60 protein-coding genes and 3 pseudogenes (1 of these 63 cut by a window edge) are annotated in these 54,409 nt (G+C 62.2%); 44 read left to right on the top strand and 19 right to left on the bottom strand.

Annotation, left to right across the window (positions count from 1 at the left end; all coding sequences use genetic code 11):
• From guaB to AB8A50_RS08965, 3 genes are all read left to right on the top strand, one after another.
• Nucleotides 1-1,408, top strand: the 3' portion of a protein-coding gene (gene guaB, locus AB8A50_RS08975; protein WP_089263865.1) for an IMP dehydrogenase. It extends 80 nt beyond the left edge of the window; 1,408 of the gene's 1,488 nt are visible here — the last part of the coding sequence; the start codon falls outside the window, past its left edge; it ends in the stop codon at nt 1,406-1,408.
• A gap of 255 nt (nt 1,409-1,663) precedes the next feature.
• Entirely contained in the window at nt 1,664-2,290 is a 627-nt protein-coding gene (locus tag AB8A50_RS08970) for a hypothetical protein (RefSeq protein WP_089263866.1), read from the top strand.
• Nucleotides 2,291-2,378: 88 nt separating this feature from the next.
• The gene (locus AB8A50_RS08965) at nt 2,379-3,401 is read left to right on the top strand and encodes an NADP-dependent oxidoreductase (protein ID WP_439077454.1); all 1,023 of its coding nucleotides are present in this window, start codon (nt 2,379-2,381) and stop codon (nt 3,399-3,401) included.
• A gap of 41 nt (nt 3,402-3,442) precedes the next feature.
• On the opposite strand, the gene AB8A50_RS08960 is transcribed toward AB8A50_RS08965, so the two are convergent.
• Together AB8A50_RS08960 and AB8A50_RS08955 are read right to left on the bottom strand one after the other, a co-directional pair.
• Nucleotides 3,443-4,291, bottom strand: coding sequence for a metallophosphoesterase family protein (locus AB8A50_RS08960; RefSeq protein WP_439077453.1), 849 nt, complete (start codon nt 4,289-4,291; stop codon nt 3,443-3,445).
• Between the two features lie 70 nt (nt 4,292-4,361).
• Nucleotides 4,362-5,015, bottom strand: coding sequence for an acriflavin resistance protein (locus AB8A50_RS08955; protein WP_439077452.1), 654 nt, complete (start codon nt 5,013-5,015; stop codon nt 4,362-4,364).
• Between the two features lie 224 nt (nt 5,016-5,239).
• On the opposite strand from AB8A50_RS08955, the gene AB8A50_RS08950 reads away from it, so the two are divergent.
• The 4 genes from AB8A50_RS08950 (at nt 5,240) to rpiB (ending at nt 9,230) form a co-directional block, all read left to right on the top strand.
• On the top strand, nt 5,240-5,590 hold the full coding sequence (locus tag AB8A50_RS08950) for a hypothetical protein (protein WP_439077451.1): 351 nt from the start codon (nt 5,240-5,242) through the stop codon (nt 5,588-5,590).
• A gap of 40 nt (nt 5,591-5,630) precedes the next feature.
• Nucleotides 5,631-6,938, top strand: coding sequence for an RsmB/NOP family class I SAM-dependent RNA methyltransferase (locus tag AB8A50_RS08945; RefSeq protein WP_439072086.1), 1,308 nt, complete (start codon nt 5,631-5,633; stop codon nt 6,936-6,938).
• A 172-nt stretch (nt 6,939-7,110) separates the two neighbouring features.
• Complete coding sequence (gene guaA, locus AB8A50_RS08940; protein ID WP_439077450.1) at nt 7,111-8,718, top strand: glutamine-hydrolyzing GMP synthase; 1,608 nt, start codon at nt 7,111-7,113, stop codon at nt 8,716-8,718.
• Between the two features lie 62 nt (nt 8,719-8,780).
• Complete coding sequence (gene rpiB, locus AB8A50_RS08935; protein WP_439077449.1) at nt 8,781-9,230, top strand: ribose 5-phosphate isomerase B; 450 nt, start codon at nt 8,781-8,783, stop codon at nt 9,228-9,230.
• Nucleotides 9,231-9,331: 101 nt separating this feature from the next.
• Here the strand turns inward: rpiB and AB8A50_RS08930 are convergent.
• From AB8A50_RS08930 to AB8A50_RS08920, 3 genes and pseudogenes are all read right to left on the bottom strand, one after another.
• Nucleotides 9,332-9,535: pseudogene (locus AB8A50_RS08930) on the bottom strand (VapC toxin family PIN domain ribonuclease); the annotation flags it as partial.
• A 105-nt stretch (nt 9,536-9,640) separates the two neighbouring features.
• On the bottom strand, nt 9,641-10,240 hold the full coding sequence (locus AB8A50_RS08925) for an NADPH-dependent F420 reductase (RefSeq protein ID WP_439077448.1): 600 nt from the start codon (nt 10,238-10,240) through the stop codon (nt 9,641-9,643).
• A 109-nt stretch (nt 10,241-10,349) separates the two neighbouring features.
• Complete coding sequence (locus tag AB8A50_RS08920; protein ID WP_439077447.1) at nt 10,350-11,084, bottom strand: SDR family NAD(P)-dependent oxidoreductase; 735 nt, start codon at nt 11,082-11,084, stop codon at nt 10,350-10,352.
• 262 nt (nt 11,085-11,346) lie between these two features.
• Here AB8A50_RS08920 and AB8A50_RS08915 point away from each other — a divergent pair, with 262 nt between their 5' ends.
• The 17 genes and pseudogenes from AB8A50_RS08915 to AB8A50_RS08835 all read left to right on the top strand — a co-directional run bounded on the left by AB8A50_RS08915 (nt 11,347) and on the right by AB8A50_RS08835 (nt 25,532).
• Nucleotides 11,347-12,243 carry a LysR family transcriptional regulator gene (locus AB8A50_RS08915; protein ID WP_439077446.1) on the top strand — a complete coding sequence of 299 codons (897 nt, stop codon included), beginning with the start codon at nt 11,347-11,349 and terminating at the stop codon, nt 12,241-12,243.
• Between the two features lie 312 nt (nt 12,244-12,555).
• Complete coding sequence (locus tag AB8A50_RS08910) at nt 12,556-15,342, top strand: bifunctional aconitate hydratase 2/2-methylisocitrate dehydratase (RefSeq protein ID WP_439077445.1); 2,787 nt, start codon at nt 12,556-12,558, stop codon at nt 15,340-15,342.
• A gap of 77 nt (nt 15,343-15,419) precedes the next feature.
• Nucleotides 15,420-15,482, top strand: a pseudogene (locus AB8A50_RS08905) (GMP synthase); the annotation flags it as partial.
• A gap of 165 nt (nt 15,483-15,647) precedes the next feature.
• Nucleotides 15,648-16,427, top strand: coding sequence for an OmpA family protein (locus tag AB8A50_RS08900; RefSeq protein ID WP_439077444.1), 780 nt, complete (start codon nt 15,648-15,650; stop codon nt 16,425-16,427).
• Complete coding sequence (locus AB8A50_RS08895) at nt 16,417-16,560, top strand: hypothetical protein (protein WP_439077443.1); 144 nt, start codon at nt 16,417-16,419, stop codon at nt 16,558-16,560. The genes AB8A50_RS08900 and AB8A50_RS08895 overlap by 11 nt, the downstream gene beginning before the upstream one ends.
• Nucleotides 16,561-16,822: 262 nt before the next feature.
• Nucleotides 16,823-17,473 (top strand): glutathione S-transferase family protein, encoded by a 651-nt coding sequence (locus tag AB8A50_RS08890; protein ID WP_439077442.1) that lies wholly within the window; start codon nt 16,823-16,825, stop codon nt 17,471-17,473.
• A gap of 123 nt (nt 17,474-17,596) precedes the next feature.
• Complete coding sequence (locus AB8A50_RS08885) at nt 17,597-18,163, top strand: TetR/AcrR family transcriptional regulator (RefSeq protein WP_439077441.1); 567 nt, start codon at nt 17,597-17,599, stop codon at nt 18,161-18,163.
• Nucleotides 18,164-18,213: 50 nt separating this feature from the next.
• Entirely contained in the window at nt 18,214-19,182 is a 969-nt protein-coding gene (locus AB8A50_RS08880) for a quinone oxidoreductase family protein (protein WP_439077440.1), read from the top strand.
• Nucleotides 19,183-19,366: 184 nt separating this feature from the next.
• Nucleotides 19,367-20,620 carry a serine hydrolase domain-containing protein gene (locus tag AB8A50_RS08875; RefSeq protein WP_439077439.1) on the top strand — a complete coding sequence of 418 codons (1,254 nt, stop codon included), beginning with the start codon at nt 19,367-19,369 and terminating at the stop codon, nt 20,618-20,620.
• Nucleotides 20,621-20,741: 121 nt separating this feature from the next.
• Nucleotides 20,742-21,386 (top strand): hypothetical protein, encoded by a 645-nt coding sequence (locus AB8A50_RS08870; protein WP_439077438.1) that lies wholly within the window; start codon nt 20,742-20,744, stop codon nt 21,384-21,386.
• Between the two features lie 107 nt (nt 21,387-21,493).
• Nucleotides 21,494-22,567, top strand: a pseudogene (locus tag AB8A50_RS08865) (ABC transporter substrate-binding protein); the annotation flags it as partial.
• Between the two features lie 176 nt (nt 22,568-22,743).
• Nucleotides 22,744-23,088 (top strand): Lin0512 family protein, encoded by a 345-nt coding sequence (locus tag AB8A50_RS08860; protein ID WP_439072073.1) that lies wholly within the window; start codon nt 22,744-22,746, stop codon nt 23,086-23,088.
• Nucleotides 23,089-23,217: 129 nt separating this feature from the next.
• Nucleotides 23,218-23,541 carry an ArsR/SmtB family transcription factor gene (locus AB8A50_RS08855; protein ID WP_439077437.1) on the top strand — a complete coding sequence of 108 codons (324 nt, stop codon included), beginning with the start codon at nt 23,218-23,220 and terminating at the stop codon, nt 23,539-23,541.
• Nucleotides 23,538-23,948 (top strand): SRPBCC family protein, encoded by a 411-nt coding sequence (locus AB8A50_RS08850; RefSeq protein WP_320444461.1) that lies wholly within the window; start codon nt 23,538-23,540, stop codon nt 23,946-23,948. The genes AB8A50_RS08855 and AB8A50_RS08850 overlap by 4 nt, the downstream gene beginning before the upstream one ends.
• A 57-nt stretch (nt 23,949-24,005) precedes the next feature.
• Nucleotides 24,006-24,233: a hypothetical protein gene (locus AB8A50_RS08845; protein WP_439064102.1), complete on the top strand. Its 228-nt coding sequence runs from the start codon at nt 24,006-24,008 to the stop codon at nt 24,231-24,233.
• Nucleotides 24,234-24,245: 12 nt separating this feature from the next.
• Nucleotides 24,246-24,905 (top strand): TenA family protein, encoded by a 660-nt coding sequence (locus AB8A50_RS08840; RefSeq protein ID WP_439064101.1) that lies wholly within the window; start codon nt 24,246-24,248, stop codon nt 24,903-24,905.
• Nucleotides 24,906-24,932: 27 nt separating this feature from the next.
• On the top strand, nt 24,933-25,532 hold the full coding sequence (locus tag AB8A50_RS08835) for a YdeI/OmpD-associated family protein (protein WP_439077436.1): 600 nt from the start codon (nt 24,933-24,935) through the stop codon (nt 25,530-25,532).
• Between the two features lie 30 nt (nt 25,533-25,562).
• On the opposite strand, the gene AB8A50_RS08830 is transcribed toward AB8A50_RS08835, so the two are convergent.
• Together AB8A50_RS08830 and AB8A50_RS08825 are read right to left on the bottom strand one after the other, a co-directional pair.
• Nucleotides 25,563-26,201 carry a Vgb family protein gene (locus tag AB8A50_RS08830; protein WP_439058667.1) on the bottom strand — a complete coding sequence of 213 codons (639 nt, stop codon included), beginning with the start codon at nt 26,199-26,201 and terminating at the stop codon, nt 25,563-25,565.
• Nucleotides 26,202-26,231: 30 nt separating this feature from the next.
• A complete protein-coding gene (locus AB8A50_RS08825; RefSeq protein ID WP_439077435.1) occupies nt 26,232-27,452 on the bottom strand; it encodes a helix-turn-helix domain-containing protein in 1,221 nt (406 codons plus the stop codon).
• 122 nt (nt 27,453-27,574) lie between these two features.
• Here AB8A50_RS08825 and AB8A50_RS08820 point away from each other — a divergent pair, with 122 nt between their 5' ends.
• Nucleotides 27,575-28,324 carry a DUF899 domain-containing protein gene (locus AB8A50_RS08820; RefSeq protein ID WP_439077434.1) on the top strand — a complete coding sequence of 250 codons (750 nt, stop codon included), beginning with the start codon at nt 27,575-27,577 and terminating at the stop codon, nt 28,322-28,324.
• A complete protein-coding gene (locus tag AB8A50_RS08815) occupies nt 28,317-28,610 on the top strand; it encodes a hypothetical protein (RefSeq protein WP_439077433.1) in 294 nt (97 codons plus the stop codon). The genes AB8A50_RS08820 and AB8A50_RS08815 overlap by 8 nt, the downstream gene beginning before the upstream one ends.
• A 15-nt stretch (nt 28,611-28,625) precedes the next feature.
• On the opposite strand, the gene AB8A50_RS08810 is transcribed toward AB8A50_RS08815, so the two are convergent.
• Complete coding sequence (locus AB8A50_RS08810; protein ID WP_439077432.1) at nt 28,626-29,123, bottom strand: peptide deformylase; 498 nt, start codon at nt 29,121-29,123, stop codon at nt 28,626-28,628.
• Nucleotides 29,120-30,700, bottom strand: a complete 1,581-nt coding sequence (locus AB8A50_RS08805; protein WP_439077431.1) for a winged helix-turn-helix domain-containing tetratricopeptide repeat protein — start codon at nt 30,698-30,700, stop codon at nt 29,120-29,122. Before AB8A50_RS08805 ends, AB8A50_RS08810 begins: the two co-directional genes overlap by 4 nt.
• 255 nt (nt 30,701-30,955) lie before the next feature.
• On the opposite strand from AB8A50_RS08805, the gene AB8A50_RS08800 reads away from it, so the two are divergent.
• Together AB8A50_RS08800 and AB8A50_RS08795 are read left to right on the top strand one after the other, a co-directional pair.
• A complete protein-coding gene (locus AB8A50_RS08800) occupies nt 30,956-31,960 on the top strand; it encodes an alpha/beta fold hydrolase (RefSeq protein WP_439079946.1) in 1,005 nt (334 codons plus the stop codon).
• Nucleotides 31,961-31,972: 12 nt separating this feature from the next.
• Nucleotides 31,973-32,479, top strand: a complete 507-nt coding sequence (locus AB8A50_RS08795; RefSeq protein WP_439077430.1) for a cytochrome P460 family protein — start codon at nt 31,973-31,975, stop codon at nt 32,477-32,479.
• 9 nt (nt 32,480-32,488) lie between these two features.
• Here AB8A50_RS08795 and AB8A50_RS08790 read toward each other — a convergent pair whose 3' ends face one another.
• Nucleotides 32,489-33,151, bottom strand: coding sequence for an HD domain-containing protein (locus AB8A50_RS08790; RefSeq protein ID WP_439077429.1), 663 nt, complete (start codon nt 33,149-33,151; stop codon nt 32,489-32,491).
• 141 nt (nt 33,152-33,292) lie between these two features.
• On the opposite strand from AB8A50_RS08790, the gene AB8A50_RS08785 reads away from it, so the two are divergent.
• On the top strand, nt 33,293-34,207 hold the full coding sequence (locus tag AB8A50_RS08785; protein WP_439077428.1) for a hypothetical protein: 915 nt from the start codon (nt 33,293-33,295) through the stop codon (nt 34,205-34,207).
• A gap of 54 nt (nt 34,208-34,261) precedes the next feature.
• On the opposite strand, the gene AB8A50_RS08780 is transcribed toward AB8A50_RS08785, so the two are convergent.
• The 3 genes from AB8A50_RS08780 to AB8A50_RS08770 form a co-directional block, all read right to left on the bottom strand.
• Nucleotides 34,262-34,810, bottom strand: coding sequence for a disulfide bond formation protein B (locus AB8A50_RS08780; protein WP_439077427.1), 549 nt, complete (start codon nt 34,808-34,810; stop codon nt 34,262-34,264).
• A gap of 7 nt (nt 34,811-34,817) precedes the next feature.
• Entirely contained in the window at nt 34,818-34,976 is a 159-nt protein-coding gene (locus tag AB8A50_RS08775) for a DUF5993 family protein (RefSeq protein WP_176454532.1), read from the bottom strand.
• Nucleotides 34,977-35,048: 72 nt separating this feature from the next.
• Nucleotides 35,049-35,537, bottom strand: a complete 489-nt coding sequence (locus AB8A50_RS08770; RefSeq protein WP_439077426.1) for a MarR family winged helix-turn-helix transcriptional regulator — start codon at nt 35,535-35,537, stop codon at nt 35,049-35,051.
• Nucleotides 35,538-35,702: 165 nt separating this feature from the next.
• On the opposite strand from AB8A50_RS08770, the gene AB8A50_RS08765 reads away from it, so the two are divergent.
• The gene (locus AB8A50_RS08765; protein WP_439077425.1) at nt 35,703-36,278 is read left to right on the top strand and encodes a DUF308 domain-containing protein; all 576 of its coding nucleotides are present in this window, start codon (nt 35,703-35,705) and stop codon (nt 36,276-36,278) included.
• Nucleotides 36,279-36,421: 143 nt separating this feature from the next.
• Nucleotides 36,422-36,769 (top strand): ArsC family reductase, encoded by a 348-nt coding sequence (locus AB8A50_RS08760; protein WP_120292243.1) that lies wholly within the window; start codon nt 36,422-36,424, stop codon nt 36,767-36,769.
• A gap of 3 nt (nt 36,770-36,772) precedes the next feature.
• Here AB8A50_RS08760 and AB8A50_RS08755 read toward each other — a convergent pair whose 3' ends face one another.
• The gene (locus tag AB8A50_RS08755) at nt 36,773-37,375 is read right to left on the bottom strand and encodes a hypothetical protein (RefSeq protein WP_089263894.1); all 603 of its coding nucleotides are present in this window, start codon (nt 37,373-37,375) and stop codon (nt 36,773-36,775) included.
• A gap of 404 nt (nt 37,376-37,779) precedes the next feature.
• On the opposite strand from AB8A50_RS08755, the gene AB8A50_RS08750 reads away from it, so the two are divergent.
• The 9 genes from AB8A50_RS08750 (at nt 37,780) to AB8A50_RS08710 (ending at nt 46,370) form a co-directional block, all read left to right on the top strand.
• On the top strand, nt 37,780-38,535 hold the full coding sequence (locus AB8A50_RS08750) for an ABC transporter ATP-binding protein (protein ID WP_089263895.1): 756 nt from the start codon (nt 37,780-37,782) through the stop codon (nt 38,533-38,535).
• Nucleotides 38,528-39,274 (top strand): ABC transporter ATP-binding protein, encoded by a 747-nt coding sequence (locus AB8A50_RS08745; RefSeq protein WP_089263896.1) that lies wholly within the window; start codon nt 38,528-38,530, stop codon nt 39,272-39,274. The genes AB8A50_RS08750 and AB8A50_RS08745 overlap by 8 nt, the downstream gene beginning before the upstream one ends.
• 69 nt (nt 39,275-39,343) lie before the next feature.
• Nucleotides 39,344-40,567, top strand: coding sequence for an ABC transporter substrate-binding protein (locus AB8A50_RS08740; protein ID WP_089263897.1), 1,224 nt, complete (start codon nt 39,344-39,346; stop codon nt 40,565-40,567).
• A gap of 37 nt (nt 40,568-40,604) precedes the next feature.
• A complete protein-coding gene (locus AB8A50_RS08735; protein WP_089263898.1) occupies nt 40,605-41,825 on the top strand; it encodes an ABC transporter substrate-binding protein in 1,221 nt (406 codons plus the stop codon).
• 66 nt (nt 41,826-41,891) lie between these two features.
• Nucleotides 41,892-42,767, top strand: a complete 876-nt coding sequence (locus tag AB8A50_RS08730; RefSeq protein ID WP_089263899.1) for a branched-chain amino acid ABC transporter permease — start codon at nt 41,892-41,894, stop codon at nt 42,765-42,767.
• A gap of 1 nt (nt 42,768) precedes the next feature.
• Nucleotides 42,769-43,737: a branched-chain amino acid ABC transporter permease gene (locus AB8A50_RS08725; RefSeq protein ID WP_093758258.1), complete on the top strand. Its 969-nt coding sequence runs from the start codon at nt 42,769-42,771 to the stop codon at nt 43,735-43,737.
• 7 nt (nt 43,738-43,744) lie between these two features.
• Complete coding sequence (locus tag AB8A50_RS08720; RefSeq protein ID WP_439077424.1) at nt 43,745-44,419, top strand: class I SAM-dependent methyltransferase; 675 nt, start codon at nt 43,745-43,747, stop codon at nt 44,417-44,419.
• Nucleotides 44,420-44,694: 275 nt separating this feature from the next.
• Nucleotides 44,695-45,339 carry a DUF47 domain-containing protein gene (locus AB8A50_RS08715; RefSeq protein ID WP_089264630.1) on the top strand — a complete coding sequence of 215 codons (645 nt, stop codon included), beginning with the start codon at nt 44,695-44,697 and terminating at the stop codon, nt 45,337-45,339.
• Nucleotides 45,340-45,353: 14 nt separating this feature from the next.
• A complete protein-coding gene (locus AB8A50_RS08710; RefSeq protein WP_089263901.1) occupies nt 45,354-46,370 on the top strand; it encodes an inorganic phosphate transporter in 1,017 nt (338 codons plus the stop codon).
• 6 nt (nt 46,371-46,376) lie between these two features.
• Here AB8A50_RS08710 and sugE read toward each other — a convergent pair whose 3' ends face one another.
• Nucleotides 46,377-46,691 (bottom strand): quaternary ammonium compound efflux SMR transporter SugE, encoded by a 315-nt coding sequence (gene sugE / locus AB8A50_RS08705; RefSeq protein WP_093758260.1) that lies wholly within the window; start codon nt 46,689-46,691, stop codon nt 46,377-46,379.
• A gap of 183 nt (nt 46,692-46,874) precedes the next feature.
• On the opposite strand from sugE, the gene AB8A50_RS08700 reads away from it, so the two are divergent.
• Nucleotides 46,875-48,494 (top strand): peptide chain release factor 3, encoded by a 1,620-nt coding sequence (locus AB8A50_RS08700; protein WP_439077423.1) that lies wholly within the window; start codon nt 46,875-46,877, stop codon nt 48,492-48,494.
• A 125-nt stretch (nt 48,495-48,619) separates the two neighbouring features.
• Here the strand turns inward: AB8A50_RS08700 and AB8A50_RS08695 are convergent, their stop codons facing one another.
• Together AB8A50_RS08695 and AB8A50_RS08690 are read right to left on the bottom strand one after the other, a co-directional pair.
• A complete protein-coding gene (locus AB8A50_RS08695; protein ID WP_439077422.1) occupies nt 48,620-49,003 on the bottom strand; it encodes a hypothetical protein in 384 nt (127 codons plus the stop codon).
• Nucleotides 49,000-49,821, bottom strand: a complete 822-nt coding sequence (locus AB8A50_RS08690; RefSeq protein ID WP_439079945.1) for an endonuclease/exonuclease/phosphatase family protein — start codon at nt 49,819-49,821, stop codon at nt 49,000-49,002. The genes AB8A50_RS08695 and AB8A50_RS08690 overlap by 4 nt, the downstream gene beginning before the upstream one ends.
• Nucleotides 49,822-49,998: 177 nt before the next feature.
• Here AB8A50_RS08690 and AB8A50_RS08685 point away from each other — a divergent pair, with 177 nt between their 5' ends.
• The gene (locus AB8A50_RS08685) at nt 49,999-50,253 is read left to right on the top strand and encodes a hypothetical protein (RefSeq protein ID WP_439077421.1); all 255 of its coding nucleotides are present in this window, start codon (nt 49,999-50,001) and stop codon (nt 50,251-50,253) included.
• Between the two features lie 297 nt (nt 50,254-50,550).
• On the opposite strand, the gene AB8A50_RS08680 is transcribed toward AB8A50_RS08685, so the two are convergent.
• Nucleotides 50,551-51,009, bottom strand: coding sequence for an SRPBCC family protein (locus AB8A50_RS08680; RefSeq protein WP_089264632.1), 459 nt, complete (start codon nt 51,007-51,009; stop codon nt 50,551-50,553).
• A 244-nt stretch (nt 51,010-51,253) separates the two neighbouring features.
• Between AB8A50_RS08680 and AB8A50_RS08675 the strand changes: the two genes are divergently transcribed.
• Nucleotides 51,254-52,651 (top strand): GGDEF domain-containing protein, encoded by a 1,398-nt coding sequence (locus AB8A50_RS08675; RefSeq protein WP_244558274.1) that lies wholly within the window; start codon nt 51,254-51,256, stop codon nt 52,649-52,651.
• A gap of 94 nt (nt 52,652-52,745) precedes the next feature.
• Here the strand turns inward: AB8A50_RS08675 and AB8A50_RS08670 are convergent, their stop codons facing one another.
• Nucleotides 52,746-53,411, bottom strand: a complete 666-nt coding sequence (locus AB8A50_RS08670) for a VOC family protein (RefSeq protein WP_439077420.1) — start codon at nt 53,409-53,411, stop codon at nt 52,746-52,748.
• Between the two features lie 195 nt (nt 53,412-53,606).
• Between AB8A50_RS08670 and AB8A50_RS08665 the strand changes: the two genes are divergently transcribed.
• A complete protein-coding gene (locus tag AB8A50_RS08665) occupies nt 53,607-54,212 on the top strand; it encodes a hypothetical protein (RefSeq protein ID WP_120292259.1) in 606 nt (201 codons plus the stop codon).
• Nucleotides 54,213-54,409 lie beyond the last annotated feature (197 nt).

The following is a 54,409-nucleotide window of genomic DNA, read 5'->3' as shown; positions in this document are numbered from 1 at the left end:
TTCCGACGCCGATATCCGCTCCCACGCCACCCGTGCCATTCCGCTCAACATTCCGATCATCGCCTCGGCGATGGATACCGTCACCGAGGCCCGCATGGCGATCGCCATGGCGCAGGCCGGCGGCCTCGGCGTGATCCACCGCAACTTCGATCCGGAAGGCCAGGCTGCCCAGGTGCGCCAGGTCAAGAAGTACGAGTCCGGCATGGTGGTAAATCCGCTCACCATCGGCCCCGATGCCAAGCTGGCCGAAGCGCTGGCGCTGATGAGCGAACACGGCTTCTCCGGCATTCCCGTCGTCACCGGTGCGAGCAAGGACGTCCCTGGCAAGCTGGTCGGCATCCTCACCAATCGCGACGTGCGCTTCGCCAGCAATCCGAACCAGAAGATTTCCGAACTGATGACGCACGAGAATCTCGTGACCGTGCGCGAAGGCGTCAGCCAGGACGAAGCCAAGCGCATGCTGCACAAGCATCGCATCGAGAAGCTGCTGGTGGTCGATGACCAGTATCGCTGTGTCGGCCTGATCACCGTGAAGGACATGGACAAGGCTGTCGCGCATCCGCTTGCCAGCAAGGACGCGCAGGGCCGTCTGCGCGTCGCCGCTGCGACCACCGTGGGCGAGGGCGGTTTCGAGCGCACCGAGCGTCTGATCGATGCCGGCGTCGATGTGGTCGTTGTCGACACCGCGCATGGCCATTCCATGCGCGTGCTGGAAGCCGTCACGCGCATCAAGAAGATTTCGAACTCCGTGCAGGTGATCGCCGGCAACATCGCCACCACCGAAGGCGCGCAGGCGCTGATCGATGCAGGTGCGGATGCGATCAAGGTCGGCATCGGCCCGGGCTCGATCTGCACCACACGCATCGTCGCCGGCGTCGGCGTGCCGCAGCTCACCGCGATCATGGATGCGGTGGAAGCCGCGAAGAAGCACAACATTCCGATCATCGCCGACGGCGGCATCAAATTCTCCGGCGATCTCGCCAAGGCGCTCGCTGCCGGCGCTGACATCGCCATGGTCGGCTCGCTGCTCGCGGGCACCGACGAGACCCCCGGCGAAGTGTTCCTGTGGCAGGGCCGTTCCTACAAGGCCTATCGCGGCATGGGCTCGGTGGGCGCCATGGCGCGCGGTTCGGCGGATCGCTACTTCCAGCAGGACATCAAGGACACGCTCAAGCTGGTGCCGGAAGGCATCGAGGGCCAGGTGCCCTATAAGGGCCCGGTGGCCAATGTGATGCATCAGCTCGCCGGCGGCCTGCGCGCCGCCATGGGCTATGTGGGCGCCAAGACGCTGACCGAATTCCACGACAAGGCAGAATTCGTCCGCATCACCAGCGCCGGCCTGCGGGAAAGCCACGTGCATGACGTGACGATTACCCGTGAAAGCCCGAACTATCCGGGCGGCGCTTAACTATATGCGTGATATGCGGCACTTTCGCAGTGCCGCATAGGCATCGCTGCCTAAATTGAGCCCCACAGATCGGCGAAAACGCGCTACTGTTCGCGCGTCACGTGCGCTGTCGGCCATGGATGTCCCGTTATGGATTTCCAGGACCGGACGAACCCGGCCGCGGAGCTTGGCTCCGCGCCGCGTTGTGATGCTCATTTTCGACAATGACCTCGTCACGCGTCGAAGTAACACCCGCAGAAAAGAACGTTGGATACTATGGCCATTGAATGGACGGACGAACGCATTGCGGCTCTCGACACCGCGCAACTGAAAAACCTGCGTGAGAACGCCACACGCCGCGAGGTCACGGCGCTGGTTGAGCTTTGCACCACCGAGCTCGCCAAGCGTAATGCCGACAAGCCGCGCAGGATCGGCCAGCCGCGCAGCGAGGCCAAGCAGTTCGAGCATGACATGTCGGCGGAGCTCGCCACCGTCGGCAAGGCGATGGCCGAGAAATACGATCTCTCCGAAGCGACCGCCAAGGCGAAGTCCGAAGGCGTGAAGGGCTTCAAGGCGCACAAGCTGCTCGGCTCCGATGGCCATGCCAAGCTCGGCGGCATGCAGCGCGATGGCTCGGTCGCAGTCGATCGCTACATCTCCTATCGTCGCGGCACGGATATCGCGTCGCTCAGCGTGTTCCTGCTCAAGGATCAGCCGATCGAGGCGCATGAATTTCAGGTCATCGCGCCGCTGACGATGCTCGACGGCGGCAAGCCGGTGGCTGAAATCCGTCCGACGGCAACGGCGGCGCAGAAGCAGTCGGCCGACGGCGGTCTGTCTTTCAAGGATCTCGACAGCGCAGCTGCAGCATTCGACAAGGTGCTGGCGAAGATCACGGCCTGATATTTGCCGGTTTACGTTTTGAATGCGGCGCGCGATCATCGCGCGCCGCATTTTTTTTGCGATCAAGAAAGAGAAACGGAGAAGTCCCATGTCAGCAGCCAAACGCGTCGTTCTCGCATCGCGCCCGCACGGTGAGCCCGGCCCATCGAATTTCCGTATCGAGGATTATGCGGTGCCGACGCCAGGCGCAGGCGAAGTGCTGCTGCGCACGATCTGGCTGTCGCTCGATCCCTATATGCGCGGCCGCATGAATGACGGCCCGTCCTATGCCGCGCCGGTGCCGGTGGATGGCGTGATGGAAGGCGGCACGGTGTGCGAGGTGATCGCCTCGAACAATCCGGGTTTTGCCAAGGGCGATATCGTGCTCGCCCATGCCGGCTGGCAGACCCATGCGATCTCCGACGGCAAAGGCCTGCGCAAACTCGATCCGACGCTGGCACCGATCTCGACGGCCGTCGGCATTCTCGGCATGCCGGGCATGACCGCCTATACGGGCCTGCTTGCCATTGGAAATCCGCAGGCCGGCGAGACAGTGGTCGTTGCCGCAGCCTCCGGCGCGGTCGGCTCTGCGGTCGGCCAGATTGCGAAGATCAAGGGCGCACGTGCCATCGGCATCGCGGGCGGTGCTGACAAGTGCCGTTATGTGAAGGAGGAGCTCGGCTTCGACGAATGCCTCGATCATCGCGATCCGGATTTTCCGGCGAAGCTGAAGGCTGCATGCCCGGGCGGCATCGACGTGTATTTCGAAAATGTCGGCGGCGCGGTGTTCGAGGCGGTGTTTCCGCTGCTGAATTTCTTCGCACGCATTCCGGTATGCGGGCTGATCGCGCAATATAACGACACTACGTCGGAAGCACCGAAATGGGCCGGCGCGATGATGCGCAACGTGCTCACCAAGCGTCTCAATATTCGCGGCTTCATCGTGCGCGACTTCGCCTCGATGCATGGCGACTTCCTGCGCGACATGTCGCAATGGGTGCGCGAGGGCAAGGTGAAGTACAAGGAACACGTCACCGAAGGTCTCGATAACGCGCCAACGGCATTCATGGGGCTGCTGAAGGGCAAAAACTTCGGCAAGCAGCTGGTGCGTGTCGGCGCCGACAAGATTTAGCCTCTGACGTCGTCCCCGCCGGCGCGGGGACGACGTCAGGTTTACGTACGCGCTGTGCCGTCCGCATTGATGACGGTGAACAGATCGATGTCAGTCTGGCCCGGCGCGCGGCGGTGGCGAACTTCAAAGCCGCCGGGCTGGAAACTGTATTCGACGAGCCCGACTTCCTTGACGCCGATCGTCTCCTGCTTGTCCTCCGGACGAATGATGAAACTGCTTGAGGGCGCCCAGATGTGCCTGACGCCGCGCCATATGTAGTCGCGCCGCTGGTGGACATGACCACAGGCGACGAGCCGCAGATCGACAGGGTCAAGCAGATCTATGAGACGCCGGCGCGCCGGCATCGGGACGTAGCGGATCGACGTTGCGGTCAGTTCCGGATCGTCCGGGGCATTCAGAAATAGCGGCTTGTGGATGAACAGCGCCAGCGGTCGTCCGTTCAGGCCCGCCAGTTGCGAGGCGAGCCAGTCGAACTGCTCCTCTTCGCAGGCGAGCCCGCTATTCATGATCAACGAGTTCAGACCGATGAAACACCAGCCAGCCGCGTTGAAGCGCCAGTGATCGTGTCCAAAGACCGACACGAATGCCTGCCGGTTCTGCTCGGAAATCAGCTGGCTTGGCGGCGGGGCGACCAGAGTCGGGTTGTCGCCGATGTCGTGATTGCCCGGCAGATAGCGGCAGGCGACGGGAAGGGCGTCATGCTGTGACCTGGCGAAGGCGAGGTCATCGGGATGGCCCGGGCCATCGAAGGCAAGGTCGCCGCTATTGATGACGAGGTCTGGCTTTGCCGCGTCGATGAACGTGCAGACGCGCTGGAAATTTGCGACGAATTGCGGAAAGCCCGCGCTAAGATGCGTATCGGTGATCTGGATCAAGCGGAATTCGGACATGGCGGGAACTCCTCTGGCGGGGAGTGTAGCCATCTCGGATGTCAGTCAGATGGCTCGGGCGACCGAAAGGTTAGATCACGCGATATCTGATCGCATAGCCGTCGTTGGTGCGGGCCGTCTTGCCTGCGCGGGCTGAGGCGCTCACCTGATCGACCAGATGCCACGGGCTGAATTCAGTCGAGTGGCTCGGGCTTGCGGCCAGCCGCAGTTTGAAGATCAGCGGTGCTTCGCCCGGCACGTTCACGATCATCACACGCTGCGCGGTGCGAAATTTCAGCGGCACCGTACCCCTGAGAATGCTCTCGCCCTTGTTCGTGAAAGTCGGGCCTTCGCTGATGGCGGCGAGGGCCTGGTTACGGTCGGTATGCAATTCGATCTGCGTGGCTTCCGCGATGATCTTCGCCGCGACCGCGTCGGGCAGGCGGATTTCGAATTCGACAGCGGGTCTGGTCGGATTGATGCCGAGATAGCCCAGTGCCGTGTGGCGCATGTCGGTGGCGGCGAAGGCCAGCAGGCCCAGCACGGCCAGCGCCGCGACGCCGTGGTGGACCACGTCATGGACCGAGCGATACCGGGCTCGGAAATAGAGATTCAGCAGGATGGCCACCGCGAGCGCTGCGGCGGCGCCAGCCAGGGTGGACATCATGAGGCCGGCCCAGCTGTCCGGGTCGCCGGGCGTCAGCATCGCAAAGAGGGCATCGAGATAGGCCATGGCAGGGCTCACGGGCAGAACTCTTGAGGTTGGCGCGCCGCCGGGCAGCGCCTGCAAATGGGTGTCGAGGGCGGCCCAGCCGGTTCAATGGAACCCGTGATGGAACCAGCATGGAACTCATATGGAACTCTTGAGCCGGTTAATCGTCATGTTCCAAGGGGCGGGTCTGTAGCGCGAGCGGGGTGCCGTGCGGCTCTGAATTCCGGCCCTGAATTCCCATGGCTGAGGAAATTTCAATGTCGATTCAATGGGTTTTGTTGCCGGTCTTCGTGCTGGTGGCGATTACGCTGGGCATGTTCTTCTGGACCGGCCGGCGCGGCGGCCTGCTGAGCCGCAACGACGCCGGCGATCTGCCGAATACCGCTCCGCAGCTCGACCTGCTGTTCTATGCGCTGATCGCCATCGGCCTGCCGCTGCGCAAGATCGATCTGGTGCTGGTCTGCCTGTCCTGGATCTTCGTCATCGCCCGCTTCGTGGGCGCCGGGTTCATTGCCAATAGCCGGGGATCGGAGGCATGGCTCGCCAGCGCGCTTGTGTTGTTGGCGATGTGGTTCTACTTCGCGCTACGGATGCTTCTCCTGATCTGATCGGGAGCGGCGTCGCGCCTCTCTCCGTCGAAAGATTGCCATGACTCCCGCCGCCCGCCTCTCCGCCGCGATCGAAGTGATCGAGGCTATCGACACCCAGCGTGTCCCCGCCGCCAAGGCGCTGAAGGAATGGGGCACCGCGCACCGCTTCGCCGGCTCCGGCGACCGGGCCGGGATTTCCGGACTGGTCTGGGATGTGCTGCGGCGGCGCGCCTCCAGCGCCTGGATCATGGACGACGACACGTCGCGGGCGCGGCTGCTCGGCATGCTCAAGGCCGAGCGCAGGATGGATGTCGATACGATTGCCGCGCTCTGTGACGGCAGCGGTTTTGCGCCGGCGCCGCTGTCTGACGCGGAGCGTTCGGCGCTGGCGTCGCGCACGGTGGCGGATGCACCGGCGCATATCGCCGGCGATTATCCGGAATGGCTCGACGGCCAGCTGGCCGATGTATTCGGCGACGATCGCGTGGCGGAAGCCACCGCCATGGCCAGCCGCGCGCCGCTGGACCTGCGCGTCAACACGCTGAAGGCCAAGCGCGAGAAGGTGCTGGGCTCGCTGCGCCATCTCGGGGCCACCGAGACGCCGTGGTCGCCGCTGGGGCTGCGGATCGATCTCGGCGCCGATGCGCGCAATCCCGGCATCCATGCCGAGGAGGATTTCATCAAGGGCGGCATTGAAGTTCAGGACGAGGGCTCGCAGCTCGCGGCCCTGCTGTCTGGCGCCAAACCCGGCGAACAGGTCATCGATCTCTGCGCCGGAGCCGGCGGCAAGACGCTGGCGCTGGCGGCGATGATGCAGGGCAAGGGCCGGCTGATCGCCACCGATGCCGACAAGCGCCAGCTCGCGCCGATCCACGAGCGGCTGTCGCGTGCCGGTATCCACAATGCCGATATCCGCACCCCGAAGGGCCCGGACGACACGCTCAGCGACATCCACAACTCGGCCGACCTCGTGCTGATCGACGCGCCATGCACCGGCACCGGCACCTGGCGCCGCAATCCCGACGCCAAATGGCGGATGCGGCCGGGCGCCCTTGAGGTCCGGATCAAGGACCAGGCCGAGGTCCTCGACCGCGCGGTGGCGCTGGTGAAGCCGGGCGGGCGGATCGCCTATGTGACCTGTTCGGTACTCCCGCAGGAAAACCGCGACCAGATCCGCGCCTTTACCGCCCGGCAGCCGGAGTTTTCGGTGGTGCCGCCGGCGCAGGTGATGTCGGTGCTGTGGGACAAGGCCGAGGATTTCGCCGCCGCGACGTATCAGAGCCCGGAAGGCCTGCTGATGACCCCGCGCCGGACCGGAACAGACGGGTTTTTCGTGTCGGTGATGAAGCGCCAGCCGGTAGGCTGAGACCCCTCCGCCGTCATTGCGAGCGCAGCGAAGCAATCCAGAAGGCCACAAGCGAAGACTGGATTGCTTCGTCGCAAGGGCTCCTCGCAATGACGGGGATAGGCCGGTGCAGGGCTGCCATGACAGCCTTTTCAGCCTTGCGACCCCGCCGTGAGTCGCGTAATTCCTCGCTATGACAGCCCCCAGCAAAAGCTCCGTTTCGCCCGCCGATCCGTCACCCCATGTGGCCGCGGCGCATGACAAGATTCTGATCGTCGATTTCGGCTCTCAGGTGACGCAGCTGATTGCGCGGCGTGTCCGCGAGGAGGGCGTCTATTCCGAAATCGTGCCGTTCAACAAGGCGGAGGCTGCCTTCGCCGAAATGAAGCCGAAGGCCGTGATCCTGTCCGGCGGCCCGGCCTCGGTGCTCGACGACAATGCGCCGTCGGCGCCGCTGTCGATCCTCACCGCCGGCGTGCCGGTGCTGGGTATCTGCTACGGCGAGCAGACCATGGCGCAGCAGCTCGGCGGCACCGTCGAAGCCGGCCATCACCGCGAATTCGGCCGCGCCGCGATCGAGATCACCGACACCTGCGCGCTGTTCGACGGTGTGTGGGAAGTGGGTGGCAAATACGACGTCTGGATGAGCCATGGCGACCGCGTCACCAAGATGCCCGACGGCTTTCGCGCCGTTGCCAAGGCGCCAGGCTCGCCGATCTCGATCATCGCCGACGATGTCAGAAAATTCTACGCGATGCAGTTTCACCCCGAAGTGGCGCATACGCCCGACGGCGCCAAACTGATCCGCAACTTCGTGCGCAACATCGCCGGTTTCACCGGCGACTGGACCATGCGCGCCTTCCGCGAGGAAGCCATCGAGAAGATCCGCGCCCAGGTTGGCAAGGGCAAGGTGATCTGCGGTCTCTCCGGCGGTGTCGACTCGGCCGTTGCGGCCGTGCTGATCCATGAAGCGATCGGCGATCAGCTCACTTGCGTGTTCGTCGATCACGGCATGCTGCGCAAGGACGAGGCCAAGACCGTCGTCGACCTGTTCCGGCATCACTACAATATCCCGCTCGTGCATGTGGATGCGTCCAAGACATTCTTGGGTGAGCTCGAAGGCGTCACCGATCCCGAAGTGAAGCGCAAGACCATCGGCCGCCTGTTCATCGACGTGTTCGATGCCGAGGCCAAGAAGATCGGCGGCGCCGACTTCCTCGCACAGGGCACGCTGTACCCCGACGTGATCGAGAGCGTGTCCTTCACCGGCGGACCTTCAGTCACCATCAAGTCGCATCACAATGTCGGCGGCCTTCCGGCGCGCATGAACATGAAGCTGGTCGAGCCTTTGCGCGAACTGTTCAAGGACGAGGTGCGCGATCTTGGCCGCGAACTCGGCCTGCCGGATATCTTTGTCGGCCGTCATCCGTTCCCCGGACCGGGCCTCGCGATCCGCTGCCCCGGCGAGATCACCCGCGAAAAGCTCGATATCCTCAGAGAGGCCGATGCCGTCTATATCGACCAGATCCGCAAGGCCGATCTCTACGACACCATCTGGCAGGCCTTCGCTGTCCTCTTGCCGGTGAAGACCGTCGGCGTCATGGGCGACGGCCGCACCTACGAGTACGTTGTCGGCCTGCGCGCGGTGACCTCCACCGACGGCATGACCGCCGACTTCTACGCCTTCGACATGAAGTTCCTCGGTGAGACCGCAACGCGGATCATCAACGAGGTCAAGGGCGTCAACCGTGTGGTGTATGACATCACCAGCAAGCCGCCGGGCACGATCGAGTGGGAGTGAGGGGGAGTTGATCCAACTCGCCCAAGCCGCCAAATTGCTTCGGGAAACGAGACGACTTCTCCATGACAGGCAGCAACCGCATCGTCCTCTCCAGCGACCACGCCGCCATTCAGCTCCGACAGGCCGTTGCCGCTCATATCGCGGCGCATGGCTGGGTGGTGGTCGACATCGGACCGACGACGCCGGAGAGCACACACTATCCTAAGCACGGCGAAGCGGCGGCGCGGCTCGTCGCCTCCGGCGATTGCCGGTTGGGCATCATCCTGTGCGGCACCGGCCAGGGCATCATGATGGCGGCGAACAAGGTAAAGGGCATCCGTTGCGGCGTTTGCGCCGACACATTCTCAGCCCGCATGATCCGCCAGCACAACGATGCCAACATGCTGTCGATTGGCGCGCGCGTGGTGGGCGAAGGGCTGGCGCTCGATATCGTGGATGCGTTCCTGACCGCTCAGTTCGAGGGCGGCCGGCATGCGACGCGGGTGGGGATGATTGGGGCGCTGGAGGGGTAGTGCCGCTCCTTGCTTCTTCTTCGGGAGCGAATAGCGAAGCGTATTCCGCCGAATCCGCCGCTATCAGTTTTGAATGATTGGTGGGGCAGGGCGCGCTGCCGTCACGCCAGCAACTTCGTCATCACGCCCAGCACCGGCTCGGCTTCGGCCAATCGCTGATCCAGCTGCTGCACCGTGGCACCATGCTCCCAAGAGATCGCAAGATGCAGCGCGTCGCCGGCACGGAGCCCGAGCGTGTGTTGATCGACAAATTTTGCTGCCGTCCAGAAGTGTGAGCCAGTCAGAGGCGACACGGTAAAACTGTCGACGATCAGTCTTTTGATCATAGAGCAGCACCGGATAGCCGGGGACACTAGGGCGCATCCTCGGCCATCGACAGCGGTCGACCGATTCTCACAGTCGCCGATCGATCACTGCTCCTTCTTGAACAAATCCTGGAAGATGAGCTGGCCCCAGGTGCGGCCGCGTGCGTGCACCAGCGCGCCACCTTCGTTGAGCTTTCCCAGCTTGACGGGTGCGAAGCCGAGTTGCTTGGCCAGGGCCGCCACGGGAGCGATCGCGTCCTCGTCGTCAGCAGACAGAAAGACGACCCGGTGCCCGCCCGCGACGACCGGATCGGTCGCCAGGGCGGCTGCGCCCAGGTGATTGAAGCCTTTTACGAACCTGGCGCCGGTGAATGCCTTCGCGACGACGGCGGAGCCCGGGAGACCGTCCGGCTCGTCGGGGCCCGGAAACAGGTTCATCGCGTCGATGACCGTCTTGCCATCCCAGCTCGGCAGGATCTTCGCAACCTCGCGATGCTCGGCGAAAGGGACCGCCAGGATGATGGTGTCGGCCTCGAGCGCATCCCGCAGCGACCTGGCGACGACCCCGGGTCCAATCGCCCGGGCCTGCGGCGCCAATGCCTCGGGCGGCCGGCGGCTCGCGACGGTCACGTCGATGTTCTTACGGGCGAAGGCGTGGGCGAGGGCCTGGCCTATCTTGCCGAAGCCTACAATTGCGTAGCTCATAATCTTCTCCGATTTGTTTTGATATTGATTCACGGCCTTCGAGGGCGCCGGGGTTATTCGGTCCGCGGTGGCGCCCGCGTAGAGGTCCTGCGGTGAACGAGGTGCGATTTCAGATCGCCGAGAAGCCGCCGTCGACAGACAACTCCAGCCCGTTCACGAAGCTTGAATCGTCTGACGCAAGAAACAGTGCGACCGCCGCAATTTCCTCAGGGCGACCCATCGTTCCCCGCGGGATCAGGGATTCGAACATCTGCTTCGCCTCCGGGGTGAGAACCTGGTCCTGCATCGGTGTGGCGATCGGTCCCGGGTGCAGCACGTTCACCCGGATATTCCTGCTCTTGAGTTCGTTGAGCCATCCGCGTGCGAATGCGTGCAGCGTCGCCTTGCTCGCCGCATACACGCTGTAACCGGGAAAACCTTTGAGCGAAGCCACTGAGCCGGTCATGAAGATCGATCCGCCGTCGTTGAACAGCGGCAACGCCTTCTGAACAGTAAAGAGCGTGCCGCGCGCGTTCAGGCCGAAGGTCGCATCGAAATGCTGCTCGGTAATTTCGCCCAGTGGGACGGCTTCGCCCGTGCCGGCGCTCGCGTACAGGATATCGATGTTACCCTTGACCCGCTTGACCGTATCGAACACGCGGTCGAGGTCGTCGAGATTGGCCGCGTCGCCGCGTACGCCGGTCACGTTCCGACCGATCAGCTTGATGGCCTCGTCGAGCGCCTCCTGCCTCCGGCCCGTGATGAACACATAGGCGCCTTCTTCGACGAACAGCTTGGCGCTCGCCAGCGCCATGCCGCTCGATCCACCCGTGATGACTGCAACCTTACCGTCTAGCTTTCCCATAACTTCTCCTGTCGTGGTGTCGGGACTGTCCCCGAGAACCTGGAGATGGGTCTGCCGGCGTCAGGCGTTGAGTGCGGAAGCGCGCACATCGGTGGTGCGAAATCGATCCGGCTGGACGACTAACGCCAGCCGCGGCGATCGATGTCCGCCGGTCGGAATTAGGTCGCGCTTGCCGGCAAAGCCTGTGAGAACCGCCCGTACCGCTGTTCGATGTGTTAGATACGGGCTTTGGAAGGCGCACCGTGCGGTGCGAGATTGCACCATGATCGACTGGGATGACGTTCGCTACTTTCTTGCCGTCGCGCGCGGAGGCTCCGTGCGGGCTGCCGCCGAGCGCCTCGGTGTGAACCACGCGACCGTGTTGCGACGCATCGCCCAGCTCGAGGCACGCCTCGGGGTGCAAATGTTCGAAAAGCTGCCTTCGGGCTACCGCCTGACGACTGCGGGCGAGGAGGTTCTCGAGTTCGCGGACCAGATGGAAGCGTCGTCGCATTTGCTGGAGACGCGCATCTTCGGTCGCGACCAGAGCGCGCGCGGGCTTTTGCGGGTGACGCTTCCACCGTTCCTCGCGACACACCTGCTCATGCCGGATTTCGCCGATTTCGCGCGTATGCATCCGGACATCGAGATGGAAATCATGTCGACCGGCGAGGTGGCAAATCTGACCAACCGGGAGGCCGACGTGGCGATCCGCATTGTTGCCGACCGCAAGACTCTCCCGCTCAATCTTCACGGCCTGAAGGGACCGGGGCTGTTCAGCGGTGTCTACATGTCTCGCGATCGACTGGCCGCGTGGCGTGCGGGCACGCCTGATCCCATGCGGTGGATCGTCATAGACAATCATGGACTCCCGGCCTGGGCGCGCGAGGGAGAGGTTCACACCACGGGAGTTCCGTTCAGGACCCCGGACGCCGAGACGCAGATCGTTGCTGTACGGCAAGGGATCGGGATGACAAAACTGCCGTGCTTCGTCGGAGATGCTGACGCTCTATTGGTGAGGGTGCCGGGCACCGACCTGCCCATGCATGGGACGCTCTGGCTTCTCACTCAGGGGGAGACACGCAAGACGAAGCGCGTGCGGCTCTTTACTGAGTTCGTATCCGGCAGGCTCGCCGCCTACGCGCCGCTGCTCGCGGGGCTGTCCGTATCGCGCGACTGACGCGCGGCGGGTCGCCGACCACCAATTTGCTGACGGTGGCGGGTCAGACCGACATTTCGGACGTGTCTTCGGGGAGTTTCTTTGCGACAGGTCGGGTGAGAACCAGCATTTCAGCCCGGCAAGCATGCCTGCCGTCATGTTTTGACCGTTGAACGCTGAATTTAAAGGGCTATTTTTACTGCAATGCAGTATCTTGTCAGTCGGTCGCGATTGACGTACTCGAAGCCGAATTCGCCTTTAGACCGGTTTTAACAATAACGGTTGGTGGCGCTGCGTTTCCAGCGTCAACCACCTCATGACGTTGGGATGACGATGAGCCTCTATTCAGATTACCTCGCTGAAATCGAAAGCAGAAAAGCTCAAGGCCTCGCTCCCAAACCGATCGACGACGGCGCGCTCACCGGCGAAATCATCGCCCTGATCAAGGACAACGGCAGCGAATACCGCGCCGACGCCCTTAAATTCTTCATCTACAACACCCTGCCGGGCACCACGAGCGCCGCAGGCGTCAAGGCCGCGTTCCTGAAGGAGATTATCCTCGGTGAGGCGATCGTCCCGGAAATCACGCCGACCTTCGCGCTGGAACTGCTGTCGCACATGAAGGGGGGCCCCTCGATCGGCGTGCTGCTCGACGTCACGCTCGGCAGTGATACCGGGCTTGCGAAGCAGGCCGGTGAAGTTCTGAAGACCCAGTTCTTCCTCTACGACGCCGACATGTTCCGGCTGCGCGATGCCTTCAAGGCGGGCAATGCCGTCGCTAAGGGCGTGCTCGAGAGCTATGCCAAGGCCGAGTTCTTCACCAAGCTCCCGGACGTCGCGGACGAGATCAAGGTCGTGACCTACGTCGCCGCCGAAGGCGATATCTCGACCGACCTGCTGTCGCCGGGCAACCAGGCGCATTCGCGTTCGGACCGTGAGCTGCACGGCCAGTGCATGATGACGCCGCAGGCGCAGCAGGAAATCGTGGCGCTGCAGAAGCAGCATCCCGATAAGCGCGTGATGATGATCGCCGAGAAGGGCACTATGGGCGTGGGCTCGTCGCGCATGTCGGGCGTGAACAACGTGGCGCTGTGGACCGGCAAGCCGGCCAGCCGCTATGTGCCCTTCGTCAACTTCGCCCCGGTCGTCGCCGGCACCAACGGCATCTCGCCGATTTTTGCGACCACCGTCGACGTCACCGGCGGCATCGGCGTCAATCTCAAGAACTGGGTCAAGAAACTCGACGCGGACGGCAAGCCGATCCTCAACAACGACGGAAACCCGGTCCTCGAGCAGAAATTTGCGGTCGATACCGGCACCGTCCTGACGCTCGATGCCAAGGGCAAGAAGCTGCGTGACGAAAACGGCAAGGAACTGGTCGACGTCGCTGCCGCCTTCACGCCGCAGAAGATGGAGTTCATGAAGGCCGGCAGCTCCTATGCCATCGTGTTTGGCAAGAAGCTGCAGACCTTTGCCGCCGAAACGCTCGGCGTCGAGCCGACCCCGGTTTTCGCTCCGAACAAGGAGATCTCGGTCGAAGGCCAGGGCCTGACCGCGGTCGAGAAGATCTTCAACCGCAACGCCGTGGGCGTGCTCGGCGGCAAGGTACTGCATGCGGGCTCGGACGTGCGCGTCAAGGTCAACATCGTCGGCTCGCAGGACACCACCGGCCTGATGACCGCGCAGGAGCTGGAAGCGATGGCGGCCACCGTCATCTCGCCGATCGTCGACGGCGCCTATCAGTCGGGCTGCCACACGGCATCGGTGTGGGACAAGAAGGCGCAGGTCAACATTCCGAAGCTGATGAGCTTCATGAACAATTTCGGCGTGATCACCGCGCGCGATCCCAAGGGCAGCTATCATGCGATGACCGATGTCATCCACAAGGTGCTGAACGACATCACCGTGGATGACTGGGCGATCATCATCGGCGGCGACAGCCACACCCGCATGTCCAAGGGCGTGGCCTTCGGTGCCGATTCCGGCACCGTGGCGCTGGCGCTGGCGACCGGCGAGGCGACGATGCCGATCCCGCAATCGGTCAAGGTGACGTTCAAGGGCGCGATGCAGCCGCATATGGACTTCCGCGACGTGGTCCATGCGACCCAGGCGCAGATGCTCAAGCAATGCGGCGACAACGTCTTCCAGGGCCGGATCATCGAGGTCCATCTCGGCACGCTGCTGGCCGACCAGGCCTTCACCTTCACCGACTGGACGGCCGAGATGAAGGCTAAGGCGTCGATCTGCATTTCGCAGGACGACACGCTGATCGAGTCGCTGGAGATCGCCAAGTCGCGCATCCAGATCATGATCGACAAGGGCATGGACAATGCCGCGGGCACGCTGAAGGGCCTGATCGCCAAGGCCGATGCGCGCATCGCCGAGATCCGTTCGGGCGAGAAGCCCGCGCTGACGCCGGACGCCAATGCGAAATACTTCGCCGAAGTCGTCGTCGATCTTGATATCATCGACGAGCCGATGATCGCCGATCCCGACGTGAACAATGCCGATGTATCCCGGCGCTACACCCACGACACGATCCGTCCGATTTCTTATTACGGCGGCACCAAGAAGGTGGACCTCGGCTTCGTAGGCTCGTGCATGGTGCACAAGGGCGACATGAAGATCGTCGCCCAGATGCTCAAGAACATCGAGAAGGCCGAAGGCAAGGTCGCGTTCAACGCGCCGCTGGTCGTCGCCGCCCCAACCTACAACATCATCGACGAGTTGAAGGCTGAAGGCGACTGGGAAATCCTGCAGAAGTATTCCGGCTTCGAATTCGACGACGTGAAGCCGAAGACCGCGAACCGCACCGCCTACGAGAACATCCTGTATCTCGAACGTCCGGGCTGCAATCTCTGCATGGGCAACCAGGAAAAGGCGGAGAAGGGCGATACCGTTCTGGCGACCTCAACCCGCCTGTTCCAGGGCCGCGTCGTGGAAGACACCGCCGAGAAGAAGGGTGAATCGCTGCTGGCCTCGACCCCGGTCGTGGTGTTGTCGGCGATCCTTGGTCGCACGCCGAGCGCCGAGGAATACAAGGCCGCCGTCGAAGGCATCGACCTGACCAAGTTCGCTCCGCCCAAGATCGGTGCGATGGGGGCGTCCGTCCACTACTAAGGGCGAGCAGCGAGAGCTGTTCAAAAATTGGCGCGGCAGGTGAACATCTGCCGCGCCGCGGGGCTGGTACGCGAGCGGGCATCAATCGCGTGGTGTATGACATTACGAGCAAGCCGCCCGGGACGATCGAGTGGGAGTGACGGGAAAAACGGCTGTTCCGAAAATGGCGTCTCTGACATAACTCCGCAGCAATCTGCATTCCGCTAACATTCTGGCCTGAGAGGGTCCCGATGCGCGCCTGCTTTATCCGTCTGCTGTCTGTTCTTGGTCTCCTTGCTTCAGCTTCCCTTGCCATGGCGCAGAGCATGCCTGCCGACGCGCCGAATGCGCGCGATCATGCCGTGCTCAGCCGCTATGCCGGATCGTGGCTCGTCACCCAGGATGCGAAGACCTTCGATCAGGCCAGCATTCCCTCCGGAGACACTGATGTCGTCAAGCTTGAGGGACGGGTGACGCGGCTGTTCTATCTCGCGCCCGCCGGCAAGTCGGTGCTCGAAGTGCAGCGCAACTATGAGCAGGCGCTTGAGCGCGCCGGTGCATCGAAGCTGGATGCGTGCGCCGACAACTGCGGTCGGCGGAATTTCAAACCGCTCCGCGACCTGCCTGCCAATCCGCAGCTGGCCAAGGTGTCGCTGGAAGGCTGGACTCCGATCACGCTGTTGCAACAATGGCAGGAGACTGGCAGCGAGCGCTATTGGTACGGAACGTTGAACGCATCTGGCACCACGCTGCATGTGGCGGTCCTATCAGCGAAGCCAGGCACCATCGCGCTTGCCAACAAATACGTCGCCACAGTCGTGGAGATCGTCGAACCGAAGGCGATGGATAGCGGTAAGGTGACTGTGGATGCGGCGGCGCTCGCGAAGGGCCTGCAGGCTGAGGGGAGGGTGGCCCTCTACGGGCTGTTCTTCGACACCGGCAAGGCGACGATCAAGCCCGAGTCCAAACCGCAACTCGACGAAATGGCGCGTGTGCTGCAAGCCAATGCCGGCGCGAATGTGTTCATCGTCGGTCATACCGACAATCAGGGTGCGCTGGATGCGAACCTCGCGCTGTCGAAGGCGCGCGCAGGCGGTGATCGATGACCTGACTCGCAACTACAAGATCGATGGCAAGCGCTTGTTTGCATCCGGCGTGGCAAACTACGCGCCGCTTGCCAGCAATGCCAATGAAAATGGCCGCGCCCGCAACCGCCGCGTCGAGATGGTGTTGCAATAGGTCTATGAAACCGCCGGCCGGAGGCGTTCGTTGGGCGATACCCATTCCCCGGACCCGCCTGGCGATCCGCTGCCGCTCGCGAAGATAGTCCAGCCTCGCCGTCCATACGGCGGCTGCCCGCGAGAAAAATGCCTGCATGTGTCGGGAAGTTCGCCCGTCATGCGTCCTCGGGAGACGAAAAGCCGAGAGAGACGATGTGGAAAACTATCGTCGTGGCCCAAGTCACACTGGATAGCGTCATGCATTTGCCGGGAGTCTGCCTATGAACCCCACCATTACCGCCTTTGAACGGTCGCCCGATCGCGGCAGGGGATTGGCCCGGGACATGCGCGTTCGCTGGGCGCTCGAAGAAGTAGGCCAGCCTTACGACGTTCGATTTCTTTCGTTCGATGAGATGAAGGGACCTCCGCATCGGGCGCGTCATCCTTTCGGGCAGATTCCGACCTACGAGGAAGGCGATCTTGTCCTGTTCGAGTCAGGGGCGATTGTGTTCCATATCGCAGAGGGCCATGTAGGCCTGCTGCCAGATGATGCGAACGCCCGTGCGCGGGCAGTCACGTGGATGTTTGCCGCACTCAATACGGTCGAGCCGCCGATCGTCGATCTCCTCATCGTCACGCTCCTGGAACGCGACAAGACCTGGTATGAGCAGCGTCTGGCGATGGTCAAGGACCGCATCCGCGGGCGGCTGGGCGAACTTTCCAAGCGCCTTGGCGATGCCGACTGGCTCGACGGTGCGTTCAGTGCCGGTGACCTGCTGATGGTGTCGGTGTTGCTCAGGTTGGGGGCGTCCGGCCTACTGGATGAATATCCCAACCTCTCCGCCTATGTCGCCCGCGGCGAAGCCCGGCCTGCCTACAAGCATGCTTTCGCCGCTCAATTGGCGGTTTTCACCGCTGCGTCGGGTGGCTGATAGGAATCCCTCAGGGCGGCTTTCTAGGACCGCTGCAGCGGCGCCGGCCGGTTTATCGAATTCATTTCCCGCGGCGCTATAAAATTATTGAACATTCGTTCCTGAATTGGTATCTTGCCGTTTATGGCCAGACCACGGGAATTCGACACGGACGCCGCGCTCGACGGCGCGATCAATGTCTTTAGCGGGCATGGATATGAGGGCAGTTCGGCCCAGATGCTCGTCGATGCAATGGGGATCGGGCGACAGAGCCTTTACGCTGCCTTCGGCGACAAGTGGCAGCTTTATTGCGCCGCCGTGCGTCGCTATGGAATGGGCGAATGTGCTGCACATATCGACGCGCTCCGAAGCGGACCGCGCGCGATCGATGGCATCGGCGCGATGTTGCGCCGTGTCGTGAAAACAGCCGATCGTCCATGTCTTGGCGTTGGCTCGATCTATGAATTCGGCGTGTCCGAACCTGACCTCCAGAAGATCAATGGAGTGCTGGCGAAAAGCTTGCGAGCTGCCATCGCAGCGCGCGTTCGCGATGCGCAGCGTGAAGGCGATGTCGCCGGCGGCCTCGACCCCGAAGCGACCTCGGAATTTCTGATCGCGAATATCGCCGGCATCCGCGTCGCCGGAAGGGGCGGCGCCGCGCGTGCGGCTTTGACCGGTCTGGCCGACATGGCCATGAGGGGACTGCGATAGTCCCTTTTTTTGGAAAATTTAGGAACGATCGTTCAATAAAGGAGCAAGTGATGAGAGCTGTTGTGATGACCGGAACGGGCGGTCGCGAGGTGCTGGAATATGTCGAACGTCCGGACCCTCTGGCTGGACCGGGCGAGGCGCTGGTTGAGGTCGTCTTGGCAGGGGTGAACTTCATGGACATCGGCGTGCGTCAGGGCATGGCTTGGACCGAGGTTCCGAATCCCAAGATTTTGGGCGTCGAGGGGGTGGGGCGTGTGCTGGCAGTCGGGGATGGTGTCGAAGGCATCGAGCCCGGCCAGCGCGTCGCCTGGGTTTACGCGCCCGGAAGTTATGCGGAGCGGATCGCGATTCCTGTCGCGTCGCTGGTGCCGATTCCTGACGCGATCGATGATCGCACCGCTGCGTCGGTGATGATGCAGGGTCTCACTGCCAGCCATTTCGCCACGGACTTCTATCCGGTGCAGCGCGGCGACATCGCCTTCGTCCATGCGGCGGCGGGCGGCGTGGGACTGCTGCTGACCCAGATCATCAAATTGCGGGGCGGCCATGTCATCGGACGTGTATCGTCGCAGGAGAAGGTCGCTGCAGCCAGGGAAGCTGGCGCCGACCATGTGATCATCGATACCGAAGGCCGGTTTGCCGAGGAGGCGCTACGCCTGACCGACGGCCAGGGCGTGCACGTCGTCTATGACGGCTCCGGGCCGACGACCTTCCAGGGCTCGCTCGATGTGCTGCGTCGGTCTGGTACGTTCTGCTGGTATGGCCCGGTGCTTGGTGGGCCGGGACCGCTCGACATCATGAGCCTGCCGAAGAGCATCAAGATCGGCTATGCGACCTTCTTCGATCACATCCACACGCCCGAACTGCTGCGCGCGCGTTCGGAGCGGCTGTTCAACTGGATCGCGACGGGAGAGCTCAAGCTCCACATCGGCGGAGAGTACCGCTTAGCGGACGCAGCGAAGGCTCACGCTGACATGGAGAATCGCAAAACGACCGGCAAGCTGCTGTTGGTCCCATGAAGCCCGAGTATCGGGTTTTGTGGCTCGGCTGAAGTGTTCGGGGCACATGCGTCAATCTGGGCTGACTGCCTTGAGCGAACTTGCGACATGCAGTTGCCGAATGCAGCCCGGCTGTTGTGTTTGATGTGTCCCGCCGCCTCGCATGTTACGACCAACTTACTTGCCGCCTTACCGGAGCCCCTTCATGTCTGACGCGCCTGTACCGAACCACGTCCCCACCGCCGCCGAGACCGATCCCGAGACGCTCGGCTGGATGAAGGGCTTTCCGCCGGCGCAGGACAAGCTCATTCAGTTTCACAACGGCTCGTTCCGCAACTTTCCCGAGCTGCGCTGGGCCTGGAGCAATGTCCGCCAGCTGGTGCCGACGGTGAATGTCTGGCGCGGCGCGGGGCCGGCATCGGCGCTGCCGCGCGCGGAGCGTGACATTGGTGCGTCCAAATCAGTCACGATGGACGGCCGGCCGATGACCTTCGCAAAAATGTTTGACGAGACCTATGCCGATGGCATCGCGGTGCTGCACAAGGGCAAACTGATTTACGAGCGCTATGCGGGCGCGCTGAAGCCGCACAAGCCGCATATTGCGATGTCGGTGACCAAGTCGTTTACCGGCACGCTGGCCGGCATTCTGGTAGCCGAAGGCAAGATCGATCCGCAGGCGTCGGTCACCGACTATGTGCCGGAGTTGAAGGCCACGGCCTTTGGTGATGCGCGCGTGCATGAAGTCATGGATATGACCACGGGGCTCAAATACACCGAGGTCTATACCGACAAGAATTCCGATGTGTGGGGGCTGCGGCGCGCCAATGGCATGGCGCCGATCCCTCCGGATTACGAAGGCGCGAGCGACATCTTCGCCTTTCTCTGCACGCAGCAGAAGCAGGGCGAGCATGGCAAGGCCTTCGCCTACAAGACCGTCAACACCGACGTGCTGGCCTGGATCGTCCGCCGTGCCAGCGGCATGACGCTGTCCGATCTGTTGTCGGAGCGCATCTGGGCGCCGATGGGGGCGGAGGAGGACGCGCATTATCACGTCGACCGCATTGGCACCGAGAGCGGTGGCGGCGGGCTGTCGACGACGCTGCGCGATCTCGCGCGCTTCGGCGAGGTGATGCGCAATCACGGGCGCTTCAATGGCCGCCAGATCGTGCCTAGCGCAGTGGTCGAGGACATCGAACGCGGCGCCGATCCCGCCAAGTTCAAGCCGGCCGGCTACACCACGCTGCCTGGCGCGTCCTATCGCAACCAGTGGTGGGTGACCCATAATGAACACGGCGCCTATATGGCACGCGGCGTCTACGGGCAGGGGCTCTATATCGATCCGAAGGCCGAGATGGTGATCGCGCGCTATGCCTCGCATCCGGTCGCCGGTAATGCCGCCAACGATCCGGTAACGCTGCCGGCCTATGTGGCGCTGGCGACGGAACTGATGGCGGGCTGACCATCAGGGTTCGTGGAACCCGAGGGAACCCGGTCGGGAACCTTGGGGCAGGTTGGGCGTATGCTTGGCGGCCGACATCTTCCGTCGGCGCCAGGCGGACCCCTCCAGAATGATAAAACCCTTGTCCATCGCTCCGTGGCTGCGCTGCTGGTGTGCGGCGCTGTCGATGTCATGCATCGTCGTCGCAACGGCGCCTCTGTATGCGCAGGAGCGGGCGTCTGGCGCGCGGGCCGCGCGCAGCAATCCGGCTGTCGCCACTGACGGCGCGACGCTGATTCATGGCAATTACTGCGGTGCCGGCAACCGGCCGGGCAAACCGCCCATCGATGCCCTCGATCTCGCCTGCATGAATCACGATGCCTGCACACCGGCGAGCGGCATTCCTAACTGCGACTGCAACGCCAGGCTTCGCGACGAAGCGGCCGCCGTGGCAGGGGACTCCCGACAAGCGCCGGAGCTCCAGAGTCTGGCGGCATTGACCTCAGCGGCTGCGGCCGTGATGCTCTGCAAGCCGATGATCGATGCCGCAGTCCCTCCGGTGGTTGCGCCTGTCCCTGTGGCTCGCGACGCTCCTGCAGCAGGTGCGCCAGTGGCAATCACGCCGGCTCCTGTTGCTGGAGCACCTGTGTCGATTGTCCCTGATAGTGTCGCGCCCGTGGCTGCCGCTCCCGTAACGGACGTAACTGAAACCCCGCTGCCTGTCGCGCCAGTCACTGACGCTCCCGCGCCTGCTGTACCCGTGCCCAGGTCGACCGCGTTGCCCTGAGCAGGCAGAGTCTTGATCGGCTCTTGCGCGCTGCGATCTTTCCGGGGCAATCATGACCGCGAGTCCAGGTGCGCCGACCGCGCAGCTCATGGCAGAGGGAAGCGCGCATGAAATTACTTGTCGCACGAGTCATGACGCTCGCATTCCTGCTAGGGCCTTTGGCGCTTGGCTCCGCAGTGCTGGCGGCGGATCCCATCCGTGTCGGCGCGGTGCTGCCGTTTTCCGGCGGTGTCGAACTTTATGGTGAGCAAGCAAAACTCGGGCTCGATCTCGCTGCCAGGGAGATCAACGCGGCGGGTGGCATTTTCGGCAGGCCGCTCGAGGTCATCTATGTCGATGACAAGACCCGGCCGGCCTCCGCCGAGAGCGCGATGCGGTCGGTGATCGACAGCGGCGTCGTGGCGGTTATCGGCCCTGTCACCTCGGCCAACTTCAATGCGATCAGGCCCCTTGCCGAGAGCACGAAGACGCCGCTGCTCTACGCCACCAATTTCGAAGGCGGTACATGCAGCCGCTACATCTTCTCGTTAAGCACGGTGCCGAACCAGGATCTCGGCCAGTTGCTGCCCTATGTGAACGAGGCTGTCGGCAACACCTATTTCCTGCTCGGCGCCGATCGCGTCTGGCCGCACCAGATGTTCGATATCGCCAAGCCGCTGATCGAGAAGCTCGGCGGCACCATCGTCGGCACGCAATATACGCAGGGGACCGAGACGGACTTCACGCCGCTGATCAAGCAGGTGGCGGGGGCCAAACCGAAGGTGCTGCTGTTCGCGCTGAAGGGTGACGGCATCGATTTCATCCGGCAGGCCGATGATCAGGGCTTGTTCAAGGAGACCACGGTTGCATTCCTGGGATTGTCCGAGATTGATCTCGGCATCTTCAAGGGCAAGGGCCAGAACATGATCACCGTCGTGCCGTCGCTGGCGACCAGCGACGCGCCGGAGATGAAGGCGTTCGTCGCCAGGGTGCGGGCCTCAGCCGGCAATGACGTGCTGGTGTCGAACTATGTCATGACCCACTACAACACGCTGATCGCGCTCAAGGCTGCGATCGAGAAAGTGGGCCGTGTCGACAAGGAAGCGATCGTGGATGCACTGGCAGGGCTCACCATCCCGTCGCCGACTGGAACGGTCACCATCGATGCGAACCACTATGCGACCAAGAGCATGTTCATCGCCAAGACGCAGGGCAGTGAATTGGTCACCGTCCGTGCGCTCGGCAGAATTCCGCCGCAGCCGGGGTTGCACATTGGCTGGTCGCTGATTGCAACTGGCGAGCAGACGGCTGGTGTAAGTCGCGCGAGATTGCTTAACTCGGCATCGACACAATTCTGGATGAGCGAAGAGGGCAATGAATGGCACGTGTGCGCTGTATCACCGAGATGGGCATGGGCGTCGACGTTCACGGTCGCGATGCCACCAAGGCTGCGAAGCGCGCGGTCTCCGATGCAATCCGGCATTCCAGCGTTGGCTTCTTCCGGATGGTCGGCAAGACGCCGCATGACATGTTCGTCGATGTGACCATCGCGGTGCCGAATCCGGACGACGTCGACACGGCGGCGGTCGCGAAGGAATTGCCTTACGGCACTGTGACCGTGACCGCAGTCAAAGGCGGTCTCGATATTCCGGCCGAGAGCGGCGGCGACGGCATCCTCATCGCCAATGCGGCGGTGCTGGTAAGCCTCGACGACGGCAAGTAGATCGGCCGCCTCGGACGACGCCCGCGCTTTGCGCGATCCCGAAAACTCCCTTCCATCCAATTTGCGCTTGACCAATCCATAGCTCGCCGGTTATTGATCTAATCGATAGCTGACGGGTTATGGATTGCGATGCCGAACACCTTCGATGTGCTCTTCAAGACGCTCGCCGATCCGACCCGGCGCGCGATCTTCGAACGGCTCTGCCGTGACGGGGAGCAGACCGTCGCGGCACTGACCGCGCAAGCCGGCGTCTCGCAGCCGGCGGTCTCCAAACATCTCGGCGTGCTGAAGCAGGCGGGGCTGGTGCTCGATCGCCAGAGCGGCCGTCAGACACATTATCGATCGCAACCGGCGGCCCTGGCGCCGCTGCTCGACTGGACCAGCCAGATGGCCGGGTTCTGGGAGAGCCGGTTCGGCGATCTCGAACAACTGCTGAAGAGGATGGACAATTGACCAATACTGCAGCCGAAACACGTTCTGTCGTCGTCGAGCGGGAATTTGGCCACGCGCCGGAAAAGCTCTGGCGCGCGCTGACCCAGCCGCATCTGATCGCTGAGTGGCTGATGAAAAACGATTTCAAGCCCGTCATCGGGCATCGTTTTGATCTGAGCGCAAACTGGGGCGTGGTCGCTTGCCGGGTCACGGAAGTCGAGCCGAACCAAAAGCTCGCTTACACGTGGGAGGCCTTGGGTCTCGAGAGTGTCGTGACCTGGACCCTTACACCTTCGAGCAACGGGACGCTGCTGCGGATGGAGCAGATCGGCTTCCGACCGGATCAGGAGCAAGCCTATCAGGGCGCCAAGTTCGGATGGCCGCGCTTCCTGGCGTCGATGGAGCAGCTTCTGGCGCGACTGGACTGAATTCGGCCGACACAGAATCTCACGCCACTTCCGTATTTGCACTGAGGGTTACTCAACATGAGCCTATGGATCAGATACGCACACCGCTGGCTCTCGCTGGCCTTCACCGTGACGGTCATCGCCAATTTCGCTGTCCGCGGATTTGGCGAGCCGCCAGCCTGCGTGACCTTCTCGCCGCTGCCACCGCTGTTTCTGTTGATGTTCAGCGGTCTCTATATGTTCGTGCTGCCCTATGCCACAAAGTGGCGTAGAGCAACGCAGGGCAGTCGACGGATGAACGCGTGAATTGGAATGCGCATGGATATTTTTGATCGTCTCAAATCCGCTGCGGCCGATGACTGGTCCAGCTATGTCGATCATAGTTTCGTCCGCCAACTCGGCGCCGGCACGCTGCCTGAGCCCGCGTTTCGCACCTATCTGGTGCAAGACTATCTGTTCCTGATCCAGTTCGCGCGCGCCTATGCGCTGGCGACGTACAAGAGCCGCTCGCTTGACGACATGAAGGCGGCCCAAGGCGGACTTGCGGCCATTCTCGGCGAGATGGAGCTTCACGTAAAACTGTGCGGGAGGTGGGGATTGTCGCCGGCCGATATCGAGGCTGCGCCCGAGCTGCAGGCGACGGTGGCCTATACGCGCTTCGTGCTGGATTGCGGCGCCGCCGGCGATCTGCTCGACCTGCATGTGGCGCTGGCGCCCTGCGTGATCGGTTACGCCGAGATAGGCAAGAAGCTCGCGCCGGACGGTGCCGATGCACTTGGCGATCATCCGTATCGCGAATGGATCGGCGAATATGCCGGCGAGGCCTATCAGGATATCGCGGTGAAAGCGCGCCGCCATCTCGACGATCTCGCCGCGCGTGCGATGACCGAGCGGCGCTTTACGGAGCTCGCCAAATTGTTTGGCCAGGCGTCGCGGCTGGAAGCTGATTTCTGGCAGATGGGGCTGGACGCGCGCTAACGCAGCGCGCAGCGGTCAGGACAGAGCATGGCACCCGTCAAAGTCGATCCCGCGAATGTGCGCGAGTTTAAGAACGCTGACGCCTTCTATAAATGGCTCGGCAAGAACCACGACAAGGCCGGTGAGGTCTGGATCAAGATTCACAAGCTGAAATCCGGCCTCGCATCGATCACGCCGAAGGAGGCGATTGATGTCGTGCTGTGCTGGGGCTGGATCGACGGCATCCGCAAGGGACTGGACGAGACGAGCTTTCTGCAGCGCTATTCGCCGCGCGGCAAAAAGAGCGTCTGGAGCAAGATCAATGTCGACAACATTGCGCGCCTCGTCGAGGAGGAGCGCATGACCGAGCACGGCCTTGTCCATGTTGAGGCGGCGAAGGCCGATGGCCGCTGGGATCGCGCCTATGGCAGCGGCAAGGACATGGCGATCCCCGCCGATCTGCAGGCCGCGATCGACGCCGAGCCGAAAGCCCGTGCGATGCTGGCTAAGCTCAGCGCCCAGAACCGCTTCTCGCTGGCATTTCGGGTCCACAACATGAAGACCGAAGCCGGCCGCAAGAAGCGGATTGCGGCCTTCGTCGAGATGCTGAAGAAGGGCGAGACGATCTATCCGCAGGGGAAGAAGTGAGCCGCGACGGGACGCGGCTCACGCTACCGATCACTTCCGCTTCGGCCGCCTGATCGCGCGTACCTTGCCGCTGGCTCCGCCGCCGGCGAAGAACTGATCGGCACCATCTGACTCGAGGCCGGAGACGCCACTGCCTGCCGGCAGTGCGAGCTTCTCCAGCGCTTCGCCGGTTTGCGGATCGACGCGCCTGATGTCGCTCTCGTCGTTTTCCCAGGTGCCGTGCCAGAGTTCGCCGTCCACCCAGGTGACGCCGGTGACGAAGCGGTTGCTCTCGATGGTGCGCAGGATCTTTCCAGTGTCGGGATCGATCTGGTGAATCTTGCGCTCGCGATATTGTCCTACCCACAGCGTGCCTTCGGCCCAGGCCATGCCGGAGTCGGCACCGCCGCCGGGCGCAGGGATGGTATTCAGCACGCGGCCGGTCGCCGGATCGATCTTCTGGATACGGTCCTCGGCGATCTGGAACAGATGCTTGCCGTCGAATGCCGTGCCGGCATGAGCGGCGACGTCGATGGCGCGCACCGTCTTGCCGCTTGCGGGATCGAGTGCGTGGAGTTTGTCGCCGGATGCGAACCAGACCTGCGTGCCGTCATAGGTGACGCCGTGCACGCCGTCGACACCCTCGAAGGGGCCATATTCGCGGATGATTTCGGCTGCTGAGTTGGTCATGTAACTCTCCTTGATGATGTGACGATGACCCTAGTGATCCGGCAGCGGCGGCGGGAGTAACAACATCGTCGCGAGTCCTGGCAGGGATGGCGACGTCCAGCGGCGTGCTCGACCGCGACCGAGCGGCTGCACCTTATTCTCCACCGCCAGTTCGTCGAGTGCCCGCTGAACGCTGCGCTGGCTGGTGCCGAGCGCCAGCGCCAATGCAGAGCTCGACCAGGCTTCTCCATCGGCGAGAAGCGCGAGCACTGCGGCGTGTTCTTCCTCGACCGGCCGCGCCAGCACGACGACGTCGCGGGCGCGGCGCAGTACCAGCGCAAAACCGGGCTTGGTCGCGTTCACCTCGGCCAGCGGCGCAAGCAGTTTGCGCAGTCGTCCCATCTCGACGCGGAGCCGCGCGCGATGGGAGTCATCGGCATGTCTGGCGCGGAATGCGCGCGCCAGCAGCGTTTCGCGCGAAACATCCGCAGGCCATGCTTCGCCGAGTGCGCGGGCGAGGGCGAACAGGACGGGCCGGGTCGCCAGCGACAGCTCTGTTTTCTGACAGCGGATGACATGCCGGCACGCATCGATGACGATGGCTTTCGAATTCTGCAGCGCCTCGACATCGTCGAGCAGCAACACGCGTTGGCCGCCGCGTGCGATCAGACGCGCAGCGGGAGCATCGAGAAGTCGGGACGCCATGTCGACCTCGGCAGTGAGTGCCGGGATTGCAGCGAGCTTGGCGGCGCGCTGCGCGTTGGCAAGGGCGGCGCGGGACTTTTTCGCCTGCAGGCGGCGCATCGCGATGCCGGCTACGACCAGCGCGTGCGCCGTACGCAAGGCGGGTGGCAGAGGCGCGGGATCGAGCGCGCCGAGCTTTCGCTCGGCTTCGTCGAGACGTCCGATCAGGAGAAGGCGCCTGACGTCGAGATAGCCGCCATAGGCCGCATTCACATGATCGCCGTGGGCGTCGAGTGTGAGCCGTGCGGCGTCGAGCGCCTTGCTGGGCCAGTTCAGATCGCGCGAGACGAGGGCGATCTCGGCCTCGGCGACGATGCACCGCGCACGTGCCACGGGCTCCTTCGCACCGAAGGCGCGCGCGGCTCGTTTCACGAGATTCTTCGCGCGTGCGAAATCGCCGAGTTGTGCCATTGCGATGCCGCGCAGCGCGAGTGCCGGCGCGTCATCACGCAATGCAACACGCTTCAGGGCACCGAGCGGATCACCCGCCGCGAGCGCATGACCTGCGGCGGTGATCAGGGAGTCCATTCAAATCCCGCCACACTTGTCACTCCCACCCGTCCATTGCCGGATCCTAATCTACCTCACGACGATCAACCGGCAAGTCGTGCCGGCAGCGCATGACGATGGACGAAAGTGGAGAGAAGACCATGACGGCACCGATGAAAACACCACCGATTGTGTCACCGCAGGCATGGGAGGCTGCGCGAACGGACATGCTCCTGAAGGAGAAGGCTGTCATGCGGGCGCGCGACGCGCTCGCTGCCGAGCGCCGGCGGATGCCGTGGATGGAAGTGAATAAGGCCTATGCGTTCGAAGGGCCCGATGGCCAAGCCAGCTTGCTCGACCTGTTCGACGGCCGCCGTCAGTTGATCGTCTACCGCGCCTTCTTCGAGCCCGGCGTGTTCGGCTGGCCAGATCACGCCTGCCGCGGCTGTTCGCTGGGGGCCGATCAGGTCGCCCACCTCGCGCATCTGAATGCCCGCGATACCACGCTCGTCTATGCCTCGCGGGCACCGCAGGCGGATATCGGGCGCCTGAAGATGCGGATGGGTTGGGAGATGCCCTGGGTTACCATCAAGGACAGTTTCGACGCCGACTTCGGCGTCGACGAGTGGCACGGCCACAACGTATTCTTCCGCGACGGCGATCGCGTGTTCCGCACCTATTTCATCAACAGCCGCGGCGACGAGGCGATGGGGACCACCTGGAGCTATCTCGACGCGACGCCGCTCGGCCGCCAGGAGGTCTGGGAGGACTCGCCCGAAGGCTATCCGCAGACTCCGACCTACAAATGGTGGAACTGGCACGACAACTATGTCGCCGGCGCTGCACCCGACAAGAAATGGGTCGAGGTCTCGGACGCCGGCGAGGCGACATTCCGGAAGACCGATGAGTAGCGCCATCGACGACGTCATGGATCGTGCGAAGGCCTATCGCTGGAAAATGAGTAGCCTTGCGCCGGCCGCCGATTGGCTATGCCTTGCGGCCGCACCGGCCTTCGCATTGATGGCGCTGCTGACGGGTGTGCTCGATGGCAGTTCGCCGGACCTGCTCTGTTCAACGTCGCGCTCATCACCGTGGAGTGGAATGGCGGTGATGTATGCCCTGATGAGTTTGTTCCATACCGTGCCTTGGCTCAGGCTGATATCCGGCCGATGCCGCCAATCGCAGTGGCGGACGTGACGGCTGTCGCGCGCTTCAGGCGCGCGACAACTTCTCGAATCGCTTGATCAGCCGCTCGCGCTTGAGGCGCGACAGGCGCTGGATCCAGAACATGCCGTTCAGCTGGTCGATCTCGTGTTGATGGCAGACCGCACGCAGGCCGTCGGACTCTTCGAGCTGTGTATTGCCGTCGATATCCTGATAGGCGAGTCGGATACGAGCATGACGTTGGATGTCGTCAGTCACGCCAGGCATCGAGACACTGCCTTCCTGATGCATGATCAGTTCGGGCGAGGCCCATGCGATCTCCGGATTGACGTAGGTGTGGGCGCCATTGACGGGATCGAGATCGAGCACGACCACGCGCAGCAGCACGCCGATATGCGGCGCGGTGATGCCGATGCCGGGAGCGGCATGCATGGTGTCGCGCAGATCGTCAGCGAGCGCGCGCAGCGCATCGTCAAACACGGTGACATCAGCGGCCGGCTGCGCGAGACGCGGGTCGGGATAGCGGACGATAGGGCGGATACTCATTCCGGCAGCCCCGCGGCCTTCAGCGCATCCGCATAGGTCTTCGCCATGGATTCGACGGGGACCGGGATGCGCGCAAAGAAGGCGGAGACCGTCAGCTCCGGCTCGATGGTCAGCAGTTCCTCGACCACCTGCGCGGCGCGTTCGTGCGCGCCGGTTTTCACGAGTGCCACGGCGAGCGCGCGGAGTGCGACGGCGAAACGCCGGTTCTGCAGCAAGGCTTTATCGGCCCAAGCGATCGCTTCGGCATAGTTCTCGTCGATGATCGCGGCGATGGCCAGCGCACCGGAGACGAACCAGCCGTGTGGATCGAGCGGGTTCAGGCGACGCGCACGGTCGAGCAGAGCGCGGCCGGCCTGCTGCTGTCCGCGCATGGTCTCGATCCATCCGGCCAGTGCGAGTGCAGTGGCGGAGTTTGGATTGATCGCGAGGGAGCGGCTGAACAGCTCAATGGCCGCGTCCTTGGCGGTCTGCGTCTCTGCCAGATTCCAGATCGCAAATGCAGCCATCCAGAGGATCTGCGGATCGTTCGGCATCCGCTCGATGGCGCGATGCGCCAGCGCCAGGCCTTCGCCGCGATGAGTATCGTCCGGGCTGATCCAGCCCTGGAAGTGTCGCTGCGCATGGCAATAGGCGGCCGCTGCCATCGCGGGCGCGTAAGCCGGATCAATGGCCAGAGCCTGATGCAGGCAATCCAGCGCCGCGGTCATGCTTTCGGGCGTGAAGTCGTGTTCGAATCCGGAGGCGCGCAGCAGCAGGTCATAGGCATCGGTCTTGTTCGGACGGCTGTGCTTGCGCCGTTCGATTTCGGCGATGCGTAGCGTCGGCTCGATGGCGGCGACGGCTTGTTCGGTGATGCGGTCCTGCAGGTCGAACACGTCGCTGCGGGCGCCATCGAAACGATCAGCCCACAGATGCGCGCCGGAGCGGGCGTCGATCAATTGCGCGATGATGCGGAGCCGCTCGCCGGCGCGGCGGACGCTGCCTTCGAGCACATAGTTGACGCCGAGGGTGCGGCCGACGTCTCGGATATCAACCGGCTTGTTCTTGTACGTGAAGGACGAATTGCGTGCGATCACGAACAGCCCGCTGCAGCGCGACAGCGCGGTGATGATTTCCTCGGCGATACCGTCGCCGAAATAATCCTGCTCGGGGTCGGCGCTCATGTTGGTGAAGGGCAGCACCGCGATCGACAGACCTGCGGGATCGGCGGTAGCGGGCAGGAGTGCAGTTGCGGGCGCCGTCACCACGAGCGGAGAGGGGCCGTCGGTCCGTTCGATGACCTCGCCGACGAAGCGAAACCCCTTCCGCGGTAAAGTGCGGATCAGCCGCTGCTGCTCGCCATTGTCGCCGATGGCCGTGCGGGCCGCGTTGACCCGGCTGCTGAGCGTCGCCTCGGACACGATGCGGCCGTGCCAGACTTCGGCCAGCAGATCGTCGCGGCTGACGACCTTGTCCCGCGCGCGGATCAGGAATTCTAGCACATCGAACACCTGCGGCTCCACCGCCACCGTATTCGTGCCCCGCCGCAGCTCCCGCCGGTCAGTGTCGAGGACGAATTCGTCGAACCGGAACAGCAAGATAGGGGGTCCAATACCTGTTGTCGCGCCAAGGCCTTGTGCGCAGGAGCGTCCCCTAGCACACCCCGTCTCAACGATAAATCATGGCCTTCTCAAGAGAAAATCGGAGAAATCTTCAAGCGAGGATGCCGGTACCGCGGCATGGTCCGCGCATCGACGGCCTCAACCGTCATTGCCCGGAGGACCTGCACCATGACGAATGACAAGCGCGACACCAGTCACTTCAACCGCCGCAGCCTGCTGGGCGCGGCGCTCATGGGCATCGCCGCGGCTCAGTTCGGCGGCATCGGCTCCGCCGCGGCGCAGGCCGCCAAGGCCGGCAAGCAGCTCCCGGCCATCAAGCGCGGCACGCATACGTCGTTCAAGCCGCTGAAGCAGATCAATGCCGGCGACCTCAGTGTCGCCTATGCCGAGGACGGCCCGGCCAACGGCCCCGTTGTGCTGCTGCTGCACGGCTGGCCCTATGACATCTATAGCTATGTGGATGTCGCGCCGCTGCTGGCCTCGGCCGGCTACCGCGTCATCATCCCGTATCTGCGCGGCTATGGCGGCACGCGCTTCCTCTCCGACGCGACGGTGCGCAATGGCCAGCCGGCAGCGCTTGCCACCGACATCGTCGCGTTCATGGACGCACTGAAGATCGAGAAGGCGGTGGTCGGCGGCTACGACTGGGGTGGCCGCACGGCCGACATTCTGGCTGCGATCTGGCCCGAGCGCGTCAAGGCGCTGGTCGCCGTCAGCGGCTACCTGATCGGCAGCCAGGAGGGCAACCGCATGCCGCTGCCGCCGAAGGCTGAACTGGAATGGTGGTACCAGTTCTACTTCACCACGGAGCGCGGCCGGCTGGGCTACGACAAGTACCGGCACGACTTCGCCAAGCTGATCTGGAAGCTGGCCTCGCCGAAGTGGAATTTCGACGACGCCACCTATGATCGCTCGGCCAAGGCGTTCGAGAATCCCGATCACGTCGCCATTACCATCCACAATTATCGCTGGCGGCTCGAACTCGCCCAAGGCGAGGCGAAGTATGACGAGTTGGAGAAGCGGCTGGCGCAGGGGCCAGTAATTTCGGTGCCGACCATTACGATGGAAGGCGACGCCAACGGCGCGCCGCATCCCGATCCCAAGGCCTATGCGAAGAAGTTCACCGGCAAGTACGAGCATCGCACGGTGAATGGCGGCATCGGTCACAACCTGCCGCAGGAAGCACCGCGTGAATTCGCCCAGGCCATCATCGACGCCGACGCGATGGCACGCTGAGGGAGATCGGCGATGCGATGGATTCTTGCAGCGAGCCTCGCGGCAGGTGTGGTGTCATCCGTGGTGTTGGCGGCCTTTGCCGCCAACACGGTCAATCCCGCCAACCTGTCGCCGATCTACGGCGTCGGGCTTCCCGATGGCTACCGCAAATGGGAGTTGATCGCGCCGGCGCAGGAGGCCGAGCCTCTGAATGAATTGCGCGCCGTGGTCGGCAACGACATCGCGGTCAAGGCTTATCGGGATGGCAAGCTGCCGTTCCCCGATGGCACAGTGCTGGTGAAACTCGCCTGGAAGCACACCCAATCGCCTGAATTCGAATCCGCCTCGATCCCCGGTGCCGCCACAACGGTTCAGGTGATGGTGAAGGATTCGAAGAAGTATGCCGCGTCAGGCGGCTGGGGCTTCGGCCGCTTCATCGACGGCAAGCCGGTGGATCAGGCGCAGCACGAAACCTGCTTTGCGTGTCACGAGGCACGCGTGAAGGAGCGGGATTACGTGTTCACGAAGTGGGCGCCGTAAGCGCCCATGTCACGAAACGCCGACCTCGGCCAGAAACGCCGTGAGGAAAGCCTCGGTCCGCGCGTGGCGTTCCTGCGCCATGCGTCGGCCGGTGGCGGTGTTGAAGCCTTCCGCGAGCGTCAGCAGTTTGGCTGGCAGATGGTCGATCGCAAAATTGCGATCGTCAAAGGTGCGACGGCGTGCAGCGGGATCCTCGGGATCGTACAGCAGGGACTGCATCCGCCCAGCGGTGTAGAAGCAGCGCGCGATGCCGATGGCGCCCATGGCGTCCAGCCGATCCGCATCCTGCAGGATCTGCGCTTCGATCGTTTCAGGTGTGATCTTCGCCGAGAAACTATGCGCCGCGATGGCATGGGCAACGTGGTCCAGCCGCTCGGTCGTCCAGCCGAACGGGGCGAGCAGGGTCACCGCGTGTTCGGCAGCGAGGCGCGAGGCACTGGCGCGGAGCGGTGAGCTCTTCTCGACGGCGACGCAGTCGTGCAGCAGCGTCGCTGCCGCCAGGATCTCGGGATCGCCGCCCTCGGCCTTCTGGATGGCGCGGACATTGGACCAGACACGCGCCAAATGCGCGACGTCATGCGAGCCGTCGTCGGTCTCGATGTGATGCAGAAGTGAGGAGGCCAGCGTTTCGAACGGAGCGAAGGCGGCGGCAATAGCGGTGATCTCAGTCATGGCGTCGTTGTTAGATTGGCCGCCGGGCGTTGCCAAGCGTGTTCTGATGTCATTAGATTCGGATTGAGAGCGGGTAGAACTCAGGCGGCAAGGCTGAGTGTGGTATGCCGTTTTATCGCCGAAACAGCATCATGAGGAATTGTGGCTAACAACCCCGTCAACAGCCTCAGCGCCTTGCTTGAGCAGAGCAACGATAATTTGGCTCTGATCATCGGAAACGGCATCCACCGATACGTAGAATCGAAACGTGTAAATTCCTGGGATCAGCTGCTCGTTGAGATTGCTCAAGAGTGCTCGCCCGGGCTTGTCGAGGTACCACTTGGCACGACGCTTACAGAATTTTATGATGTGCTGGAGCTCTTGTCGGGGAGTAAGATCGGTGCTCTGCAGGAGCAATTTTGTGCGCTCCTGGATGGTTGGGATGTACTCCCACATCACCGGAAGATCATGAACTGGGCAGTACGACACTGTACTCCAGTGCTCACGACGAACTTCGATCAAGTGTTGAGCGATGCCGTCAATGCACAGTTCTGGCGTCCGCAAAATCCGAAATTTACGAGCTACTACCCGTGGGAGTGTCACTTTAGCCAAACAGCTATCGCTGATCCGTGCGCTTCTTTCGGCGTTTGGCACATTAACGGGATGGTAAAATACAAGCGCAGCATTCGCTTGGGACTTAGCCACTATATGGGGTCGGTTCAGCGAGCCCGGACTTGGCTTCATCGCAGCGGCGCCGCCCCTCTCTTTGGAGCAAAGGATCGTCGCATTTGGGCAGGTGCGAATACCTGGATTCATGTTGTATTCAATAAGCCCTTGCTCATCTTTGGTTTGGCTCTTGAAGAAAACGAAGTCTTTCTCCGCTGGCTTCTGATTGAGCGTGCCAAGTACTTCAAGAAGTTTCGCGAGCGCTTTTATCCAGCTTGGTATGTTTACAAAAACGATATGTCTGACGACAGGCAGGCCGGAAAGCTCTTTTTCTTGGAGTCGATGGGAGTCACCTGTATCGCGGTTCAGACGTTCGGAGAGATCTACGACAATACGGGTTGGTCGTCCTGACGTGCCAGCTCAACGCATTTGTAAGGTCGCTCGCACCCGCGGGGAACGACGCCGCTATCGCTTCAACAGCTCATACACCACGGGATCATCCGCGCAGGCCTTGAAGCCGCATTCGAGTAAGGTCGAGGCGACGTTCGCAGCCGTCAGGCCGATCGCGAGCCAGACGGCAATATGCGCGATGACACTGGGCGCCGAGTGAGCAGCGGGGGTCTTCTCGAATTGCCGGTCGAACAGCAGCACTAGCGACAACAGAATGATGGCTGCGATGAAGCCGACCAGTGCCCAGGTGTAATAGTGATAGCCGAACAGCGCGGTGCCGAAGCCGGGATCGCCGGGCATGATGTGAAGCAACACCTGCCGCGTCGAGACGGCGGCGCCGACCACGGCTGCAAGCAGTGACAACGCATAGTGGCTGGGACGCGGGCCGAAGCGGATGTTGAGGATCGGGCCGATGGCGAGCAGCGCGAACATGATCCGCTGCAGCAGGCATAGCGGGCAGGGCAGTTCGCCCAAAATGAACTGCGCGGTAAAGGCGGCCGCGAGCAGCGCGGCGAGCGCGTAGAGTGCGAGGACGTTGAGGGCGATAGCGCGATGTGAGGTCATGATGGCCTCAGAACGACAGTTTCAGCGCGTCGGTGGCGTGGTGCAGGAAGGTCGCCACGCAGGCGATCAGCACAACGGCGAACAGAGAGAATGCGAGCGTGCGGCTGCCATACCATGCGACGAGCATGGTGATGGCGATCGCCAGGAAAAGTGCGGTGAACTCCATGGTCGCTCCGGCGCTGAATGTGTCCGGTACCTTACGACAGATTCGCAAGCGACCTGTCGCGTATCATCCGCGTCAGTCGGCGGTCTCCGCCTCGGTCGCGCCTGTTTTGCCGGTGTAGTTGGCCACGGCATCGCGAAAGGCATGGACCTCGCTGTTCAGGGCGATCAGCCGTTCCGGCGTCATGCCGGCCGCGGCGAACAACGTCTCGCCGAGGCAGCGTGCCTTCTCGCGCAGCGCCGTGCCTTTGGCAGTGAGGCTGACGACGACCTGCCGCTCATCGTCCGGATTGCGCTTGCGCGCGACGAAGCCGGCCTGTTCGAGCCGCTTCACCAGCGGCGTGACCGTGCTCGATTCCAGCGCCAGCCGGTCGGCGATGCCGCCGACGCTCTGTGCGCCGCCCTCCCACAATGTGCTCAGCACGAGATATTGCGGGTAGGTGATCTCGAGCGCGTCGAGCAGCGGCTTGTAGGCGCGGCCAATGGCCATGCTGGCGCTGTAGAGCGAAAAACAGAGCTGGTGATCCAGCGGAATGTCGGCGGGCACCACGGCAACTCTCCTCACGTCGATATCACAATAACGTATATCGCGATAAATAAATATGGACAAGGCAGCCTACTCGAGTCAATAAACATATCGCGATATTAGTTATCGCAATATGTAATTTGACCGAGGTTCTTCCGCCAGTCCGGTGGAGAGCGCTCGGTCCAAGCTTCGATGGAGACCAGCATGACCGTCCCACAGGGAACCGCCAGCCTGCCGGCCGTAGCGAGCGGAGACCTCGCACGTTATTACCTCGTTCGCGGCATCGTCGCGGCAGCCTGGGTGGCAGCCGCCTTCACCGTTGGCCTCTCGTCGCCCGGGGCCGCCGCCATCCTGCTGGTCAGCTATCCCGCTTGGGATGCACTTGCGAACTGGTTCGATGCCCAGGGCAGCGGCGGCTTGCTGGCCAATCCCTCGCAGGCGCTGAATGTGGGGGTGAGCCTCATTGCCGCACTGGCCGTGGCCATCGCCTTGCGCACGGGGATGAATGCCGTACTCGCGGTGTTCGGTGTCTGGGCGGCATTGGCGGGCCTCGCGCAACTCGTGACCGGCGTTCGACGCTGGCGCGCATTCGGCGCGCAGTGGGCGATGATCCTGAGCGGCGCGCAGTCGACCGCGGCCGGCCTGTTCTTTGTCAAGCAGGCGGGCGGCGCCACAGTGCCGACAATCGTGGACGTCGCACCCTATGCCGGCTTCGGCGCCTTCTATTTCCTGGTGTCGGCGCTGTGGTTGATCTTCGCGAACCGCAGGCGCACGGCCTGAGATCTGAGGACAAACCGATGATGCCGGCCCCAGCATCATCGGCCGCCTCTGTGGATGATCGCGGATTTGCTGTCAGCCGCTGCTGCCTGATCTGCTAGTCAGGTGAGAACGACGATCACTCTTGGCAGGCACGGCGACATCTCATGGCCATCACCATCTACGGTATCAAGAATTGCGATACGATGAAGAAAGCGCGCGTCTGGCTCGACAGCCATGGCGTCGCCTACAGCTTCCATGACTACAAGGCCGAAGGCATCGACAAGGCGCGGCTGCAGCGCTGGGCCAAGGAGGTCGGCTGGGAGACGCTGCTCAATCGCGCCGGCACCACGTTTCGCAAGCTCGATGACGCTGCCAAGGAAGGTCTGAACGAGAGCAAGGCAATCGCGCTGATGCTCGAGCAGCCCTCGATGATCAAGCGGCCTGTGCTCGATCTTGGCGGCAAGCTTGTGGTTGGTTTCAAGCCGGAGATTTACGCAAAAGACGTAAAATAGCGATCAGTCGATCTCGACGACGTCGCCGGCTGCGAGCCGGTGCGGCGCACGATAGGACAGGCTGCGATCGATCACCGCGCGGAGTTTCGGCACAGGCACGCTGTGATGGCCGCGCATCAGATTTTTGATTTCGAATCCGCCGTCCTCGCTGATGGTCTTGAGCGACGCGATGATATGGGTGACGCCATCGCCTGATGAGAACGGCATCAGCATCCGCTCATAGGCGACAACACGACCGTTGACATCGTCGATCATCGAGACGGTGTAAGTCGGCAACTCGCGTGCGATACATTCATGATAGGCCGGCAGCACGACAGGACCGAGGATCGGGCCGAGATAGTCGTCAAGATAGCGGCCCTTGCCGGTGGTACCATAGGCGCTCGCCATGCGGGTGCCGTTGCTGTCGATGATGAGCCGCGGCGGTGCCGTGCAGTGATCAACAATGTAGTCGACGAGATCAGGACGTTCGTCGTCCATCCGATCCGGGCGATAGTTGGCGATATCGGGCAGAGCCTGTTGCGGCGCATAGAGTCGTAGCCAGCAGTTCAGCAGATCGCGCTGCCGAATGGACTTCACCACGGACGCGTCGGCGCTCTGGAAGTCCACGGCAATGATCCCCCTGATATCGATCGAGGGTAGTATGAGTACAGCAAGCAAATAATCAATGAACGCGGGAAGTCGCCTCGCAATACAATTAACGAGCGATTTTCAAAGCTCCTAGCGGCGCAAACAGATGGCGCGTTCTGCACGGTGGACCGATCGCAGGCGGACTCTGCTTTTTGCATGCGCAGGGGGCTAACTGCCTACGACTAAGGGCGAAGTCAGTGCGACAGGCAGTCCACCCAATTCTGCCGCATTGCACCTTGCGTTCGCCGTCGCGTTGACGGCATATTCGCGCCACTCGATGTGGCCGCGCGGGGATGACTTTCAGTTTTCCCCGAAATGTGGCTACGCAAAAAGTTGGCCACTGGCGGAGACACACGCCGGGAAGGTCGATGGGGGAAATTTGCTTGACCGATGAGTTCATTCTCGAAACCAACGGATTGACCAAGGAATTTGCGGGCTTTTTCGCAGTCCGCGATGTCAGTCTCAAAGTTCGCCGCGGCACCATTCACGCATTGATCGGCCCTAACGGCGCCGGCAAGACGACGTGTTTCAATCTGCTGACCAAGTTCATGCAGCCGTCCGCCGGCCAGATTTTCTACAAGGGCAAGGACATCACCGCGACGGCGCCCGCCGACGTGGCGCGCCTTGGCCTCGTACGTTCGTTCCAGATTTCCGCGGTGTTTCCGCATCTGACGGCGCTGGAGAATGTCCGTGTTGCACTGCAGCGCCAGCATGGATCGTCGTTTGACTTCTGGCGGTCCAAGAGCGTGCTGGATCAGTACAATCAACGCGCCGCTGAACTGCTCGACGATGTCGGCCTCAGCGAATTTGCCAATACGCCCGCCGTGGAAATGCCCTATGGCCGCAAGCGGGCATTAGAGATCGCCACTACGCTGGCGCTCGATCCCGAGATGATGCTGCTCGACGAGCCGATGGCCGGCATGGGCCACGAGGACATCGACAAGATCGCAGCGCTGATCAAGCGCATCTCGGCGAAGTATACCATCCTGATGGTCGAACATAACCTCAGCGTCGTGTCCAATCTGTCGGACATCATTACCGTTCTGACTCGCGGAAAGGTTCTTGCGGAAGGCAGCTACGCCGATCTGACCAAGGACGAGCGCGTCAAGGAAGCTTATCTGGGAGCCGGGCATGGCTGAGATCACAATGGCCGCACCGGCAACGACTGCAGCAACTGGCAATCCAATTCTCAGCATCGAGAATCTCGAAGCCTGGTATGGCGAGTCGCACATTCTTCACGGCATCAATTTCAACGTGAAGCCGGGCGAAGTCGTCACGCTGCTCGGTCGCAACGGCGCCGGCAAGACCACGACGCTGAAGTCCATCATGGGCATCATCGGCAAGCGCACCGGCTCGATAAAGTTCGAAGGCAACGAGATCATCAAGACCTCGTCGGACAAGATCGCGAAGCAGGGCATCGCATTCTGTCCGGAAGAACGCGGCATCTTCTCCAGCCTCGACGTGAAAGAGAATCTGATGCTGCCGCCGACGATCCGGCCGGGCGGGTTGTCTCTGGATCAGATCTTCGAGCTGTTTCCAAATCTGAAAGAGCGTCTCAACAGCCAGGGGACAAAACTCTCCGGCGGTGAGCAGCAGATGCTGGCGATCGGGCGCATTCTGCGCACCGGCGCGCGCTTCCTGATGCTGGACGAGCCAACCGAGGGGCTGGCGCCCGTCATCATCCAGCAGATCGGCCACACCATTGCGCGGCTGAAGTCGGAGGGCTTCACCATCCTGCTGGTCGAGCAGAACTTCCGTTTCGCTGCCACGGTGGCGGATCGCTACTACATCGTCGAGCACGGCAAGATCATCGATGGCTTCGCCAATTCCGAGCTCTCGGCGAATATGGACAAGCTGCATACGTATCTCGGCGTCTAATATCGAATAACGGACCGAGCCAACGGTCCGACGATAGACACAACCATCAATACGGGTAGGGAGCACAGAATGAAAAAAGTCGTTTCGACGTCGCTGCTGGGTTTTGCGCTGATGATGAGCGCAAGCTCGCTTGCGTTCGCCCAGGACAAGACCGCCAAGATCGGCGTGCTGAACGACCAGTCCGGCCTCTATGCCGATATCACCGGGCAGGGCTCGGTGCTTGCCGCGCAGATGGCGGTCGAGGACTCCGGTCTGGTCGCCAAGGGCTGGAAGATCGACGTGCTGGTCGGAGATCACCAGAACAAGCCCGATATCGGCGTCAACATCGTGCGTCAGTGGTACGATCGCGACAAGCTCGACGTCGTCGTCGACGTGCCGACCTCGTCGGTCGGTCTCGCCGTCAACAACGTGGTCAAGGAAAAGAACGGCGTCTACCTGAATTCGGGTTCGGGAACGTCGGACCTGTCCAACGCGCAGTGCTCGCCGAACACCATTCACTGGGCTTACGACACCTATCAGCTCGCCAACGGCACCGGCACGGCGCTGACCAAGTCCGGCGGCGATACCTGGTTCTTCCTGACCGCGGACTACGCCTTCGGGACGGCGCTCGAGCGCGACACCACCAACGCCGTCAACGCTGTCGGAGGCAAGGTGCTCGGCAGCGTCCGTCCGCCGCTCAACACTGCCGACTTCTCGTCGTTCCTGCTGCAGGCACAGACATCCAAGGCCAAGGTCATTGGCCTCGCCAATGCCGGCGGCGACACCATCAATTCGATCAAGCAGGCGTCAGAATTCGGCATCGTCAAGGGTGGCCAGAAGCTGGCCGGCCTTCTGATGTTCATCACCGACGTCCATTCGCTCGGTCTGCCGGTTGCCAACGGCCTGAACCTGACCGAGACCTTCTATTGGGATCTCAACGACGGTACCCGTGCATTCTCCAAGCGGTTCCAGGACCGCGCGAAGAACAAGGCCATGCCGACCACGGTGCAGGCTGGCGTCTACTCATCGCTGATCCACTACTTCAAGACCCTCGACGCGATGGGCGGCAACTCCCATGACGGATTGAAGATCGTCGACAAGATGAAGGCGACCCCGACCGACGACATCATCTTCGGCAAGGGCACGATTCAGCCGAACGGCCGCAAGCTGCACCCGGCCTATCTGTTCGAGGTCAAGAAGCCAGAGGAGTCGAAGGGACCCTGGGATTACTACAAGCTGGTGGCGACGATCCCTGCCGATCAGGCCTTCACGCCGCTCGACAAGAGTGCTTGTCCGCTTTTGAAGAAGACCTAATTTAGAAGCCCGTCGTCCAAATCATTGAGAGGAAGTCATGAAAAACAAGATTTCGACCGCGCTTCTCGGCACGGCGCTTTCGCTGGCCATGGCGGGCGTCGTCATGGCCCAGGACAAGACTGTCAAGATCGGCGCACTCAGCGATCAGTCCGGTCTCTACGCCGATCTCGGCGGCCCGGGCTCGACCCTGGCTGCGCAGATGGCGGCGGAGGACTCCGGTCTGATGGCCAAGGGCTGGAAGATCGACATCATCTCCGGCGATCACCAGAACAAGCCGGATATCGGCTCCAACATCGCGCGGCAGTGGTTCGACGTCGACAAGGTCGACACCATCGTCGACGTACCGAATTCCGGCGTGGCACTGGCGGTGAACAACATCGTCAAGGAGAAGAACGGCGTCTACATCAATTCGGGCGCCGCGACGTCGGATCTCACCAATGCGCAGTGTTCGCCGAACACCGTGCACTGGACCTACGACACCTACATGCTCGCGCATTCGACCGGGCAGGCGATGGTCAAGGCCGGCGGTGACAGCTGGTTCTTCCTCACCGCCGACTACGCCTTCGGTGCCGCGCTGGAGCGCGATACCTCGGAAGTCGTCAAATCCTCGGGCGGCAAGGTGGTCGGCGGCGTCAAGCATCCGCTCAACACCGCGGACTTCTCCTCCTTCCTGCTGCAGGCGCAGTCGTCGAAGGCCAAGGTCATCGGTCTGGCCAATGCCGGCGGCGACACCACCAACTCGATCAAGCAGGCGGCTGAATTCGGCATCGCCAAGGGTGGTCAGAAGCTCGCGGCGTTGCTGCTGTTCATCACCGACGTCAAGGCGATCGGTCTTGAAACCGCACAGGGCCTCAGCTTCACCGAGACTTTCTACTGGGACCTGAACGACAAGACCCGCGACTTCTCCAAGAAGTTCGCAGCGCGCATGAAGAACGGCGCTCCGCCGTCGATGGTGCAGGCGGGTGTGTATGCCGGCTTGATCCACTACTTCAAGGCGCTGGAAGCGCTCGGCAGCAATCCGCATGATGGCGCGAAGATCGTTGCCAAGATGAAGGAATTGCCGACCGACGATCCGCTGTTCGGGCAGGGCAAGATCGAAGCCAATGGCCGCAAGATTCACCCAGGCTATCTGTTCGAAGTGAAGAAGCCGTCGGAATCGAAGGCGCCGTGGGATTTCTACAAGCTTGCCGGTACAGTGCCGGCCGATCAGGCCTTTACACCGATCGAGAAGAGCACCTGCGCGCTGCTGAAGAAATAAGATCGTTGGCCCGGCGGCGTCACTCTGCCGGGCCAAGACTTTCCTGCGATAAGAGTTGAGAACAACATGTCGATCAATCTACAGGCCCTGTCTGCGCAATTGCTGGTCGGACTCATCAACGGCTCGTTCTATGCGCTGTTAAGTCTCGGCCTCGCCGTGATCTTCGGCATGCTGAACATCATCAATTTCGCCCATGGCGCCGTCTATATGATGGGCGCGTTTGCGGCATACTTCCTGCTCAATCTGGCCGGCATCGGTTACTGGCCGGCGCTGATCCTGGCGCCGCTGGCGGTCGGCCTGTTCGGCATGGTGATGGAACGCACCATGCTGAAATGGATCGCCAATCTCGATCATCTCTATGGCCTGCTGCTGACCTTCGGTCTGGCGCTGATCATCCAGGGCGTGTTCCAGAATTATTTCGGCTCGTCGGGTCTGCCTTACGCGATCCCGGATGCGCTGAAGGGCGGTATGAATCTCGGCTTCATGTTCCTGCCGATCTATCGCGGCTGGGTCGTTATCTTCTCGCTGGTGGTCTGTATCGCGACCTGGTTCCTGATCGAGCGTACGCGGCTCGGCGCCTACCTGCGCGCCGCCACCGAAAACCCGACGCTGGTCCGCGCCTTCGGCATCAATGTGCCGCTGATGATCACGCTGACTTACGGTCTCGGCGTCGGTCTTGCGGCACTTGCCGGCGTGCTGTCGGCGCCGATCAACCAGGTGCGCCCGCTGATGGGCGCGGACCTGATCATCGTCGTGTTTGCGGTCGTCGTGATCGGCGGCATGGGCTCGATCATGGGCTCCATCATCACCGGTTTCGCCCTCGGCATCATCGAGGGTCTGACCAAGTATTTTTACCCCGAGGCCTCCAACACCGTCGTCTTCGTGCTGATGGTGCTGGTGCTCCTTGTGAAACCTTCCGGACTGACGGGACGGGCTGCCTGATATGACAACGATCACTGAAAACGCCATTCCGTCACCCCGTCGCACCGTCAAAGACGAGATGGTCGCCTTTGCGATCATGACCGCACTGTTGCTGGTCGTGCCGCTCACTGGCGTCTATCCGTTCTTCGTGATGCAGGCGCTCTGCTTCGCGCTACTCGCCTGTGCCTTCAACCTCCTGATCGGCTATGGCGGTCTGCTGTCCTTCGGCCACGCGATGTTCCTGGGCACCGCCGGCTACTGTACGGCGCATGCGCTGAAAGTGTGGGGCCTGACGCCCGAACTCGGCATCGTCGTCGGTGTCGTCGCCGCCGCTGCGCTCAGCGTCGTCACTGGCCTGATCGCCATTCGTCGTCAGGGCATCTACTTCGCCATGATCACGCTGGCGCTGTCGCAGCTCCTGTACTTCGTCTATCTGCAGACGCCGTTCACCCATGGTGAAGACGGTATCCAGGGCATTCCGCAGGGCACGCTGTTCGGCCTGTTCAATCTCTCGAAGCCGATCACGCTGTATTACGTGATCCTGGCCGGCTTTACGCTGGGCTTCCTGATCATCTACCGCGCCATTAACTCGCCCTTCGGCGAGGTGCTCAAGGCGATCCGTGAGAACGAGCCGCGTGCGGTGTCGCTGGGCTACAAGACCGATCAATACAAGCTGCTGGCCTATATCCTGTCCGGCACGCTTGCGGGCTTCGCCGGCGCGCTGAAGGTGTTCGTGGCACAGAACGCCTCGCTCACCGACGTGCATTGGAGCATGTCCGGTGAAATCGTGCTGATCACGCTGGTCGGCGGCCTCGGCACGCTGTTCGGGCCTGTGGTGGGCGCCTTTGTGATCATCGCCATGCAGCAATATCTCGCCGGCTTCGGCCAGTGGGTGACGGTGATCCAGGGTGTGATCTTTGTGGTCTGCGTGCTGACCTTCCGCCGCGGCGTCATCGGCGAAATCGCGCATTACTTCAAGCGGTCGCTGTAGTTCACCGTTGTCATACTTCTCCGACCCGGAGGCAGTGGCACGCTATGCGGAAGGCCCGGTGCGGCAAGTGCCGGGCTTCCTCGGCCTGCTGCAGATGGCGCGTATTCTCCTTGCGGAACGGGCACCGAATGACGCCCATGTGCTCGTGCTTGGCGCGGGTGGTGGGCTGGAGTTGAAGGCCTTTGCCGAGACGCACCCCGGATGGCGCTTTTGCGGCGTCGATCCATCGGCCGAGATGCTGGGACTGGCCAAGCGCACGCTCGGTCCGCTCGCGTCACGCGTCGATCTCCATGAAGGCTATATAGACGGCGCGCCCGAGGGGCCGTTCGATGCGGCGACCTGCATCCTGACCCTGCATTTCATCCCGGAGGAGGAGCGTCGACGCACGCTGGCCGAGGTGCACCGGCGGCTCAAGCCGGGCGCTCCCTTCGTCGTCGCCCACCACAGCTTTCCCCAGCACGACAGAGAAAAGGCCAGATGGTTGTCCCGTTACGCAGCTTTTGCGGCGGCATCCGGCGTACTGGCCGCCAATGCGGAGAATGCGATCTCGGCGATCGGCGAACGCTTGCCGCTGCTGTCGCCGGAGCAGGACGAAGCCCTGCTGTGGGACGCAGGCTTCACCGACGTTGCCCTGTTTTATGCGGGGTTCACGTTCAGGGGCTGGGTCGCCCACAAGGCGTAGCGCCGTCAACGGTTGGGCCGACCTTGCGCCGCGGCGTCATCGGCGAAATCGCGCATTACTTCAAGCGGTCGCTCTAAATCCAGGCACTGCCTCAGGAAAAGCAGGCTGTCATAAAGCGGTGGATGACCGGGCCTAAAAGGTGCGTGATTGCCCGTCTTGGCCGGAAATGCTTTATGACATCCGTGTGACACAGGGCCGCCGGCGGTGGCCCCGCGGGACCATGTCCGCCATCTGGCGGTCCGGTCGCTGCGTTTTCCTGACAGTTGGATGAGATGATGCTGCGCTGGTTCCGGTCCTTTCTGCCCCGGGAGGAAAGGTTTTTCGACCTGTTCGCCCGCCATTCAGTGACCGTGGTCGAGGGCTCCAAGGCGCTTGCGGGGATGCTGGAAGGCGGCGACGAGACGCCGGTCTACTGCCAGCGTGTCAACCAGTTCGAGAACGACGCCGACGCCATCACCCGCGAGGTGCTGACCGCCGTTCGCCGCACTTTCATCACGCCGTTCGATCGCGTCGACATCAAGAACCTCATCACGGCGATGGACGATTCCATCGACCAGATGCAGCAGACGGCGAAAGCGGTGATGCTGTTCGAGGTGCGCCAGTTCGAGCCGCCGATGCGCGAGATCGGCACGCTGCTGGTGGAATGTGCCAACCTTGTCGGCCGCGCCGTGCCGCTGATGAGCGCCATCGGCGACAATGTCGGTCTGCTCACCGCGATCACCGAGGAAGTCGGCAAGCTCGAAGGCCGCGTCGACGATCTGCACGACATCGGGCTCAAGGAGCTTTTTCTCAAGCATCGTGACGCCAACACCATGGATTTCGTGGTCGGCGCCGAGATCTACAAGCACCTTGAAAAGGTGGCCGACCGCTTCGACGACGTCGCGAACGAGATCAACAGCATCGTCATCGAACAAGTATAAGGCAGGGCCATCAGGTGGACGCCACGCTCGCCTTTCCGGTGCTGATCGGCCTTATCGCCATCGCATTGCTGTTCGACTTTCTCAACGGCTTGCATGACGCTGCCAATTCGATCGCGACGATCGTCTCGACGCGCGTACTGCGGCCGCAATATGCGGTGCTGTGGGCGGCATTCTTCAACTTCATTGCCTTCCTGGTGTTCGGTCTGCATGTCGCCAACACCATCGGCACCGGGATCATCGAGCCCAGCGTCATCGATCCCGCGGTGATCTTTGCGGCCCTGATGGGCGCCATCGTCTGGAACGTGATCACCTGGGGCCTCGGCATTCCCTCAAGCTCGTCGCATGCGTTGATCGGTGGCTTGCTCGGGGCAGGTGTCGCCAAGGCAGGACTCTCGGCAGCCTTGTGGACCGGGCTGTCCAAGGCGCTGCTGGCGATTGTGCTGTCGCCGTTGGTGGGCTTCCTGCTGGCGCTGGTGCTGGTGGCCATCGTGTCATGGGCCTCGGTGCGCTCGACGCCTTTCGCCGTGGACCGCGCCTTCCGCATTCTGCAGTTCGTCTCGGCCTCGCTCTATTCGCTCGGCCATGGCGGCAACGACGCGCAGAAGACCATGGGCATCATCGCGGTGCTGCTGTATTCGCAGGGCCACCTCGGCACCGAGTTCTCCGTGCCGTTCTGGGTCGTGCTGTCATGTCAGGCGGCGATGGCGCTGGGCACGCTGATGGGCGGCTGGCGCATCGTTCGCACCATGGGCCTGCGCATCACCAAACTCACGCCGATGCAGGGGTTCTGCGCGGAGACAGGTGGTGCAGCGACGCTCTTCGCGGCGACGTTCCTCGGCGTTCCCGTCTCGACCACGCACACCATCACCGGCGCGATCGTCGGCGTCGGTGCGGCGCGTCGTGTCTCAGCGGTGCGCTGGAATGTGGCGAGTTCGATCGTCTATGCCTGGGTGATCACGATCCCGGCCGCGGCGATCGTCGCCGCCGCGACCTGGTGGATCGTGAAGCTGCTGCATCTGAGCTTTATCTGAAGCAGGTCACGACACCAGTTTCAGCCCGGCAATGCCTGCCACGATCAACCCGATACAGGTGATCCGCGCCACCGTTGCCGGGTCGCCGAACAGGTACATGCCCAGCGCCGCGGTGCCGACCGCGCCGATGCCGGTCCACACCGCATAGGCGGTTCCCATCGGCAGTTCCTTGAGGGCGAGGGCGAGCATGCCGACGGACGCAGTCATGCTGATGAGGGTGAGGACGGAGGGGACGAGGCGGGTGAAGCCTTCGGTATATTTAAGCCCGACGGCCCAGCCGACTTCAAGCAGACCCGCAACGAACAACAATAGCCAAGCCATGGGATGACCCCTGTAAACAGGCAGGGCCGTCCCTGCGGATGATGATGATTTGGAGGTCGTCCTCGCAGGGGTTATATGGGACCCACGCAGCCGGATCGCAACGCGGCCGATGGTCGCCACTTCGGCCAGTTTCCCGCCCAAAATCCCTTGATTGCGCCCGTTTTCCCTGCCACAGGCACGTTTATGTCCGATATCGCCCTTTCCGCCGACTCAGCCGCGCGTTCCCCGCTTGCCACTGAGGTCGCTCGCCGCCGCACTTTCGCGATCATCTCGCATCCTGACGCCGGCAAGACCACGCTCACCGAAAAGCTGCTGCTGTTCGGCGGCGCCATCAATCTGGCTGGCCAGGTCAAGGCCAAGGGCGAGCGCCGCAACACGCGTTCTGACTGGATGAAGATCGAGCGCGACCGCGGCATCTCCGTCGTCACCTCGGTGATGACCTTCGAATTCCAGGGCCACGTCTTCAACCTGCTCGACACGCCGGGCCATGAAGACTTCTCGGAAGACACCTATCGCACGCTCACCGCGGTCGACTCGGCTGTCATGGTGATCGATGCCGCCAAGGGCATCGAGGCGCGCACGCTGAAGCTGATTGAGGTCTGTCGCCTCCGCGACATCCCGATCATCACCTTCGTCAACAAGATGGACCGCGAGAGCCGCGACGTGTTCGATCTGCTGGACGAGATCGAGAAGACGCTGGCGCTCGACACCACGCCGATCAACTGGCCGGTCGGCCGCGGCCGCGATTTCATGGGCACCTATGACATCGAGACCGGTGGCATCCGCCTGTTAGAGGGCGGCGGCGCCAAGACCGGCGCAGCCGAGAAGATCAAGATCGCCGATCTGGCCGGCCGCAACCCCAATCTCGATGCCAGCGAGGTCGCCGACGAACTCGAACTGGTGAAGGAAGCGAGCAAGCCGTTCGACCTGCAGTCGTTCCGCGAAGGCCATATGACGCCGGTCTATTTCGGCAGCGCGCTGCGCAATTTCGGCGTCGGCGATCTGCTCGAAGGTCTCGGCCGTTTTGCGCCATCGCCGCGCGCGCAGGAATCTAATTTGCGCAAGGTCGAGGCCGACGAGCCCCGGATGTCGGCCTTCGTGTTCAAGATCCAGGCGAACATGGATCCCAACCACCGCGACCGTATCGCCTTTGCGCGGCTGTGCTCGGGCAAACTGACAAGGGGCATGAAGGCCAAGCTGGTGCGTACCGGCAAGAACATGTCGCTGTCGTCGCCGCAATTCTTCTTCGCGCAGGACCGCGCCATCGCCGACGAAGCCTATGCCGGCGACGTGGTCGGCATCCCCAATCACGGCACGTTGCGGATCGGCGACACGCTGACCGATGGCGAGGACATCACCTTCATCGGTGTGCCCAGCTTCGCGCCGGAAATCGTGCGCCGGGTGCGCCTCGGCGATGCGATGAAGGCGAAGAAGCTGAAAGAAGCCTTGCAGCAGATGTCGGAAGAGGGCGTCGTGCAGGTGTTCCGCCCGCGCGACGGCGCGCCGGCGCTGGTCGGCGTCGTCGGCCCGCTGCAGCTCGACGTGCTGAAGGCGCGGCTCGACGCGGAGTATCAGTTGCCGGTCAGCTTCGAAGTCTCGGAATTTTCGCTGGCGCGCTGGATCTCGTCGGACGACAAGAAGAAGCTCGAGGCCTTCATGTCCAACAACAATTCCGGCGTGGCGGACGATGTCGACGGCGATCCGGTGTTCCTGGCGAAGAATGACTTCTATCTGAACTACACCAAGGAACGGGCGGAGGGGATCGTGTTCTCTGATATCAAGGACGTGAAGAAGCAGGGGTAAGACCTTCTTCTTCCTCCCTCAAGGGCACCTGCGTGCAGTGGGTGGATCGAACCGCGAAGAGGTTAGAGACGGGTGGGAAACCTCACGCTCCAGCGCTCACAGCCGTGATTTGCCCACCCTGCGCGTTAGACGTAATCCGCCTGAATTTCAGCGCGCAGTCCAGCGATTACTTTTCTCATGTGCGCAGACGTAAGTTCGGCTTGCAGCCAAGCAATATAGGACTTTTCATCGGGCAAGTCGGCCCAATCTCCCGTTGTATTGCTGACGGCTCGCAATGGATAGAAATTGACAGGATAGACGACGGTTGCAACGGAATACGAGTAGTTGTTTAGAGATGGAGCGACGATTGCCAACCGCGACATGAATTCACTATTGACGGTATCACGCGTCACTCGGCCAACGAGGAGACCCTCTGTCTTGTCTTGGAGAGCATTGGCTTGTTCTAACAAGATCGCATGAGGGGACTTTACGTCGGCAGCAGTAGGTAGTTCGCCCCAAAGGTCAGTCATGATATGGTTCCTCTTTCGACCGCTAGCGAGATCAGGATCGGAAGGTGATCTGAGATTGATGTATTGATCTGCGATCCCTTGAGTAGATCCAAATCGCCAATTCGTGTAACCACTCGGAGATCGGATTTCGAATAATAGTCCAGAAGCGACGGCCTTAACAGTATCTGGTCAAATGTGTGCCAAAATAGGCTGATCTGACCGCCGCGTTTGAAGTAAGTGCCCGGTGGGCCTTCGGATTCGTCGCCGAGACGGCTCCACATTGGATTGTAGAAGAAGCTCCTCGCGGTGCCATCAACGACCCTGTCAAGGGATCTCGCGAGAGTTTGATCCATAACGGCATGCAAGCCATCTGCCGCGACCATCCCGTCCTCAAATGGGTTCATGTTGAAATCGCCCATCACGACTGAGTTCGCGTTGCCCGTTTGCATCTCCGCGGCTCGTATCGCTGAGGCAATCCGCAATGCATGAATGGTCTGTTCGGCGTCGGAGCGATGCAGCTTGCTCGGCAGGTGCACTGCGACAAGTAGAAGTGGAATGCCAATCGGGGGCTTCAAATGACGGATGGCGATTCCCGCATCGTCGCTCACCAAGGTTAGTGAATCTAGGGGATATCGCGTGAGGATCGAAATCTTGCTCGATGGATTGAATGGCGAAATATAAGTTTGCGGCGCGTTGCGATTAAGCTCACGAAGCAGCTTGGGAATATCGATCGAATTCTCGGCAAGGAACAAAATATCTATCGCATTTTCAGCGCAAAGCTCTGAAATCACAGGAGCGGCGTTTGTGCCTTTCACATTCCAGAATGCCAAACACACCATTGGTCGCAGCGCCGTTATGCGGGAGTTGACGATCACAATATTCCAGAAAAAGGTATCTCGCTACGAAGGCTAAAGATAGGGCCTTGTTCCCAAGCTCTCCTCCACCTCCCTCTTGATATTCCCCAGTCCCAACTCCGCTTCCTCATCGATCCGCGTGCCGGGTTGCGCACAGTACGCGTGAACTTCGTCCCGCCATCCACGACGGTGCAGACATCTTGCACCACGATGGGCCCGGTGGCGCTCATATGTGTCAGGCCGATCCAGAGCCGCGGGCGCTCGCAGGCGATCACCAGCCAGTCCAGCGCGACCGGGCCCGACCGCGTCGACCAGTGTTCGTGGAAGGTGTCGCCGAAGCGCATCGGGCGATCCTCGCAGTCGATGTCGTGCGAGGAGGGCAGCCATTGCGGCCATGATTTTGGATTGGTGACGTAGTCGAACACCGGCAGGGAGAGGGGCGACGCGTTGACCTCGGCCTTTCGTAGGCCGACGCAGCTGCCTCCCGACAGAGCAAGGACGATCCGCCGGGTCGCTCCGGCGGATCTTGACCTGCTAGCGGTACGCAATACATGAACCGCTTGAGAGAACCGTATCGCTGAACTCTTAAAGAAAGATTCCTGAGCGCTAGGCGTGTCAGAAAATCTTGTGGGATGAAGCAACGCAATCGGTCGCTGCCCCCAACATAGTTGTCGCGGACTGGATACGAAATTCGTACGACCTTGAGGCACAGCCTCAGGTGCCGGATTCCACAATCCTTTTGATGTTCCCTAATCCCAACTCCGCTTCCTCGTCGATCCGCGCAATCATTTCCGCTGTTGGTGCCTTCGGCCGCGCGGGGTTGCGCACAGTACGCGTGAACTTCGTCCCGCCATCGACCTCGGCGCAGACATATTGCACGACGATCGGGCCGGTGACGCTCATATGCGTCAGGCCGATCCACAGACGCGGGCGTTCGCAGGCGATCACAAGCCAGTCCAGCGCGACCGGGCCCGACCGCGTCGACCAGTGTTCGTGAAACGTGTCGCCGAAACGCATCGGGCGATCCTCGCACTCGATGTCGTGCGAGGAGGGCAGCCATTGCGGCCATGATTTGGGATTGGTGACGTAGTCGAACACAGCTTCCGGCGCAGCCGCGATCACGATGGAGTGGCTGCGCTCGAACGGATGCGCCGGTGTCTTGGGTGTGGTCATGGCTGGCAGTTCCTCCGCGGTCTGTTCGCGCAGTTGTGAACGGTCTTGTTCTTGATGAATGCGCAACGGCGCTGCGTATTGTGTGGAGGCTTTGTCGGGGAAGATGGGTACGCGGGTCAAGCCCGTGTATGACGTATGAGTTGGGCGGTAGACTCTCCCCACGTCTTGGCTGTGCAAAGCGCAAAGCGCGGCTTCGCGAGATGACCCGGCCATCCATCTTCCCTTGTGAGCCGGGCGGCTGACGATGTATTCGCGGCTTTTGACGTCGGGCGTGACGAACCCGGTTCCCGTCAATCGACTCGCATTTGAGGCATTTCCGGTCAAATTTGATAGTGTTCTCTGGCTACGAGGTACCGGTGCCCAAGCCGTGCGTCACGACGACCTGGGCCTATTGGAAAGTTTGAGCGAGATGAATGGGGTCATCGTCAGAACTACGCTCCAACTGATAACGCCGGGAATATTGTTTGTCTTCGGAGCTGCCTTCGTCTGCGCGTGGCTCGTCGAGAAGAAGCGCAACTACCTGCTCTTACTGGCCAGCGCGTGCGTCCTGTTTGCCCTCGGTGCGATGTCGCAGATTTTGAGTTGGCCGCCCGGCGCGGGGCCCAATGCCATCGTCTCGGGCGCGCTCTACACGTCGGCGGTTATCGCCGCCGTGGAGGGCATTCTGGTGCGTTCGGGGAAGGGGCTCGGTCCGGTCATCGATATGGCGATCCTTGCCGGCTTCGTTCTTCTGCTCGCCTATTTCTTTTATATCGATCGCAGTCTCATCGCCCGGGTCTACATCCAGAATTTCGGCTACGGCCTCCTGATGCTGATCGCAGCGGGGCGGCTCACCGCATTGGCGCGCGGGCCTTATGTCGATCGGGCTCTGTTCTGGGTGCTGTTGCTGTTCGGGTTGCATTTTTTTCCGCGAACCATGCTGACTGTCGGATTTTCCGCGCCGATCGACAGAACCGCGTTCAGCAATTCGATGTTTTGGCAAGCACTCCAGCTTTCGCTCGCCGTGCTCGGCGCCGGTCTGGCGCTGGCCATCCTCGCCGCGGCGGTGTCCGACATGATCGACGATCTTCGTCGCGAACGCGATCTCGATCTGTTGACCGGCATCCTGAACCGGCGCGGCTTTCAAGAACGGGTATCCGCCCATCTGCGCAAACACGGACCGAGCCGTGCTGCGCTCGCCTTGTGCGACATCGACAACTTCAAGAGCATCAATGACACCCTCGGCCATGACGTCGGGGACGATGTCCTCGGAGAGGTGGGGCGAATGCTGCGCAACGCGTCGCGCAAACGCGACATCGTCGGGCGGCTGGGCGGCGAGGAATTTGCAGTGTTCCTTCCGGATACGGACGAACAGGAAGCGGTTGATTATGCCGAACGGTTGAGGATCGCGATCGAGCAGAACAGCTTTGCCGTCCCGGGTGGAGCGAGGCAGGTCACTGCGAGCTTCGGCGTGGGGACGTTGCAGCCGGGAGATAGCTGGCCGAGCCTGTACAAACGGGTCGATGGGCGACTTTACGAAGCGAAGCGGACCGGTCGCAACCGCACGATTTCCCGCACGCTAAGCGCCTCTGCCGACGCGCCAGTCGCTGGATCCGGATACGCGCTTCCGCAGCTGCAGAGCCAGGACGGCGCCCGGCTCTGACGTCGAATTCGTTCCGCAAGTATGGGGTGAGTCATCCAGCTTTGCGTCAGACGATTCAGTTGCGATGTATTCCATGTGCTGTGCAGTACGGTCGCTATGTCGGTAATGACTCGCCGGTCTGCTCGCGCACAATATAGTCGGCATACCAATCCGGCCAGTTCTCGTCATGTTTGCCGCCCGTGCGCTTTTCGTGTTCGCCATGGGCGATCGCCGCTCGCCGCAAGGCGGCTGCAAGGTCAGTGGATGAGTTGAACGTCGTGGCACTGGCATCGATGCGTCCCGGCAATCGCGCGGTGATCTCCTGAAACAGCCAGCCGTTGCCGTCCGGGTCGCTGAATGATGCGAAGGAGCGATAGCTGGCCCGCGCGGGATCCGGGCCATTCATCCGAAGCCGTCCGAACAAATAGGGCTCGTCCGGCCCGACATTGACATCTTCGGCGTGGAAGGCGTCGCTCACCTTGACACCGCGGCCGAGCAGGTCCGCACGGGCCGCGTCGATGTCGGAGACGATCAGATACAGACCCTGCGCCGAGCCCGGCGTCGCGGCGGTGACGTTCTTGCCGAAGATGACCGAGCAATCCGAACCCGGCGGCGTGAACTGGATCACGCGATAGTCGTCGCCGACCACGAAGTCGGCGTCGAGTCTCCAGCCGAGGCTTGCGTAAAAGCTCTTGGCTGTGTCGACATTCGACACGGGAATGACGACGATTTCGAGCTTCATGGTGACGGACGTATCACGATGCACCTGGGGACTGCTCATGTCGGTCTCCTGAGGTTGGGGTGTGACGACGACGTGTGGTGCCGGGCTGCGCACAGGCGCAACAATGTCTGCAATCGGTCGTTCGGCCGGCGTTCCGTTTGTTGGTCTGCTCGTGCGGTTGTGACCCATCCCGATCTTGATGACGCCACACGCCTGTATCATTTCAGGTGAGGGAGCATTTGCAAAGGTGTCCGAATGACACGGAACCTCACGTTGCTGTTGATCGTCGGCGTGTTGGCGGCATTCGCCGGGCAGGCGGAGGCGCGGCGGCTACGCGCCGGCGATGCAGTGCCGTTTTCGCACAGGCCGTGCAGCGTGCTCGATGGCGAGCCGTGCACGCCGTCCACCTGCAGCGTGTTCGATCACGGGCCGTGCATTCCCGAGATCGATTATCCGATCGGGCAAAACCTGCAGGTCACGGTGCTAAGCGTGCCGCCGGGTGATCAGCAGGCTCTCTACCGCCGGCCTGATCATGATCTCGATACGATCGGTGACCTGTTCGCCACCTTGCGGTCGTGCTGGTCGCCGCCCGCGGTGGAGAGTGCGCGTGCGGGCATGCAGATGTCGGTGATGTTTTCGTTCAACACGGCCGGCACGCCGATCGCGCCGCCGCGCGTGACCTTTGCCAGCAAGGATGCGCCGCAGGACACGCGCGACACCTATCTCAAGGCCATCAATGCCTCGCTCCATAGCTGCCTGCCGCTAAAACTCACCAAGGGTCTTGGCGGCGCGGTCGCCGGGCGGCCGATCATGATCCGCTATGTCGATAACCGGGAGTTGGAGAAGCAGTCCGGGAAGTAAGCTGCTTCCTAACCTCGCCCCGCATTTGCGGGGAGAGGTCGGAGTCGGCGCGTAGCGACGGCTCCGGGTGAGGGGCCTTGAATGGCGGGGGGAGGACGCGGAATCTCGGGTCTGCAGTATCGAGATCCGAGGGTGCTTCTTGGTGGCTGGCTTTGTGGCATGCCCCTCACCCGAAACACGCGCTGCGCACGCGTTTC

It is taken from the genome of Tardiphaga sp. 841_E9_N1_2 (assembly GCF_051811065.1).
GTDB classification, from domain to species: Bacteria; Pseudomonadota; Alphaproteobacteria; order Rhizobiales; family Xanthobacteraceae; genus Tardiphaga; species Tardiphaga robiniae.
Note: the sequence above shows the minus strand (reverse complement) of the source record. Positions and strands in the feature narration are given on the sequence as shown.

Excerpts from the sequence above, each read along its gene's own strand:
- AB8A50_RS08970 (WP_089263866.1), top strand. The coding sequence starts at position 1,664 with ATGGCCATTGAATGGACGGACGAACGCATTGCGGCTCTCGACACCGCG.
- AB8A50_RS08965 (WP_439077454.1), top strand. The coding sequence starts at position 2,379 with ATGTCAGCAGCCAAACGCGTCGTTCTCGCATCGCGCCCGCACGGTGAG.
- AB8A50_RS08960 (WP_439077453.1), bottom strand. The coding sequence starts at position 4,291 with ATGTCCGAATTCCGCTTGATCCAGATCACCGATACGCATCTTAGCGCG.
- AB8A50_RS08950 (WP_439077451.1), top strand. The coding sequence starts at position 5,240 with ATGTCGATTCAATGGGTTTTGTTGCCGGTCTTCGTGCTGGTGGCGATT.
- AB8A50_RS08945 (WP_439072086.1), top strand. The coding sequence starts at position 5,631 with ATGACTCCCGCCGCCCGCCTCTCCGCCGCGATCGAAGTGATCGAGGCT.
- guaA (WP_439077450.1), top strand. The coding sequence starts at position 7,111 with ATGACAGCCCCCAGCAAAAGCTCCGTTTCGCCCGCCGATCCGTCACCC.
- rpiB (WP_439077449.1), top strand. The coding sequence starts at position 8,781 with ATGACAGGCAGCAACCGCATCGTCCTCTCCAGCGACCACGCCGCCATT.
- AB8A50_RS08925 (WP_439077448.1), bottom strand. The coding sequence starts at position 10,240 with ATGAGCTACGCAATTGTAGGCTTCGGCAAGATAGGCCAGGCCCTCGCC.
- AB8A50_RS08920 (WP_439077447.1), bottom strand. The coding sequence starts at position 11,084 with ATGGGAAAGCTAGACGGTAAGGTTGCAGTCATCACGGGTGGATCGAGC.
- AB8A50_RS08915 (WP_439077446.1), top strand. The coding sequence starts at position 11,347 with ATGATCGACTGGGATGACGTTCGCTACTTTCTTGCCGTCGCGCGCGGA.
- AB8A50_RS08910 (WP_439077445.1), top strand. The coding sequence starts at position 12,556 with ATGAGCCTCTATTCAGATTACCTCGCTGAAATCGAAAGCAGAAAAGCT.
- AB8A50_RS08900 (WP_439077444.1), top strand. The coding sequence starts at position 15,648 with ATGCCTGCCGACGCGCCGAATGCGCGCGATCATGCCGTGCTCAGCCGC.
- AB8A50_RS08890 (WP_439077442.1), top strand. The coding sequence starts at position 16,823 with ATGAACCCCACCATTACCGCCTTTGAACGGTCGCCCGATCGCGGCAGG.
- AB8A50_RS08885 (WP_439077441.1), top strand. The coding sequence starts at position 17,597 with ATGGCCAGACCACGGGAATTCGACACGGACGCCGCGCTCGACGGCGCG.
- AB8A50_RS08880 (WP_439077440.1), top strand. The coding sequence starts at position 18,214 with ATGAGAGCTGTTGTGATGACCGGAACGGGCGGTCGCGAGGTGCTGGAA.
- AB8A50_RS08875 (WP_439077439.1), top strand. The coding sequence starts at position 19,367 with ATGTCTGACGCGCCTGTACCGAACCACGTCCCCACCGCCGCCGAGACC.
- AB8A50_RS08860 (WP_439072073.1), top strand. The coding sequence starts at position 22,744 with ATGGCACGTGTGCGCTGTATCACCGAGATGGGCATGGGCGTCGACGTT.
- AB8A50_RS08855 (WP_439077437.1), top strand. The coding sequence starts at position 23,218 with ATGCCGAACACCTTCGATGTGCTCTTCAAGACGCTCGCCGATCCGACC.
- AB8A50_RS08845 (WP_439064102.1), top strand. The coding sequence starts at position 24,006 with ATGAGCCTATGGATCAGATACGCACACCGCTGGCTCTCGCTGGCCTTC.
- AB8A50_RS08840 (WP_439064101.1), top strand. The coding sequence starts at position 24,246 with ATGGATATTTTTGATCGTCTCAAATCCGCTGCGGCCGATGACTGGTCC.
- AB8A50_RS08835 (WP_439077436.1), top strand. The coding sequence starts at position 24,933 with ATGGCACCCGTCAAAGTCGATCCCGCGAATGTGCGCGAGTTTAAGAAC.
- AB8A50_RS08830 (WP_439058667.1), bottom strand. The coding sequence starts at position 26,201 with ATGACCAACTCAGCAGCCGAAATCATCCGCGAATATGGCCCCTTCGAG.
- AB8A50_RS08825 (WP_439077435.1), bottom strand. The coding sequence starts at position 27,452 with ATGGACTCCCTGATCACCGCCGCAGGTCATGCGCTCGCGGCGGGTGAT.
- AB8A50_RS08820 (WP_439077434.1), top strand. The coding sequence starts at position 27,575 with ATGACGGCACCGATGAAAACACCACCGATTGTGTCACCGCAGGCATGG.
- AB8A50_RS08815 (WP_439077433.1), top strand. The coding sequence starts at position 28,317 with ATGAGTAGCGCCATCGACGACGTCATGGATCGTGCGAAGGCCTATCGC.
- AB8A50_RS08810 (WP_439077432.1), bottom strand. The coding sequence starts at position 29,123 with ATGAGTATCCGCCCTATCGTCCGCTATCCCGACCCGCGTCTCGCGCAG.
- AB8A50_RS08800 (WP_439079946.1), top strand. The coding sequence starts at position 30,956 with ATGGGCATCGCCGCGGCTCAGTTCGGCGGCATCGGCTCCGCCGCGGCG.
- AB8A50_RS08795 (WP_439077430.1), top strand. The coding sequence starts at position 31,973 with ATGCGATGGATTCTTGCAGCGAGCCTCGCGGCAGGTGTGGTGTCATCC.
- AB8A50_RS08790 (WP_439077429.1), bottom strand. The coding sequence starts at position 33,151 with ATGACTGAGATCACCGCTATTGCCGCCGCCTTCGCTCCGTTCGAAACG.
- AB8A50_RS08780 (WP_439077427.1), bottom strand. The coding sequence starts at position 34,810 with ATGACCTCACATCGCGCTATCGCCCTCAACGTCCTCGCACTCTACGCG.
- AB8A50_RS08775 (WP_176454532.1), bottom strand. The coding sequence starts at position 34,976 with ATGGAGTTCACCGCACTTTTCCTGGCGATCGCCATCACCATGCTCGTC.
- AB8A50_RS08765 (WP_439077425.1), top strand. The coding sequence starts at position 35,703 with ATGACCGTCCCACAGGGAACCGCCAGCCTGCCGGCCGTAGCGAGCGGA.
- AB8A50_RS08760 (WP_120292243.1), top strand. The coding sequence starts at position 36,422 with ATGGCCATCACCATCTACGGTATCAAGAATTGCGATACGATGAAGAAA.
- AB8A50_RS08745 (WP_089263896.1), top strand. The coding sequence starts at position 38,528 with ATGGCTGAGATCACAATGGCCGCACCGGCAACGACTGCAGCAACTGGC.
- AB8A50_RS08740 (WP_089263897.1), top strand. The coding sequence starts at position 39,344 with ATGAAAAAAGTCGTTTCGACGTCGCTGCTGGGTTTTGCGCTGATGATG.
- AB8A50_RS08735 (WP_089263898.1), top strand. The coding sequence starts at position 40,605 with ATGAAAAACAAGATTTCGACCGCGCTTCTCGGCACGGCGCTTTCGCTG.
- AB8A50_RS08730 (WP_089263899.1), top strand. The coding sequence starts at position 41,892 with ATGTCGATCAATCTACAGGCCCTGTCTGCGCAATTGCTGGTCGGACTC.
- AB8A50_RS08725 (WP_093758258.1), top strand. The coding sequence starts at position 42,769 with ATGACAACGATCACTGAAAACGCCATTCCGTCACCCCGTCGCACCGTC.
- AB8A50_RS08715 (WP_089264630.1), top strand. The coding sequence starts at position 44,695 with ATGCTGCGCTGGTTCCGGTCCTTTCTGCCCCGGGAGGAAAGGTTTTTC.
- sugE (WP_093758260.1), bottom strand. The coding sequence starts at position 46,691 with ATGGCTTGGCTATTGTTGTTCGTTGCGGGTCTGCTTGAAGTCGGCTGG.
- AB8A50_RS08700 (WP_439077423.1), top strand. The coding sequence starts at position 46,875 with ATGTCCGATATCGCCCTTTCCGCCGACTCAGCCGCGCGTTCCCCGCTT.
- AB8A50_RS08695 (WP_439077422.1), bottom strand. The coding sequence starts at position 49,003 with ATGACTGACCTTTGGGGCGAACTACCTACTGCTGCCGACGTAAAGTCC.
- AB8A50_RS08690 (WP_439079945.1), bottom strand. The coding sequence starts at position 49,821 with ATGGTGTGTTTGGCATTCTGGAATGTGAAAGGCACAAACGCCGCTCCT.
- AB8A50_RS08680 (WP_089264632.1), bottom strand. The coding sequence starts at position 51,009 with ATGACCACACCCAAGACACCGGCGCATCCGTTCGAGCGCAGCCACTCC.
- AB8A50_RS08675 (WP_244558274.1), top strand. The coding sequence starts at position 51,254 with ATGTATTCGCGGCTTTTGACGTCGGGCGTGACGAACCCGGTTCCCGTC.
- AB8A50_RS08670 (WP_439077420.1), bottom strand. The coding sequence starts at position 53,411 with ATGAGCAGTCCCCAGGTGCATCGTGATACGTCCGTCACCATGAAGCTC.
- AB8A50_RS08665 (WP_120292259.1), top strand. The coding sequence starts at position 53,607 with ATGACACGGAACCTCACGTTGCTGTTGATCGTCGGCGTGTTGGCGGCA.